The organism is Erwinia sp. V90_4 (assembly GCF_029967685.1).
Classification (GTDB): domain Bacteria; phylum Pseudomonadota; class Gammaproteobacteria; order Enterobacterales; family Enterobacteriaceae; genus Erwinia; species Erwinia aphidicola.
Window position 1 is genome coordinate 1 of sequence record NZ_JASCAQ010000045.1, and the last position, 57,671, is coordinate 57,671.

The window sequence follows — 57,671 nt, forward strand, 5'->3', positions numbered from 1 at the left end:
GATTTGAACCGACGACCTTCGGGTTATGAGCCCGACGAGCTACCAGGCTGCTCCATCCCGCGTCCGTGGAAGCGCACTATACGCCTGATGCGTTTTGTTGCAACCCCTTTTTGCGGATAAGTGGGTAAAATCGTGCTTATAACTCATTTTTTAACCCAGCTGCTGAATTGTTGCACAAATGCGTACTTTTTCCGGCGGCACGTTTAAATCTGACCACGCCTTTGCTATCTTCGCGCAGGGTTCCCGTATAAAGGTAAACAAGGCATGAAAGGACGTTGGGCGAAATATCTGGTGACCGGCACGCTGCTGGCACTGCTGGCGGGCTGTTCGTCAAAACCCACCGATCGTGGGCAACAGTATAAAGACGGGAAACTGGATCAGCCGCTCGGGCTGGTCAACCAGCCTAACGCTAAAGGCCGCCCGGTTAATGGCAGAGACTTTGCCGACCAGGTGGGGCAGATCCGTTCATATTCATCGGGCATGTATTCGCGCCAGTCGGGCACCTACAGCGCGATTGAGAGCTGGCTGATGGCCGGGGGCGATACGCGCCAGCTGCGCCAGTTCGGACTGGATGCTTATCAGATGGAAGGCACCGACAACTATGGCAACGTGCAGTTTACCGGGTACTACACGCCGGTGATTGAAGCACGATATACCCGCCAGGGTGAGTTCCAGTATCCGCTGTACCGCATGCCGCCAAAACGTGGCCGCCTGCCAAGCCGTGCAGATATCTACAGCGGTGCGCTGGGTGAACGCTATATCGTGGGTTACAGCAACTCACTGATGGATAACTTTATTATGGATGTGCAGGGCAGCGGCTACGTTGACTACGGCGACGGGCGCCCGCTGACCTTCTTCGGCTACGGCGGGAAAAACGGCCATGCCTATCGCAGCATCGGCAAAGTGCTGATCGACCGCGGTGAAGTGAAGCGTGAAGATATGTCGATGCAGGCGATTCGCCACTGGGGTGAAACGCACAGCCCGGAAGAGGTGCGCGAACTGCTGGAGCAGAACCCATCCTTTGTGTTCTTCAAGCCCGAAACGTTTGCGCCAGTACGTGGGGCAAGTGCGGTGCCGCTGGTGGCAAAAGCCTCGGTAGCTTCTGACCGTTCGCTGATCCCACCGGGAACGGCGCTGCTGGCAGAAGTTCCTTTACTGGACAACAACGGTAAATTTACCGGAAAATATGAGATGCGCATGATGGTGTCGCTGGACGTCGGCGGCGCAATCAAGGGTCAGCATTTTGATATTTACCAGGGCATCGGCCCGGACGCCGGTCATATGGCCGGATGGTTTAATCACTACGGCCGCGTGTGGGTATTAAAAGCCGCACCGGGCGCGGGCCAGCCGGTATTCTCATCGGCACAGAACAGTTCTTCTCAGGGGTCATTACTGGTCAGTCAGTAAACCCCGACGGGCCGCTTGCTGCGGCCCGCTGCTTTTAAGGAATTAATCCATGATGGTTCTTTCAGACGCCTGGCGGCAGCGCTTTGGCGGTACGGCGCGTCTATATGGTCAGTCTGCGCTACAGCTGTTTGCCGACGCGCATGTCTGCGTGGTGGGGATTGGCGGCGTGGGGTCGTGGGCGGCGGAAGCGCTGGCGCGTACCGGAATTGGGGCGATCACCCTGATCGACATGGATGATGTCTGCGTCACTAATACTAACCGGCAGATCCATGCGCTGAAAGATAACGTCGGGCAGGCGAAAACCGAGGTGATGGCGCAGCGGATCCGCGAAATTAATCCGGAGTGCCGCGTCACCTGCATTGATGACTTTATTACCCCGGACAATACCGCAGAGCTGATGAGCCAGGGCTACAGCTATGTGATCGACGCTATCGACAGCGTGCGCCCGAAAGCGGCGCTGCTGGCGTGGTGCCGTCGCAATAAGATGCCGCTGGTGACCACCGGCGGGGCGGGCGGGCAGATTGATCCCACGCAGATCCAAGTCGCCGATCTGGCAAAAACGATTCAGGATCCGCTGGCGGCGAAGCTGCGCGAGCGGCTGAAAAACGATTTTAACATCGTCAAAAGCAGCAAGGGTAAGCTGGGCATTGACTGCGTGTTCTCAACCGAGGCGCTGATGTACCCGCAGCCGGATGGCTCGGTATGCGCGTCACGCAGCACCGCTGAGGGGCCAAAACGCATGGACTGCGCCGCAGGTTTTGGTGCGGCAACCATGGTCACCGCCACCTTTGGCTTTGTCGCGGTGTCGCACGTATTGAAGAAGATGATGGCGAAGGCGGCACGCCAGGCGTAACGCGGATTTCGGGCAACTGCACTGGCCGACCCTCTTGTCAGGTCGGCCCGGTTTGCCCGGGACGACCAGAAAAGCTGCCGTCCCTACGGCAAGTGACTGCTCGCCATCACCGCATCGGCCAGCGCCTGCAGCCCCGCGCTGCGCGAGGCGCTCAGCTGATCTTTCAATCCCAGCCCGTCAAACAGCGCCAGCGGGTCCGATCCCCGGATCTCGGCGGCAGTTTTTCCCTCTACCGCACACAGCAGTACGGCTAACAGCCCGCGCACAATGCGCCCTTCGCTGTCGCCGTAAAAGTGCATCTGCCCATTTTCAAGCTGCTGATAGCCAAGCCAGACGCGGTTTTCACAGCCGCTCAGCTCAATGTCCGCCGTTTTCAGCGCCTCCGGCAGGGCCGGCAGTTTCTTACCCAGTAGGATCAGCTGGCGATAGCGATCCTCCCACTGGCGAAAGCTGGCGAACTGCGTCAGTAGCGAGTCGGCAGTTATGGCTGTGCCAAACGGGTGCGGGGCGATCGGAGATGAATTCATAATTAATCAGCCAGTAGCGCCAGAGCGGTGGTCATCGCCGCGGCCAGCGCGTCCACATCTTCCAGCGTGTTATAGGGGGCGAAGGAGGCGCGCAGTGTCCCGCTGACGCCGAGCGCAGCCAGCAGCGGTTGCGCACAGTGCTGACCGGCGCGCAGGGCGATGCCGCTTTCCGCCAGCAGCGTCACAACGTCGCTGTGATGAATACCGGCGATATCAAACGCCAGCAGGCTGGCGTTGCCGCAGCGGTAGCTTTGAAAGCCGGGCAGGGCAGCGAGCCGCGCTTCAGCAAGGTCGGCAAGGTCGCAGCTCCAGCGCTCGGCGGCGGCAATATCAACGCCGCTCAGCCACTCCAGCGCGGCGCTCAGGCCAATGACGCCGGCAACGTTTGGCGTGCCTGCCTCGAAGCACCACGGCACTGCCTGCGGGGTGAATCCGTTAAAGTCAACGCGGCTCAGCATCTTGCCGCCGCCCTGCCACGGCGCCATCTCTGCCAGCAGGTCCGCCCTGCCGTACAGCGCGCCGATGCCCATTGGTCCATACAGCTTATGTCCAGAAAAAGCGTAGAAATCAATATTGAGCGCCTGTACATCCGGCGGGCAGTGCACCACGCCCTGGGCGCCGTCGACCATCACTTTTGCACCGCACGCATGGGCCAGTGCAATAATCTGCTGCAGGTCCGGACAGCCGCCGGTCACGTTCGACATCTGACCGACAGCCAGCAGGCGGGTGCGGTCGTTGAGCAGTGTGGGTAGCAGGCTGAGATCCGGCAGGCGGTCGGCGCCAATCGGCCACTTCACCACTTTGGCGCCGGTTTGCTCAGCCACCATCAGCCACGGCACCAGATTGGCGTGGTGCTCGGCTTCGCTAACCAGGATCTCATCCCCCGGCTGCAGGCGCGGACGCAGATAGCTTTGCGCGACCAGGTTAATGGCCTCGGTGGTGCCTTTGGTCCAGACGATGTTGCTGCTATCACAGGCATTCAGCAGCCTTGCCACCTGACTGCGCGCGTCTTCATAGCGCGCGGTGAGCTGCTGCGCGGCCGCGAACTGACTGCGGTGAACCGTCCCGGCGCTCAGGCGATAAAACTGCTCGGTGGCTTCGATCACCGCCAGTGGTTTTAGCGCGGTAGCGGCACTGTCCAGGTAACATCCGGCATCGCCCAGCGCGGGAAACTGCTGGCGAAAGTGCAGCGGGTTAAATGACGTCATCTGTTTCTCGTAATTTAGGACCAGGCTGAAATTTATGTACTTTTCTGGCAAAGACGGCAAAGCGCGTTATGCTAATTCAAGTAAAGTTTAAACGATTACCTGTCATTAAGAGCAACGTATGCAGGTAGTTTCACTCTCAGCATGGAGATATAAAAATGAAAAAATTAGCCGCAGTTATTGCAGCCTGTGCCATGACTTTTACTCTGGCCGCGTGTTCAAGCAATTATGTTATGCATACCAATGATGGTCGCACTATCGTATCCGATGGTAAGCCAGTGGTCGACAACGATACGGGCATGATCAGCTACAAAGATGCCAACGGCAACAAGCAGCAGATCAACCGTTCTGACGTGAAAGAGATGGTTGAGACCAACCAGTAATAGCGACAGGCAAAAAAAAGCACCGCGCTAAGCGGTGCTATTAAAATCACTTGGACAGACAGGGTAAATCTACAGGAATAAAAGGTAGCTCAGCTACCAGACCCGAAAATCGTCAGGTCAATTGCAAACACAACATCACGACCACAAGCCAAAAGCCCCTCAAAATTCCGCGAGTTAACCCGTAATTTCAATGCACTTTTCGTTCCGGCTCAGGAAGTGGCGCAACTATAGGTATTTGCTGGTAGTTCCTCAACGGACAAATTATAATGGCTCGGATAAAAAAAACTAATACGTCACTCTGACTGTCAGAGCTGTACCCGGCCTTGAGCGAAAAGCACCCATCTACCATGTCTAAACGTTTACCACCGCTGAATGCCCTGCGCGTTTTTGATGCCGCAGCGCGTCACCTCAGCTTCACGAAAGCGGCTGAGGAACTGTTTGTCACCCAGGCCGCCGTCAGCCACCAGATCAAGTCGCTGGAGGATTTCCTCGGCCTGAAGCTGTTTCGCCGACGCAATCGCTCGCTGCTGTTGACCGAAGAGGGGCAGAGCTATTACCTCGATATCAAAGAGATTTTTACCGCGCTGAACGACGCCACGCGCAAACTGCAGGCGCGCAGTGCCAAAGGCGCACTCACCGTCAGTTTGCTGCCGAGTTTTGCTATTCAGTGGCTGGTACCGAGGCTAACCAGCTTTAACTCAGCTTATCCGGGTATCGACGTGCGTATCTCCGCCGTCGACCGCGATGAGGAGAAGCTGGCTGATGATGTCGACGTGGCGATTTTCTACGGGCGCGGTAACTGGCCGGGGCTGCGGGTGGAAAAACTGTATGCGGAATATCTGCTGCCGGTCTGTTCCCCACTGCTGCTAACCGGCGAGCGCCCGCTGACCTCCCCGGCCGGGCTGGCCAATCATACGCTGCTGCACGATGCTTCACGCCGTGACTGGCAGGCGTATACGCGTCAGCTCGGGCTGGGCAGTATCAATGTGCAGCAGGGGCCGATATTCAGCCACAGCGCGATGGTGCTGCAGGCGGCGATCCACGGCCAGGGCGTGGCGCTGGCCAATAACGTGATGGCGCAGAGTGAGATAGAAGCGGGGCGTCTGGTCTGCCCGTTTAACGATGTGCTGGTCAGTAAAAATGCTTTTTATCTGGTTTGTCATGACAGTCAGGCAGAACTGGGTAAAATAGCCGCCTTCCGGCAGTGGATCCTTGCGAAAGCCGCAAGCGAACAGGAAAAATTCCGCTTTCGTTATGAACAATAACCCCGCCTGGCGCGCCGATACCGCCGGGCAGTAATTAAGCACCACGGAGCGCGCTCCGTGTTCTCAGAGGATGTTGTTATGTCCAGTCGTGCAATGCTGATTTTCGTCGCCATCAGTGGATTTTTCTACGTGGCGCTGGGGGCTTTTGGCGCCCACGTATTGAGCCGGTCGCTGGGTAGCGCCGAAATGGCCTGGATGAAAACCGGGCTGGATTACCAGGCGTTTCATACTCTTGCGGTACTGGGTTTGGCTGCGGCCATGCTGCGCCGCGCCGATATCTGGTTCTACTGGAGCAGCGCATTTCTGGCGCTGGGCACGGTGTTATTCAGCGGCAGTCTTTACTGTCTGGCGCTGTCGCACCTGAAAATTTGGGTGTATGTTACGCCGATCGGAGGCACCTGCTTCCTGATCGGTTGGATTTTGATGTTGGTTGGCGCGCTGCGTCTGAAAAAAAGGGCAGATCGCCATGAATAAGATTTTACTGTATTGCCGTCAGGGTTTTGAGAAAGAGTGCGCGGCGGAGATCACCGCTAAGGCCGCCGAGCGCGAGATTTTCGGTTTCGCCCGCGTGAAAGATGACTCTGCCTATGTGCTGTTTGAGTGCTATCAGCAGGGGGAAGCCGAGAAGCTGCTGGCCTCACTGCCGTTTAGCGAGCTGATCTTCTCCCGCCAGATGATGGTGGTCGGTGAGCTGCTGCGCGATTTACCGAGCGAGGACCGCATCACGCCGGTGGTGGGGATGCTGACCGGCGCGGTAGAGAAGGGCGGCGAGCTGCGCGTTGAGGTGCCGGACACCAATGCCAGCAAAGAGCTGCTGAAATTCTGCCGCAAGTTCACCGTGCCGCTGCGCGCCAGCCTGCGTAAAGCGAATATTCTGCTGAACTATGAGACCAACAAGCGTCCGGTGATCCACGTGTTCTTTATCGCTTCGGGCTGCTGCTATGTGGGTTACTCGCTGCCGGGCAACAACTCGCCGCTGTTTATGGGCATCCCGCGCCTGAAGTTTCCCTCCGATGCCCCAAGCCGCTCCACGCTTAAGCTGGAAGAGGCTTTCCACGTCTTTATCCCTGCCGACGAGTGGGATGAGCGCCTGGCAAGCGGGATGTGGGCGGTGGACCTGGGGGCCTGCCCGGGCGGCTGGACCTATCAGCTGGTGCAGCGCAGCATGATGGTGAACGCCGTGGATAACGGCCCGATGGCGCCGAGCCTGATGGATACCGGGCAGGTATTCCACCAGCGTGAGGACGGCTTTAAGTACCGCCCGACGCGCAGCAATAACTATTGGGTGGTGTGCGACATGGTGGAAAAACCGGTGCGCGTGGCGAATCTGATGGCGGACTGGCTGGTGAACGGCTGGTGCCGTGAGGCGATCTTTAACCTCAAACTGCCGATGAAGAAGCGTTATGAGGAAGTGTCGCAGAATCTGCAGATGATCCACGAGAAGCTGGTGGAAAACGGCATTAACGCGCAGATCCAGGCGCGTCAGCTGTACCACGATCGCGAAGAAGTGACGGTGCATATTCGCCGTATCTGGGCCGCCACGCCGGGCCGCCGCGACGAGCGTTAATTTTTCCATCGTCAATCGCGCGCGGGCCGATCAAAAAAGATGATCGGCCCCTATAGTAGGGGCGGACCGCTTTTCTGGTCCGCCCGCGAATTACGGCAATCGCAAATCCTTTAAATTCCCCGCCAGTACCAAATCCGTTCTCAGCGTGGCGACCTGCTGGCAGATTTCCGCCATCTGGCGATGCTGCTCCAGCTTATTGCGCCACTTCTCCGGCACCCGATCCAGCTGCTGATAAATTCCTGCCAGGCTACCAAACTGCTGCAGCAGCTGCGTGGCGCTTTTGCCGCCGATACCGGCCACGCCCGGGATCTTACTGCTGCTGATCCCTGCCAGCCCCCAGTAGTCGGTGAGCTGGGCTGGCGCCACGCCAAATTCGGCGGCAATAAACGGCACGTCAAGCCAGCGTTTCTGGAAGTAGTCGCGGATCTGCACATTAGGTGCCAGCAGCTGGCAATAGCCTTTATCGGTGGAGACAATGGTGGCCTGATGCCCGGCGGCGGCCACTTTACTGGCAAGCGTGGCGGCGAGGTCGTCAGCCTCATCGCCGGGAGAGTGCCAGCAGTTAACCCCCACGCCGGCAAAGGCCGCGCGCAGCAGCGGCATTTCATTGTGCAGCGCATCCGGCATCGGCGAGCGCCCGGCTTTGTAATCCGGCAGTAGCCGGTGCCGCCAGCTGTCAGCGCGGTCGTCATCGTCAAACACCGCTACAGCATGCGTCGGGCGGGTATGCATCAGCAGCTGATGGATGGCATTCAGGCAGGCGTCCTGGCAGGGAGAACCCTGGACGGCGTGTATGCGGCGAATCAGATTCAGCGCATCGATAATCAGTAAATGGTGCAAAATCGTTAATCCTGAGCGGCCCGCAGGCCGCTCGTCGGTTACTTGATGATTTCGTAGCAGGGAATGTAGGCACTGCCCGGCAGCTTCATGCGGTGCTGAGCCACAAAGCCCTGTAGCAGATCGTCCATGCGGCGCATGATCTGCGGGTCGCCGTGCAGCTTGTATGGCCCTTTCTCTTTGATTGCGCGAATGCCGACATCCTTAACGTTACCGGCGACGATCCCGGAGAAGGCGCGACGCAGTGCCGCAGCCAGATCCTCGGCGGGCTGATCCGGCGACAGGTTAAGGTTTGCCATATTTTCATGGCTCGGCATAAACGGCATCTGCAGGTCAGGAGCAATACGCAACGCCCAGTTAAAGCTGTAGGCGTCGCCGGTTTCGCGGCGATGCTCTTTCACCTTCGGCATCGCTTTCTTCATCAGCCGCGCCACTTCCGCCGCATCATCGATAATGATGGTGTAGTGTTTACGCGCCTCATCACCCAAGGTGCTGGCGATAAATTCGTCCAGTACCTTAAAGTAATCGGCGCTCTCTTTCGGCCCGGTGAGGATCAGCGGCAGCACCTGGTCATGGTTATGCGGGTTCATCAATATACCCAGCAGGTAGAGCAGCTCTTCCGCCGTACCTACGCCGCCCGGGAAGATAATGATGCCGTGCGCCATGCGTACAAAGGCTTCCAGACGTTTTTCAATGTCCGGCATGATGATCAGCTCGTTAACCAGCGGGTTTGGCGGCTCGGCGGCGATAATTGACGGCTCGGTCAGGCCAATAAAGCGGCCCTCTCTGTAGCGCTGCTGGGCGTGGCCGACGGCGGCCCCTTTCATCGGCGCTTCCATCACGCCCGGTCCGCAACCGGTGCAGATATTCAGTTCGCGCAGGCCGAGCTGGGCACCAACGGTGCGGCAGTACTGATATTCCACGGCGTTAATCGAGTGACCACCCCAGCACACTACGGTGTTCGGCTCCTCGCCGACGTGCAGCGCGCGCGCATTGCGCAGAATGGAGAATACCAGGTTGGTGAGATGAACCGGATCTTCAATTTTCAGCCGCTGGAAGCGACCGGCCTGGTCGATCTGGCCGTTAACGAACAGGATATCGCGCAGCACGGCAAACAGGTTAGCCTGCAGCGCACGGATAATCCGGCCATCAACAAACGCCTCTTCCGGCGGGTTTATCAGCTCCAGTTTGACGCCGCGCTCACGGCGCAACACGTTGATATCAAAACTTTCAAAGCGGGAGAGCAGCTCATGGCTGCTGTCGGTTTGGCTACCGGAGTTGAGCACGGCGAGTGAGCAGTTACGAAACAGCTGGTAGAGATCACTGCTGGCCGTGCGCTTCAGCATGTCGACTTCCAGTTGTGAAAGCAGGTCCATCGAGCCAAGAGGGCTGATATGTGTAATCAAGTGAACTCCTTTACACCCGCCTGGGTGTGCAGTAACCCCGTGATATGGCGGTCAACGGGGCAAAATTTCCCTGGGCAGCGTGCTGCTGCTACCCGTGTCCAGATTAGCCTTTTCGCCTTTGATTTAACAACAGATTAACAGAGATAAACCGGAGATTACTGGCGAACCAGGCGCGAGCGTCCCGGCTTGAATTGGCCATTGGTGCGCCACGGGTTGATATCCAGCCCGCCGCGGCGCGTGTAGCGCGCGTAAACGCTCAGGCTTTCCGGCTGGCAGTAGCGCAGAATATCGCTGAAAATACGCTCTACGCACTGCTCGTGAAACTCATTGTGATGGCGGAATGAGACCAGGTAACGCAGCAGGGCTTCGCGCTGAATGCGCGGGCCGCGATAGCTGATCTGCACCGAACCCCAGTCGGGTTGATTGGTGATCAGGCAGTTAGATTTTAGCAGGTGGCTCACCAGCTGCTCTTCAACGATCTCCCCAGCGGCCGCGTCGCGCAGGTAGTCAGCATTGAACTGATAATCATCAATCACGATGTCCTGCTCATCAATACAGCTGCCGTCGAAATGGCCAATGGGCTGCCCTTCAATTTCCTGCAAGCGGAACAGAGCCACGCTGACCTTGCCTGCGGCGCAGGCACTGAGATCGCGCTCCAGCGTCTGACGCACTTCGCCCCAGTCGGCAAATTTTGTCTGGTTAAAGCTGTTGAGGTAGAGCTTAAAGCTTTTCGACTCGATCAGGTTCACGCTGTCGGCATCCAGCGCCACTTCACCCACCGCCACCTGCGGCAGCCCTTTGCTGTTGAGCCAGGAGAGCTCGTACAGGGTCCAGATATCGGCTCCGGTGAATGGCAGGGTATCCGGATAAAGCCCCAGCGGTTCACGATTGAGGCTACGCGGCACTGCCTGTAGCAGCGCAGGCTGATAGCTGTCGTGGTATTCTGTGGGTTTCCCCAGAGTCAGGCCTTCCAGTGCCTGATGATGGTCGTATGAAGACATGCTGATACCTTATTGCGCCCGTCGGGACAGGCGAGATGACGAATTCGTTAGCCTGATTAGCATTCAGGCTACAATGGCCTGTAAGTGTAACCCAGCCAGCTAAGAGTGAAAAAAGAATGATCGAAGAAACCGCCCAGGCACTACGCGATTTTAGCCAACGCTACTGTGACCTCTGGCAGCAAGAGAGCGGCCACCTTCCCGCCAGCGAGGAGCTGCTCGGCATCCCTTCGCCGTGTGTCGTGGCTACGCAGGGCGATGCCGTTTGGTGGCAGCCGCAGCCATTTACGCTGGCCAAAAATCTGGAGTCGGTAGAGCGTGCGCTGGATATCCAGCTGCAGCCGTCCGTTAGCGGCTTTTATACCGCACAATTTGCCGCAGATATGTCGGGAACTTTTTCCGGTCAGCGCGTGTCTTTGGTACAGGTCTGGAGTGAAGATGATTTTCAGCGCGTGCAGGAGAACCTGATTGGTCATCTGGTCATGAAGCGTCGGCTGAAGCACTCCCCGACTTTATTTGTCGCCACAACAGACTCTGAGCTGGAAGTGGTGTCGGTGTGTAATTTGAGCGGCGAAGTGATCCTTGAGCAGTTGGGAACGCTAAAACGTCAGATTCTCGCCCCATCTCTTCAGAACTTTCTTATTCATTTACAGCCGCTTAATGGCCTGTAATGCGCTTTTCTCTGCCCGTCCTGTGCGAGATCTCTCACAAAGGTTGTGAGAGATCGCTACGAATGAACTTAATGTCTGCTAGCATTCAATTGTAAAAATATTGTAGATCATTAAGTTAGCCAGATTGTTGCGAATTATCTTAAGCTTATGCCACAAAAAGCCGTGAGAAGTATCTTGTTTGCTTATGACAATCAGGCAGAATTACCTCATCGGAAAGGCATTCAGGAACAGGATTAACGTCAAGGAGTGACGTACTCATGGAATGAGTTGGACCCATCAGGATGATGTCGCAGGGACAGGCTTCGGGATTGAAGCAGGGAAACCTCAGGATGAGGTAATGGACACCTCCAGGAAGGAGAACGTGAACCGTACAGGATGACGGCTAGCAGGGAAGTGAACGGATAACATCAGGATGATGTTTGCTCAGGAGAGCACAGGAACAGTTTTCAAGGAAGAGCAGGGAGCATAAAGGTAGCTGGAAAGCTGCGAACGAACCGGGGGCACTGTTAATACAGTGCCCCTTTTTTTCGTGCATACTTTTCACTGAGCAGCGTGTGAATGCTATGCTCTGCGCCCTTAACCACAGTGGGAGATCCCTATGAGCCGTGAACAACAGATTCAGGAACGATTACTGGCAATTGAATCGTTGCTTAAACAGGCGGGGCTATGGCAATCCGTTGCGCCTAACAGCGAAGCTTTTACCAGCACTGAACCTTTCTGCCTTGACACCATGACGCCGCTGCAGTGGCTGCAGTGGGTGTTCCTGCCACGTATGCAGGCCCTGCTGGATGCGGCTGCACCTCTGCCCGTTGCGCTGGCCATCGCTCCCTACTATGAAGTCTGGCTGGAGGGCGAAATTCCGGAGCGCGCCGCGCTGCTGCACCGCTTAAACGCTTTTGATCAGCTGTTCGAGTCGCCCAACTAATGCTGGAGATTATTTATCAGGATGAGTGGCTGGTTGCGGTAAACAAACCCTCGGGCTGGCTGGTGCACCGTAGCTGGCTCGACCGCCATGAAACCGTGTTTGTGATGCAGACCGTGCGCGACCAGATTGGCCAGCATGTTTTCACCGTACACCGGCTCGATCGCCCAACATCCGGCGTGCTGCTGATGGCGCTGTCCAGCGAGGTGGCGCGCCTGCTGTCGCAGCAGTTTGAACAGCATAAAATACAAAAAACCTATCATGCCGTGGTGCGCGGCTGGCTGGAGGGCGAAGAGACGCTCGACTATCCGCTGACCGAAGAGCTGGATAAAATCGCCGACAAGTTTAGCCAGCCGGAAAAAGCCCCGCAGCCTGCGGTAACCCACTGGCGCGGAGTGGCAACGGCAGAGCTGCCGGTCGCGGTCGGACCTTACGCCACCACGCGCTATTCGCTGGTGGAAATGCTGCCGGAGTCGGGGCGCAAGCATCAGCTACGCCGTCATATGAGGCATCTGCGTCATCCGATTATCGGCGACAGCGCCCATGGCGACCTGAAGCAGAACCGCTCAGCGGCAGCCAACTTTGCTATGAATCGCCTGATGCTGCATGCCAGCGAGCTGCGCCTGAACCATCCGGTGAGCGGCGAGCCGCTGCTGTTACGAGCCGGGCTGGATGCAGTATGGCAGCGCGCGATGACGCACTGCGGCTGGCAAAACACGCTCCCGCATATCCCCCGGGTTGAGTTTGCTGCTGAAAGCCCGCAGGATAGTGAGAAAATTGAGTTCTGATAAGGAGAGAGGGTATGGCTGAGGTAGGCATTTTTGTTGGCACGGTTTACGGTAACGCGCTGTTGGTAGCCGAAGAGTCCGAAACTCTGCTGCTTGAAGCCGGGCATCAGGTCAAGATTTATGAAGATGCAACGCTGGAAGAGTGGCAGCACTACGCGGATAAAGTGGTGCTGGTGATCACCTCGACCACCGGGCAGGGCGATCTGCCGGACAGCATCGCGCCGCTCTTCCACGCGATTAAAGATAAGCTCGGCCACCAGCCAGGGCTGCGCTACGGCGTGATTGCGCTGGGCGACAGCAGCTACGACGATTTCTGCGGCGGCGGTAAAAAGTTTGCTGAACTGCTGCAGGAGCACGGCGCGCAGCGCGTCGGCGAGATGCTGACGGTGGATGCCTGCGAAAATCCGGAGCCGGAGGAGGTCACCTCCCCGTGGGTTGAGCAGTGGGCTAAGCTAATCGGATGATTGATGTGGGGCGGAGCGAAAAAGAAGGTCTGCCCCACATGTCCGCTCGCCCCGTGCCGGGAGTTTACGTCCAACGCCAACCTGATGGATAACTTATGAAAATCGTTATCGCCCCGGATTCCTATAAAGAAAGCCTCTCTGCGTTACAGGTTGCCACCCAAATCGAACTGGGTTTTCGCGACATCTTTCCCGATGCACACTACGTCAAACTGCCCGTCGCCGATGGTGGTGAAGGCACCGTTGACGCTATGGTTGCTGCTACGGGGGGCCGTATTATTCCACTGCGCGTTACCGGTCCGCTGGGCACGCCGGTTGATGCCTTTTACGGGCTGTCCGGTGACGGGCGCAGTGCCATTATCGAAATGGCCGCCGCCAGCGGGCTGGAACAGGTGCCTGCCGATCGGCGTGATGCGCTGCACGCCACCAGCTGGGGTACCGGCGAGCTGATCCGCGATGCGTTGGATAAGGGCGTAGAACGCCTGATTATTGGTATTGGCGGCAGCGCCACCAATGACGGCGGCGCGGGAATGGTGCAGGCGCTGGGGGCTAAATTACTCGACGCCAGCGGTAATCCCGTGGCTTACGGTGGCGCGGCGCTGGCGCAGCTGGATTCGATTGACCTCAGTGAATTCGATGCGCGTATCAAAAGCTGCCGTATCGACGTCGCCTGTGATGTGACCAATCCGCTGCTTGGAGAGACGGGGGCATCGGCGGTGTTTGGCCCGCAAAAAGGGGCATCGCCGCAGCAGGTGAAACAGCTGGATGAAGCGCTGGCGCAGTTTGCCCGCATTATTCAGCGTGACCTGCAGTGTGACGTGTTAAGCGTGGCCGGCGGCGGCGCAGCAGGGGGGATGGGCGCAGGGCTGTTCGCGTTCTGTCAGGCCACCCTGCGCCCGGGCATTGAGATTGTTACCGATGCCTTAGGTTTGGATGCGCTGGTGCAGGATGCCACGCTGGTGATCACCGGCGAAGGGCGTATCGACAGCCAGACTATTCACGGTAAAGTCCCGATTGGCGTGGCGCGGGTGGCTAAGCGCTATCACATACCGACGATCGCCATTGCTGGCAGCCTGACGCACGATGCGGGCGTGGTTCATCAGCACGGGCTGGACGCGGTATTCAGCGTGATCTACCGCATCTGCAGCCTGCAGGAGGCGCTAGACGAAGCGGCAGAAAATGTGCGTATTGCCGCGCGCAATATCGCCGCCACGCTAGCCATTGGGATGCATACCCGTTAATGGCGGCCGCGCCCGCTGGCGTGCGGGAAATTCCGTAGGGGTCAGGCAAGCCTGACCCGCGATCCCCAACCCGCGGCTAATGTTTTAAGCGTTCCGTTGCCAGTCTCGCCACATTCTGCATCTCATCCAGTAGCTCAAACAGCTCAGGCTCAACGGCGCTGATATCCTCATGGTGCCGCAGATTTTGCTCCAGCTGCAGGCAGAGCTGTTTCATGCGCGGCACGCCGCTGTAGCTGGCGCTGCCGTGCAGCTTATGGATGATATCGCGCAGCGCCGGGATATTATTTTCGCCAATATACTGGTCGATCAGCGACTGCACTTCCGGCAGGAAATCCACCAGCATCTGCAGCAGATCGCGGGCAAGGTCGGGCTTATTAGCCGCCTGGCGCAGCGCCAGCGCCCAGTCGAGGGACGCCGGGACCTCAATCACCGGCGGCAGCGCCTGGCGCGCACCCGGCGAATAGCGCGCCAGCAGGCGGCTGAGTTTTTTCTCGTCGATCGGCTTGGCAAGATAGTCATTCATCCCCGCTTTAATCAGCTGTTCGCGTTCACCATCCAGCGCGTGCGCGGTCACGGCGACAATCGGCGTATTCGCGTGCTGCGGCAGGGCGCGGATCTCTTCACTGGCGCGGATGCCGTCAATTTCCGGCATCTGAATATCCATCAGAATAATGTCGAGATGCTGAAGCCGGGCCTGCTTGATCGCCGCTTCGCCGCTATCACACAGGACAATGTGCGCCACCTGCTCTTCGAGAAGAGCGCCAATCAGCTTGAGGTTGGCTGGGTTATCGTCAACCGCCATCACCCGCAGCGGCAGGCGCGGGCGCTCAATCAACTGCTGAACATCTCTGGCATGGTGATCGACCAGAATCGGCAGCAGGCGCGTCATCGAAATCGGTTTGATCAGGCAGGCGGTCACGCCGCGCGCTTTTAGCTCTTCGGTGTACACCTGCATCTGGAACGGCAGACCCATAATCACGCTGTCGGCGCGTTGCAGAATCGGCGTCAGCTGCTCACCGGTCATTTCCAGATGATGGCGATCGGCCACCGGCAGCCCCATCAGCAGCACATCGTAGTGCGGGTCCGGCAGCTCGGCCAGCGTTGGGCTGTAGTGGATTTTCATCGGCGTGATGCTGAGCATCTCCATCATCGCTTTGGCGGCGGCGGCGTTAGGCTCAACGTAGGCCAGGCTTTGCCCCTCAATACAGTCCATCAGGCGCGGATCGCTTGCCGCGTTGGGGTTCAGCGCCAGATTAATGTGGAACCAGAAGGTGGAACCGTGGTTCAGGCGGCTGTGGAAGGAGATCTCACCGCCCATTTCGTTGACCAGCTTTTGGGTGATCACCAGCCCCAGCCCGGTGCCGCCGTGGCGCCGCGAGATGCTGGCATCGGCCTGGCGGAATGCCTGGAACAGCTGCGACTGCTGCTTTTCGGAAATGCCGATGCCGCTATCGTGAATCTGTACTTCCAGCTCCATGCGGTTATTGCTCAGCGCCCGTTTTTCCACGCGAATATCAATATTGCCGCGCTCGGTAAATTTAATCGCGTTACCCAGCAGGTTGACGATGATTTGCTGCATGCGCAGCGGATCGCCGATGGCGTTATCCGGCACGTCGCTCTGAATATTCAGCGTCAGCTCCAGCCCTTTATCGTGCGCCGACTGCGCCAGCAGCACCACCACCTCGTCCAGCGTGGCGCGCAGCGGGAACGGAATGGTTTCCAGAATCAGCTTGCCCGCCTCCAGCTTGGAGAAGTCGAGCACGTCATTGATGATGCTTAACAGATTATTCGCCGAGCGTTCGATAGTGTGCAGGTAGTCGCGCTGCGTCGAGTTGAGAGTGGTTTTCAGCGTCTGGCGGGTAAAGCCGATGACGCCGTTGAGCGGGGTGCGCAGCTCGTGCGACATATTGGCGAGGAACTCGGACTTGATGCGCGCCGCCTCCTGCGCACGTTTTTTTGCCAGATCCAGCTCAACGTTCTGGATCTCCATCTGCTCCAGCGTTTCGCGCAGATCCGACGTCGCCTGGTCGATATTCTGCTGCATCTCTTCGTGATAGGCCGTCAGCGACATCGCCATCGAGTTAATGCCGTTTTTCAGCACGTCCAGCTCGCCGAGCATATAGCCTTCAACGCGGCTGTCGAGCTGCCCACGGCGAATGCGGTCAACGGTACTGACCATATTCCGAATTGGCCCGGTAACGTCGCGCATCAGGCGGTAGGCAAACAGCATCGCAATACACAGGCACAGCAGCAGCAGCAGGGTGGAGATAAACACTTCTTTATACTGCTGCAGGCGCACCGACTGCAGGTCGAGCTCTATCGCCACATAGCCGAGCGGATTACCGGTCGGTTTGGCGTCCTGCCCCGGAGACTCATCGGGGTAGTAACTCTCAGAAAGGATTGGCGTGCGCAGAATAACGGAGTTACCCTGGCGCTGCTTCAGGTATCTAGCCGTCAGCGGCGTGTTATCCGGCAGGCGCAGCAGGTCAGGGGACTGATGATAATTCGAGGTGACGAACAGCTGATTGTGGTCATCAAACACTGAGATAGCGCGCACGATATCCGAATGGCGGCGGTGCAGCAGGCTGACCAGCTGGCGCACCGATTCGCGGCTGTGGAAGGTCATACCGTATTCGCTGGAAACGGCCAGCGGCTCGATAATATTTATCCCGGCATCGGTCAGCTGGGTTTGCAGCTCGTTATAGCGATTGACGACAAAAAACGTCGACAGCAGCAGCCCGATCATCAGCGTCGGCGCCAGAATTAAGATCATCATGCGTGCCCGCAGGCTGTATTTGGTCATAATATTCCCTGTGCGCGGCGTGCAGCTCTGCCGTCCGTGTTGCCTATTATCCTGAATCAGTCGAATTTTTTCTGCCGCTATGCCAGGCTACACCCGATTTTTTCCGGCAATAACCCTGACTTTTGAGAAGCAAAGAAATAATGGCGCAATTCTACTCTGCAAAACGGCGCGTGACGACCCGCCAGACGATAACGGTAACGGTTCATGATCTGGATGCTTTTGGTCAGGGCGTAGCACGCCACAATGGCAAGGCGCTGTTTGTGCAGGGCGCGCTGCCCGGCGAACAGGTCGAAGTCAGGATCGAGGAGGATAAGCGCCAGTATTCACGCGGAGTAGCGCAGCGTATTATTAGCGCCAGCCCGCAGCGAGTGGTGCCGCGCTGCCCGCATTTCAGCCGCTGCGGTGGCTGCCAGCAGCAGCATGCATCCAGCGAACTCCAGCAGCAGAGTAAGGCAAAAGCGCTGGCGCATCTGCTGACGCGGGAAAGCGGCTTTGCCGTGAGCGTCGACGACGTGATTGCCGGGCAGCCCTGGGGCTACCGCCGCCGCGCCCGTCTCAGCCTCAATTATCAGCCGAAAACCCAAGCCCTGCAGATGGGGTTTCGCGAAAAGGCCTCCAGCGAGCTGGTCAATATCACGCAATGCCCCATTTTGAAGCCCGAACTTAATGCGTTGATTCAGCCACTTCGCGCCGTGCTCAATGATCTGCAGGCGGTGCGGCGCCTCGGGCACGTTGAACTGGTGCTGGCGGATAACGGCCCGCTGCTGGTTTTACGCCATCTTGACCCCCTTGCTGACAGCGACCGACAAAAACTGGAACAGTTTTCGCATGAGCATCAGTTGGCACTGTATCTTGCCCCTGACAGTGACACGCTTGTGCAGATTTCGGGAGAGATGCCACACTATCGTTCTCACGACCTGACGCTGACCTTCAGCCCGCGCGACTTTATTCAGGTCAATGATGAGGTCAATCAGCAGATGGTGGCCCGTGCGCTGGAGTGGCTGGAGCTGAAAGCGGACGACAGGGTGCTTGATCTGTTCTGCGGAATGGGAAATTTTAGCCTGCCAATGGGTAAACTGGCTGAAAATGTCGCAGGTGTGGAGGGTGTTGCAGCATTAGTGGCGAAGGGTGCGTATAATGCAGAATTGAATAATTTGCATAACGTGTCGTTCTGGCAGCATAACCTCGAAGAGGATGTCAGCCGCCAGCCCTGGGCTGCTCAGGGATTTAACAAGGTGTTACTGGACCCGGCGCGTGCCGGTGCCGCCGGCGTGATGGCGCATATCATTAAACTTGCGCCGCAGCGGGTGGTCTATGTTTCCTGTAACCCGACGACGCTGGCACGGGATAGTCAGGCATTACTGACGTCCGGCTACCAATTGGAACGGGTGACAATGCTCGATATGTTCCCACATACCGGGCATCTGGAATCCATGGTGCTGTTTAGCCGAAAATAGGTCCCTGAACGGGGGCTACGCCAGGAGAGGATATGGTTGCGGTAAGAAGTGCACATTTGAATACGGCTGGCGAGTTTGCGCTCGACCAATGGATCACCAGTCTGGGGATCTCCAACCAGCAGTCATGTGAACGACTGGCCGAAACCTGGCGCTATTGTGAGGCGACCACTAAAGACCATCCTGATGCCGCGCTGCTGCTGTGGCGCGGCGTTGAGATGGTTGAAATCCTCTCGATGCTCAGCATGGACTGTGAAACGCTGTGTGCCTCACTGCTGTTCCCGCTGGCCGACGCCGGCGTGGTTACCGAGCAGCGGCTTGAGGAGCAGCACGGTAAAGCTATCGTCTCGCTGGTTCACGGCGTGCGCGATATGGACGCTATCCGCCAGTTAAAAGCCACCCATAATGACTCAATGGCCTCTGAGCAGGTCGATAACGTGCGCCGCATGCTGCTGGCGATGGTGGAAGATTTCCGCTGTGTGGTCATCAAGCTGGCGGAGCGTATCGCCCACCTGCGCGAAGTCAAAGACGCGCCGGAAGATGAGCGCGTGCTGGCGGCAAAAGAGTGCACCAATATCTATGCTCCGCTGGCTAACCGCCTCGGTATCGGCCAGCTGAAGTGGGAGCTGGAAGATTTTTGCTTCCGCTATCTGCACCCGGAAGAGTACAAGCGCATTGCCAAGCTGCTGCACGAGCGCCGTATCGATCGCGAAGACTATATCGATACCTTTGTGCAGTCGCTGCGTACCGAGATTGTGAAAGAGGGCGTGAAGGCGGAAGTGTATGGCCGCCCGAAACATATCTACAGCATCTGGCGCAAGATGCAGAAGAAAGCGCTGGCCTTTGATGAGCTGTTCGACGTGCGTGCCGTGCGCATCGTGGCGGAGCGTCTGCAGGATTGCTACGGCGCACTGGGCATTGTGCACACCCTGTATCGCCATCTGCCAAGCGAGTTCGACGACTATGTCGCGAACCCAAAACCGAACGGCTACCAGTCCATTCACACCGTGGTGCTGGGGCCGAAGGGTAAAACCGTTGAGATTCAGATCCGCACGCGCCAGATGCATGAAGATGCCGAGCTGGGCGTGGCGGCGCACTGGAAGTACAAAGAGGGCGCGGCAGCCGGCGGCAGCGCACGCGGCGCCTCCGGCCATGAAGGGCGTATTGCCTGGCTGCGCAAGCTGATTACCTGGCAGGAAGAGATGGCGGACTCCGGCGAGATGCTCGACGAAGTGCGCAGCCAGGTGTTTGACGACCGGGTCTATGTGTTTACCCCAAAAGGGGATGTGGTGGACCTGCCGGCCGGCTCCACGCCGCTCGACTTTGCCTACCATATTCACAGCGATATCGGCCACCGCTGCATCGGCGCGAAGATTGGTGGGCGCATCGTGCCGTTTACCTATCAGCTGCAGATGGGCGACCAGATTGACATCATCACCCAGAAGCAGCCGAACCCGAGCCGCGACTGGCTGAACCCGAACCTCGGTTACGTGACCACCAGCCGCGGGCGCTCTAAGGTGCACGCCTGGTTCCGCAAGCAGGATCGCGACAAGAATATTATCGCCGGGCGCCAGATCCTCGACAACGAACTGGACCACCTCGATATCAATCTGAAAGATGCCGAGAAGCTGCTGCTGCCGCGCTACAACTTCAACACGCTGGATGAACTGCTGGCGGCAATTGGCGGCGGCGATGTGCGCCTCAATCAGATGAGCAACTTCCTGCAGTCGAAGCTGCACAAGCCAAGTGCGGAAGAGGAAGACCGCGAGGCGCTGCAAAAGCTGACGCAGAAAACGTCCAACAGCGTACCGCGCAGTAAAGAGAGCGGGCGCGTGGTGGTCGAAGGTGTCGGCAATCTGATGCACCATATTGCGCGCTGCTGCCAGCCGATCCCCGGCGATGACATCACCGGCTTTATCACCCAGGGGCGCGGGATCTCGATTCACCGCGCCGACTGCGATCAGCTGACGGACCTGATGTCGCACGCGCCGGAACGCATCGTCGATGCCGTCTGGGGTGAGTCTTATTCCAGCGGCTATTCGCTGGTGGTGCGCGTCACCGCCAACGATCGCAGCGGCCTGCTGCGCGACATCACCACCATTCTGGCTAACGAAAAGGTCAATGTGCTGGGCGTTTCCAGCCACAGCGATACCAAGAGGCAGCTGGCGACCATAGATATGGATATTGAAATTTATAATCAGCAGGTGCTGAGCCGGGTGATTGCGCGGCTGAATCAGGTGCCGGATATCATCGACGCCAAACGCCTGCATTAATCGGGTCGGGCATGCCCGACCTCTACGTAGGGGCGACGCATGCGTCGCCCGCCCATTCAACATGGATATCATTATGACTTCTCTCGATCGCCTGCTGGGCATCATGAAAACCCTGCGCGATCCGGAAAACGGCTGCCCCTGGGATCGCCAGCAGACCTTTGCCACCATCGCGCCTTATACCCTTGAAGAAACCTATGAAGTGATCGACGCGATCAACCGCGCCGACTTTGACGATCTGCGCGGTGAACTGGGCGATCTGCTGTTCCAGGTGGTGTTTTACGCGCAGATGGCGCAGGAAGAGGGGCGCTTTAACTTCGACGATATCTGCAACGCTATCAGCGATAAGCTGGAGCGCCGCCATCCGCACATCTTTGCCGATGCTCAGGTGAGCGGCAGCGCTGAGGTGCTGGTTAACTGGGAAAAAATCAAAAGCGACGAGCGTGCGCAGAAAGCACAGCATTCGGCGCTTGACGATATCCCTGCCGCGCTGCCAGCGCTGATGCGCGCCCATAAAATCCAGAAGCGCTGTAGCAGCGTGGGCTTTGACTGGACCACCATCGGGCCGGTGCTGGACAAAGTACACGAAGAAATTGATGAGGTTATGCACGAAGCGCAGCAGGCGGTCATCGACCAGGACAAGCTGGAAGAGGAGATCGGCGACCTGCTGTTTGCCACGGTTAACCTTTCACGCCACCTCGGCAGTAAGGCGGAAACCGCGCTGCAGAAAGCCAATACCAAATTCGAACGCCGCTTCCGCCAGGTTGAACAGATTATCGCCAGTCAGGGGATGGAAATGTCGCAGGCTACCCTGGACCAGATGGAAGACGCGTGGCAGGTGGTAAAATCTCAGGAATAATTGGCTGACACGATTCAACAAAAATGTGACATGCATCAACCTTATTTTCCCGCCATTCAGGTAATGTCAGGGCGGTAAATGCGGTGGACGGCACACAACCGGAAACGATCAATTGTCGCACCCGGGGGATTCGGGTATACTATTTTCCCGTCCTGGTTATTCATTCCATCGTCTTTAAACCTACATTCTCAGGTTCAGCATGACAACGAACTATATATTTGTGACCGGCGGGGTCGTTTCCTCTCTGGGTAAAGGCATTGCCGCAGCCTCCCTGGCCGCCATTCTCGAAGCACGTGGTCTTAATGTGACCATCATGAAGCTGGACCCGTACATCAACGTGGATCCGGGCACCATGAGCCCGACTCAGCACGGTGAGGTCTTCGTGACCGATGATGGCGCAGAGACCGATCTTGACCTCGGTCACTACGAGCGCTTCATCCGTACCAAAATGAGCCGTCGTAATAACTTCACCACTGGCCGTATCTACTCAGAAGTGCTGCGCAAAGAGCGCCGCGGTGACTATCTGGGCGCGACCATTCAGGTGATCCCACATATTACCAATGCGATCAAAGAGCGCATCATCGAAGGCGGCGAAGGCCACGATGTCGTGCTGGTTGAAATTGGTGGCACCGTGGGTGACATCGAATCACTGCCGTTCCTCGAAGCGATTCGCCAGATGGCGGTTGATGTAGGTCGTGAGCACACCATGTACATGCACCTGACGCTGGTGCCTTATATGGCTGCTGCGGGCGAAGTGAAAACCAAGCCAACCCAGCACTCGGTGAAAGAGCTGCTGTCGATCGGTATTCAGCCTGACGTGCTGATCTGCCGTTCTGACCGCGCTGTACCGGCCAACGAGCGGGCGAAAATCGCGCTGTTCTGCAACGTGCCGGAAAAAGCGGTTATCTCACTGAAAGATGTCGACTCCATCTACAAGATTCCTGGCATGCTGAAATCGCAGGGCCTGGATGACTATATCTGTAAGCGCTTCAACCTGAATGCCCCGGAAGCCAACCTGGCCGAGTGGGAGCAGGTGATTTACGAAGAAGCCAATCCAGGCGGCGAAGTGAACATCGGTATGGTCGGCAAATATGTCGAGCTGCCGGATGCTTACAAGTCGGTGATTGAAGCGCTGAAGCACGGCGGCCTGAAAAATCGCGTCACCGTGAATATCAAACTGATTGACTCACAGGATGTTGAAACCCGTGGCGTGGAACTGCTGAAGGATCTGGATGCTATCCTTATTCCTGGCGGTTTCGGCTATCGCGGCGTGGAAGGCAAACTGATGACGGCGCAGTACGCGCGTGAAAACAACATCCCTTACCTTGGCATCTGCCTGGGGATGCAGGTTGCGCTGATGGAATTCGCCCGCAACGTGGCACATATGGAAGGCGCGAACTCGACTGAATTCGTCCCGGACTGTAAGTACCCGGTGGTGGCGCTGATTACCGAATGGCGCGATGAAGACGGCAACGTCGAGCAGCGCACTGAGCAGAGCGATCTGGGCGGCACCATGCGCCTCGGCAGCCAGCAGTGTCAGCTGACCGAAAACAGCCTGGTGCAGAAGCTGTATGGCTCTGACACCATCGTTGAGCGTCACCGTCATCGTTATGAAGTCAACAATATGCTACTGAAGCAGATTGAGGCGGCTGGATTACGTGTCGCAGGCCGCTCAGGGGATGACCAGCTGGTTGAGATCATTGAGCTTCCTGACCACCCCTGGTATGTTGCGTGTCAGTTCCACCCGGAATTCACCTCAACACCTCGAGACGGGCACCCGCTGTTCAGCGGCTTTGTAAAAGCCGCCAGCGAGTACCAGAAGCGTTTGGCAAAATAAGTGTTTTCATAACAGCCTGAAAATTTGAACGTTTCAGGCTGTTTGTGTCTAAGTTTAAGTTAACTTGTACTGAGGAAAAACTAATGTCCAAAATCGTTAAAGTCATCGGTCGCGAAATCATCGACTCCCGCGGAAACCCGACCGTTGAAGCTGAAGTTCATCTGGAAGGCGGCTTTGTCGGTCTGGCAGCAGCGCCATCAGGTGCTTCTACTGGTTCTCGCGAAGCGCTGGAACTGCGTGACGGTGACAAATCTCGTTTCCTGGGTAAAGGCGTAACCAAAGCGGTAGCCGCCGTTAACGGTCCAATCGCTGACGCGGTAACCGGTAAAGATGCGAAAGACCAGGCCAACATCGACAAGATCATGATCGATCTCGACGGTACTGAGAACAAATCTCAGTTTGGTGCTAACGCCATCCTGGCCGTTTCCCTGGCTGCGGCTAAAGCAGCAGCAGCTGCTAAAGGCATGCCACTGTACGAGCACATCGCTGAACTGAACGGCACCCCAGGCAAGTTCTCTATGCCACTGCCAATGATGAACATCATCAACGGCGGCGAGCACGCAGACAACAACGTCGACATTCAGGAATTCATGATCCAGCCAGTTGGCGCGAAAACGCTGAAAGAAGCTGTGCGTATGGGTTCTGAAGTTTTCCATACCCTGGCAAAAGTGCTGAAGTCGAAAGGCATGGGCACTGCGGTCGGTGACGAAGGTGGCTACGCGCCAAACCTGGGTTCTAACGCCGAAGCACTGGCTGTTATCGCTGAAGCGGTAAAAGCAGCAGGCTACGAACTGGGTAAAGACATCACCCTGGCGATGGACTGCGCAGCGTCTGAATTCTACAAAGACGGCAAGTACGTGCTGGCAGGCGAAGGCAACAAATCCTTCACTTCTGAAGAGTTCACTCACTTCCTGGAAGACCTGACTAAGCAGTACCCAATCGTCTCTATCGAAGACGGTCTGGATGAATCTGACTGGGCTGGTTTCGCTTACCAGACCAAAGTGCTGGGCGACAAAATCCAGCTGGTGGGTGACGATCTGTTCGTTACCAACACCAAGATCCTGAAAGAAGGTATCGACAAAGGTATCGCTAACTCCATCCTGATCAAATTCAACCAGATCGGTTCACTGACCGAAACCCTGGCTGCGATCAAAATGGCAAAAGACGCCGGTTACACTGCGGTGATCTCTCACCGTTCAGGTGAAACTGAAGATGCCACCATCGCTGACCTGGCGGTGGGTACTGCTGCAGGCCAGATCAAAACCGGTTCAATGAGCCGTTCTGACCGTGTCGCTAAGTACAACCAGCTGATCCGTATCGAAGAAGCGCTGGGCAACCGTGCGCCATTCAACGGCCTGAAAGAAGTTAAAGGCCAGTAAGCTGCTGATATCTGAAGCCTGATGGGCTGAGGATTATCTGAAAAGCCTCGTCTGCGGACGGGGCTTTTTTTTGCTTATTATATTATTTTCAGTGAGTTAGATGAGAATTCTTCCGATGCGGAAAAGTCCTGGTTCACGGCGGGTGGGGCGTTTTCTTCGGTAATTTTGTGTAAATTCCTGGTACTATTTGTAATCGGGAACGTGAAAATGAAATACCGTGCTGATGTTGACGGGCTACGCGCACTCGCCGTACTGCCCGTTATTGCGTACCACATGGGGATGGGTGGTATACCCGGCGGCTTCACCGGGGTGGATATTTTCTTCGTCATTTCAGGCTATCTGATCTGCGGGATTATCTATAACAACGCGATGGCGGGAAATTTCTCTTACCTCGACTTTTATAAGCGCCGCTGCCTGCGCATTCTGCCGCCGCTGTTTGTGGTGCTGCTGGCTACGCTTGTCTTTGGTTATTACCATCTGCTACCCGCGCAGTTTAGCGACCTGAGCAACAGTGCTCTGGCGGCGCTGCTCTCCGCCTCTAACATCTTCTTCTGGAAAACCACCGGTTACTTTGACGGCCCGGCCGATCTGAAACCCCTGCTGCACACCTGGTCGCTGGCGGTTGAAGAGCAGTTCTATATCCTCTTCCCTATCGTACTGCTGTGGGTGGTGCGCCTGTTCCGCAGCCGCACGACGCAGGTGATGCTGCTGGTCATTGTCGCCTCGCTGCTGCTGAGTATCTATGGCGTGACCCGCAAGCCGACATTTACCTTTTACATGCTGCCAACCCGCGCCTGGGAACTGGCGCTGGGGGGGATTATTGCGGTTGCCGGGCTGGAAGCAAAAACGGCGCGCTTAACCGCCGGGTTGAAGCACGGCATGAGTCTGACCGGGCTGGCGCTGATCCTCTACGGCTTCTTCCAGCTGAATACCGATATGCCTTTCCCGGGGTGGAATGCGCTGTGGCCCTGCGTCGGTAGCTTCCTGATTATCCTTGCCGGCCAGCAGTCAGTGGTCTCGCGCGTGCTGGCCCTGAAGCCGATCGTCTATATCGGCATGATCTCCTACTGCCTGTACCTCTGGCACTGGCCAATTATCGTCTATGCGCGCATGTTCTTTAACTTCGAGCCGGGCGTGCGCGAGCTGACGATCCTTGGCCTGACGTTTGCCCTGGCGATTGCGTCACGCTATCTGATTGAAATACCTTTCCGCTACAAACTGGCCTGGGTTTCCCCCGGGCGTATTGTGACCGCATCGGTGGTTGGCCTGGCGGTGATGTCTGCCGGGGCGATCTATAAGGGCCATCTCAGCAACGGCTCCGGGCAGTTCTCAGCGCAGGCGCTGTCGCTGGCGCAGTATGCGCAGTACAGCAAAATGCCGGAGTTTGACTATCAATACCGTCGCGGGCAGTGCTTTGTCGATGGCAAAAGCCATGAGGACAAACCGTTTGACCGCCAGTTCTGCCTGCAAACCGTGCCGGAAAAGAAGAACTACGTGATGATCGGTGACAGCCATGCGGCGCACCTGTGGCGTGCTGTCAGCCTGGCGGCAGGCAGTGACATCAATGTTATCCAGGCGACCTCGGCGGGCTGTAAGCCGCTCTCCAGGCAGTCTCTGCGCAATCCGTGCAGCGAGCTGGTGGATTACGTGTATGACCAGTGGATACCCGAGCATAAAATTGATGGCGTGATTATTTCCGCGCGCTGGGCAGCGGAAGATATTGCGCCGCTGCGCGCCACGCTCGACCATTTGAAAACGCGTTCGGATAACATCATCGTGATGGGGCCGACCGTGGAGTACACCGAAGCCCTGCCGGACCTGCTGGCCTATCAGACCGACGGTCGCAAAGATCTGGTCGCCTCCTCCGTCAAGAAAGAGGTGCGTGCAACGGATGCGCAGATGAACGCGGCAATGCTGGCGCAGGGGACGCGCTATATCTCGGTCTACTCGATTGTCTGCCCGGGTAACGTCTGCCGGGGAATCGCCTCCGACGGCCATCCGCTCTCTAACGATTACGGCCATTTCACCCTCAGCGGAGCGAAAGATGTGGCAAAGCAGGCGATGATTCAGATGCACGACAAAAACTTTATGTAACCCGCCACCCCCGGCAGCCGTCGGGGGTTTTTGTAATTAATTTAAGTAAGAATCATCTTATGCCGATACTACCTGTACCAGGAGTTTTCCTATTACAGAGTGGGCATCATGCTTAAAAATATCAAAGTCGTTACCAGCATTATCATTATGCTGCTCATTTTCAGCACGCTGCTGCTGGTTTCCAGCGCGCTGTCGTTTAATGCCATCAGCAAGGACAAGGATAATTTTACCCGCGCCACTATCCTGACCCAGCAGCAGGGGCAGCTGAGCGACGCGTGGCAGACGCTGGTTAAGACCCGCGTCACGATTAACCGTGTGGCCATCCGCATGCTGAAAAATCAGACGGACGAGAAGTCCCTGGCCGCCATCAGTAAGCTGCTGAGCCAGGCACAGGAGACGCTGGATGATGCGAACCAGCACTTCGCCCGTTATAAAAGCTTCCCGATGCAGGTTGGCGAAAATGAACAGCTTGCGAACACCGTTGAGCAGCACTATCAGCAATTTTCCGAAACGTTAAAAATGTCAGTGCAATATCTGGGTGCCAATAACTATCAGGCTTACGGCAATCTGGAAGCGCAGGAAGCCCAGGATAATCTGGAAAAAAGTTACGATACCTGGCGCGTCCAGAATGGCAAACTGCTGCAGACCGGCACCGAAGATAACCAGCAAGGTTATCGTAATATGGTGTGGACGCTGGCGCTGGTGGTACTGAGTCTGGTGCTGCTGGTTATTGCCGTCTGGATGGTGATTAAACGCGTGCTGCTGACGCCGCTGAAACAGCTGCTGGAACATATTCAGCGCATCGCCTCCGGTGACCTGTCAGAAACGCTGGTGGTGGCAGGGCGCAGTGAAATGGGGCTGCTGGCTGAGGGTCTGACGCAGATGCAGCAGTCGCTGATCGGCACCGTGAGCAACGTGCGCGACAGCGCTAACGCCATCTACACCGGCGCCAGCGAAATCTCGCAGGGCAACAACGACCTCTCGTCGCGCACCGAGCAGCAGGCTGCCTCGCTGGAGCAGACTGCAGCCAGCATGGAAGAGCTGACGGCGACCGTGAAGCAGAACGCCGAAAATGCGCGTCAGGCCTCATCACTGGCAAAAAGCGCGTCAGAAACGGCAGAAAAGGGCGGGCGTGTGGTCAATGGCGTGGTGAAAACCATGAGCGAAATTGCCGACAGCTCCAAAAAGATTGCTGATATCACCAGCGTGATCGACGGCATCGCCTTCCAGACCAATATTCTGGCGCTTAATGCCGCGGTGGAAGCCGCGCGTGCCGGTGAGCAGGGGCGTGGATTTGCCGTGGTGGCGGGGGAAGTGCGTAATCTGGCGCAGCGCAGCGCTCAGGCGGCGAAAGAGATTAAAGGGCTGATTGAAGCCTCCGCAAGCCGCGTGGATGCTGGTTCCCAGCAGGTTACCACCGCCGGGGAGACCATGAACGACATCGTGAGTGCGGTGGTGCGCGTCACCGACATTATGGGGGAGATCTCCTCCGCCAGCGACGAACAGAGCCGCGGTATCGACCAGATTGGTCAGGCAGTTACCGAGATGGACCGCGTGACGCAGCAAAACGCCGCGCTGGTGCAGGAGTCCGCAGCCGCTTCAGCCTCACTGGAGGAGCAGGCGGGCCGTTTGTCGCAGGCGGTAGCGGTGTTTAAAATCAGCCAGCATCAGGCAAAGAGCCTGACGGCGCCCGCTGTTAAGGTGCAAAAGCCGCTAAAGCTGACGGCTCCGCGCCAGGTAACGGCCAGCGATGAAGGCAGCTGGGAGACCTTTTAACGTCTGATGGCGGGAAAAAGCACAGTGTGATTGGCCTTATCCCGTCAATCTGCCATAATCTGCGCCCTTAATTTAGCCGCCAGTCGAGATGTGCATGCAGTACCCGATAAATGAAATGTTCCAGACGTTGCAGGGCGAAGGTGTTTACACCGGCGTGCCGGCAATTTTTATCCGCCTGCAGGGATGCCCGGTGGGCTGCAGCTGGTGTGATACCAAACACACCTGGGATAAGCTGGCCGATCGGGAAACCTCGCTGGGGGATATTCTCCTGAAAACCGTAGAAACCGATGCCTGGGGCGCGGCGGATGCGGCGGCTCTGCTTGAGGTTATCCGTCAGCACGGTTGGACGGCTAAGCATGTCGTGATTACCGGTGGTGAACCCTGTATTCACGATCTGACGCCGTTGACCGCAGCATTGCAGGAGAATGGCTTTAGCTGCCAGATTGAAACCAGCGGGACCCACGAGGTGCTCTGTACCCCGGAAACCTGGGTTACGGTCTCACCGAAGGTGAATATGCGCGGCGGTTACGATGTGCTGAACCAGGCATTAATCCGCGCCGACGAAGTGAAGCACCCGGTAGCACGCCAGCGTGATGTTGACGCGTTGGACGATTTGCTGGCGACGCTCAGCGATGATAAAACGCGGATTATCGCGCTGCAGCCGATCAGCCAGAAAGACGATGCGACCAGGCTGTGCATCGAAACCTGCATTGCGCGTAACTGGCGCCTGTCGATGCAGACCCATAAATATCTGAATATTGCCTGATTAACCCTCTTTCGGGCCGATCGTTTCGATGATCGGCCCGCTATCAATGGCCTACATCGGCCACTTCATTTCGCCTTTCAGTACCTTAGCGCTTAATTCCAGGCTGGATGTATCCTTCAGCTGCGGATATTGCGCGTTCATTGCGGCAATAAACGCGCGCGAGTCCTGACTTTTGGCAAGGTTCTTTTCCGCAGCCTGCAGATAGCGCTGAGTAAAGTTTACCGAAGTTATCGTTTCTGCCGCGCCGGGCAGGAAATGGCCCGGGATCACCCGCAGTGGTCGCAGGGCTTTGATATCCTCCAGCTTCTGCTGCCAGACGGCGCGCTCTTCGGCCGATTGCGCGTCCGCCAGCCAGACGTGAATATTATTGCCTGATACCAGCACGCCCCCCAGCGCGGTTTTTAGCGTTGGGATCCACAGCCAGCTATTCTGCGGCTGCGGGCCATCGATCCCTTTCACTTCAATAACCTCGCCGTCAACCTTGAGCGTGTGACCCTCCAGTACCTGCGGGACAATCAGCGACCGCGGGGCATTCTCCGCCATCTTCGGCCCCCAGAATGCCAGCTTGCCATCTTTAGTCTGTTTTATCAGATCGACCGTGGCGGCAGTGGCAAGGATTTTTGCCTGCGGGAAAGCGTTATGGATGGTTTCAAGGCCGAAGTAGTAGTCCGGATCGGACTGGCTGATAAACACCGTGGTCAACTGCTTGCCGGTTGCTTTGATGCGTTTTACCAGTGCTTCGGCATCATTGCGCTGAAACTGGGCGTCAATCAGCACCACTTCACGCGGGCCGGAGATAATTTCGCTGGAGACCGCAAAGATACTCGATTCGCCAGGGTTATAAACTTCCAGCTTCAGTGATTCAGCCGCATAAAGTGGAGCGCTGGCAGCAATAGCCAGCAACAGAGTAAGACGAGCTTTCATAATGGGCACCTTAAGCCTGAAAAGAACCAGTTTAAGTTGCATAAATCAGCAGATAAACCGACTATCAGGCAACAGATTGTTGCATAAAACGGACAAATCATGGATCGCCTCACTGCAGCCCACGTCTTTATTACCATTGTTCAACGCGGCAGCCTGTCCGCCGCGGCGCTCACCCTTGATATGTCGCGAGCGATGGTCACCCGCTATCTTACCCAGATGGAAAGCTGGTCAGGGGCGCGCCTGCTCCACCGCAGTACGCGCCGACTGAGTCTGACCCCGGCCGGAGAACATGCGCTGGTTCGCTGTGAGCAGATTATCGCGCTGGCGCAGGAGATAGAGCACAGCCCGCCGCCGCAGGGCCAGGCGCTGTCGGGCCGCCTGCGCATCTCCTGCTCGCTGTCACTCGGGCAGAGCGTATTGATGAGGGCGATCGAGGTATTCCAGCAGCGGCACCCGCAGGTGCATATCGATCTGCACATCAGCAATGAGCGGGTCAATCTGATAGAGGAACGTCTCGATCTGGCGCTTCGAATCACGGCGCAGCTTGACCCGAATGCGATCGCGCGCCGGCTGGATACCTGCCGCTCGGTGATTTGCGCGTCACCCGCTTATCTGGAGCAGGCGGGAACGCCGCAGCTTCCGGCGCAGCTGGCGCAGCACAACTGCCTGTGTTATTCGCACTTCGGCAAAAGCCTGTGGCATTTCAGTCAGGGGGGGGAAAAGCAGGCGGTGGCAGTCAGTGGTAATGTGAGTGCCAATGACTCCGTGATGCTGCTGTCAGCGACGCTGGCAGGCGTGGGCATCTCAATGCAGCCAACCTACAGCGTAACTCCCTTGCTCGCCAGCGGTCAGCTGGTCGCGCTGCTGCCGCAGTATCAGTTAGAGGAGCTGGGGCTGTATGCGATTTATACCTCACGCCAGCATCAGCCACCGCGCCTGCGGGCGCTGCTGGATTTTCTGGCAGAGTGGTTTCGTGGGGAACAGGTGCAGAGATAGCAGAAGATGACAACGAGGGATCCAGGGGCGAGGCATGCCTCGCCCACCATTTAACCGCGATACACGCAGCCAGCCGTGCAGGTTTCTTTCACCATTACCGCGCTAAGCAGCGGCAGCACCGGTTTCATCTGCTGCCAGATCCAGGCAGCCAGTACTTCGCTGGTCGGGTTCTCAAGGCCCGGAATATCGTTAAGATTGTAGTGATCCAGACGATCGTAGACCGGCTTAAAGGCCGCTTTGATCTCTGAGAAATCCATCACCCAACCGGTATGCGCGTCCACTTCGCCTGTAATTTCCAGCCGGACCATAAACGAATGCCCGTGCAGGCGGCCGCATTTGTGCCCGGCTGGCACGTTTGGCAGGTGGTGCGCGGCTTCAAATTGAAAATCTTTAAATAGCGTGGTCGCCATAATTGCAGTCTCAGTCTTTGTCTTAAAAACCGCCGCAGGATACCGGAAAACAGCTTTTTTCGCACCCGTTTCACAGCTATTGGCAGTAAGTGAAAGTGTTATCAAATGGTGACGCTTCCAACTCGTTGAAAAATAACACGATGATTAATCTGTTTTGCTGCTAACGCTTACCCGAAAAACCGTTTAGTCATTTTGGTTATTAATTATTTCCAACCCTTATTTAAGGGTTATTATGCTTGCCCTTACCCTGTTGCTATAGAACTTCGACTGTGGAATTTTCAACGCAATGACGACTCAGGCTCCCAATAACTTGCTTCCGTTAAACCCGGACCAGCTCGCCCGCTTGCAGGCAGCCACCGGTGATTATTCAGCGACCCAACTGGCGTGGCTTTCCGGTTATTTCTGGGGCATGGTTAACCAGGCGCCGGGTAGTGCTGTTGCGGCGGCGCCTGCTGCGGTTGAAGCACCCACCATCACTATTCTTTCCGCTTCTCAGACCGGCAATGCCCGCCGGCTCTCTGAACAGCTGCGCGATGACCTGCTGGCCGCCAAACTTAACGTAAACCTGGTGAATGCCGGCGACTACAAGTTCAAGCAGATTGGCCAGGAAAAACTGCTGGTGGTAGTGACCTCCACTCAGGGGGAAGGCGAACCGCCGGAAGAGGCGGTGGCGCTGCATAAATTCCTGATGTCGAAAAAAGCGCCAAAAATGGACGGCAGCGCCTTTGCGGTGTTCGGCCTTGGCGATACCTCATATGAGTTCTTCAGCCAGGCCGGGAAGGATTTCGACGGCAAGCTGGCTGAGCTGGGCGGTGAGCGCCTGTTAGAACGCGTGGATGCCGACGTGGAGTACGCGGCGCAGGCGGAAGCCTGGCGCAAACAGGTCGTTGAGATCCTCAAGGCACGCGTGCCGGATGCCAGCGCCACCCAGTCAGCGGCAGCCGCGGCGGGCAGCGTGAATGAAATTCACAGCAGCCCGTACAGTAAAGAAGCGCCGCTGACCGCCAGCCTGGCGGTGAACCAGAAAATTACCGGCCGCGACTCCGATAAGGACGTGCGCCACATTGAAATCGACCTTGGCGATTCCGGCCTGCGCTACCAGCCGGGCGATGCGCTTGGCGTCTGGTTTGAGAACGATGCCGCGCTGGTGCAGGAACTGCTGGAGCTGCTGTGGCTGAAAGGTGACGAGAGCGTTACCGTTGATGGCAGCACCCTGACGCTTGCTGAAGCGCTGCAAAAACATTATGAACTGACGGTGAATACCCCGCAGATTGTTGCGGAGTATGCCAAACTTTCCCGTCATGAAGCGCTGCTGGAAACGGCCGGCGATAAATCCAGACTGCAGCACTTCGCGCAGAACACGCCGATTGTCGATATGGTGCGTTTCGCCCCGACCGAACTGAATGCCGAACAGCTGACCGGCCTGCTGCGTCCGCTGACGCCACGCCTCTACTCGATTGCCTCTTCCCAGGCAGAAAGCGAGAGCGAAGTGCATATCACCGTGGGCGCGGTGCGCTATGAGATTGAAGGGCGTGCCCGTGCGGGTGGGGCATCCAGCTATCTTGCTGACCGCCTTGAAGAAGACGCGGAAATCCGCGTGTTTATCGAGCATAACGACAATTTCCGCCTGCCCGCCAACCCGGAAACGCCGGTGATTATGATTGGTCCTGGCACCGGTATCGCCCCGTTCCGCGCCTTTATGCAGCAGCGCGACAACGATGGCGCCAGCGGTAAAAACTGGCTGTTCTTCGGCAATCCGCACTTTACTGAAGACTTCCTCTACCAGGTTGAGTGGCAGCGCTACGTCAAAGATGGCCTGCTGACCCACATTGATTTAGCCTGGTCGCGTGACCAGCAGCATAAAGTTTACGTTCAGGACAAGATCCGCGCCAAAGGGGCGGAAGTGTGGCGCTGGATTGAAGAGGGCGCGCATATTTACGTCTGTGGCGATGCTAACCGCATGGCGAAAGATGTAGAACAGGCATTACTGGAAGTGGTAGCTGAATTTGGTGCAATGGACATCGAATCGGCCGATGAATTTTTGAGTGAGCTGCGCATTGAGCGCCGTTATCAGCGAGATGTGTACTAATGAGCGATGAAAAATATCCAGGACCGCTGGTTGTCGAAGGCAAGCTGGTTGACGCCGAGCGTCTGAAAAAAGAGAGCAACTATCTGCGCGGCGGCATCGCAGAAGACCTGAATGATGGTCTGACCGGTGGCTTCAATGGCGATAACTTCCTGCTGATCCGTTTTCACGGTATGTACCAGCAGGATGACCGCGATATCCGTGCCGAGCGCGCCGAGCAGAAGCTGGACGCACGTCATGCCATGATGCTGCGCTGCCGTCTGCCGGGCGGCATTATGACGCCAACCCAGTGGCTGGCGATTGATAAATTCGCCGCCGACAACACCATTTATGGCAGCATCCGTCTGACCAACCGTCAGACTTTCCAGTTCCACGGCATACTGAAAGGCAACGTGAAACCGGCGCACCAGATGCTGCATGAAGTGGGCCTCGACGCCCTGGCGACCGCCAATGACGTGAACCGTAACGTGCTGTGCAGCTCAAACCCGATTGAGTCCGAGCTGCATCAGGAAGCCTACGAGTGGGCGAAGAAGCTCTCCGAGCATCTGCTGCCGCAGACCCGCGCTTACGCTGAGATCTGGCTGGATCAGGAGAAGGTCGCGACCACCGACGTGGAGCCGATCCTCGGCGAAACCTATCTGCCGCGTAAGTTCAAAACCACCGTGGTGGTGCCGCCGCATAACGATGTCGATCTGCACGCCAACGACATGAACTTTATTGCCATTGCTGAAAACGGCAAGCTGATCGGCTTCAACCTGCTGGTAGGCGGGGGCTTATCTATCGATCACGGTAACAAAGCAACTTACGCCCGCACCGCAACCGAGTTCGGCTATCTGCCGGTTGAGAAGATCCTCGATGTGGCGGCTGCGGTGGTGACCACCCAGCGCGACTGGGGCAACCGCACCGATCGTAAAAACGCCAAGACCAAATACACTCTGGAGCGCGTCGGTCCTGAGGTGTTTAAAGCGGAGGTTGAACGCCGTGCCGGTATCACCTTTGAGCCGACCCGTCCTTATGCGTTTACCACGCGTGGCGACCGCTTCGGCTGGGTGAAGGGCATCGATAACAAATGGCACCTGACCCTGTTTATCGAAAACGGCCGTATTCTTGACTATCCTGGCCGGCCGCTGAAAACCGGCCTGGCGGAGATCGCCAAGATCCATCAGGGCGACTTCCGCTTAACCGCTAACCAGAACCTGATTGTCGCGGGCGTGCCGGAGTCGGAGAAAGAGAAAATTGAACAGCTGGCGGTATCGCATAGCCTGATGGAGAACGTCAGCCACCAGCGTGAAAACTCGATGGCCTGCGTCGCGTTTCCGACCTGCCCGCTGGCGATGGCCGAAGCCGAACGTTTCCTGCCAGAGTTTGTCACCCGCGTTGAGGGGATCCTGACTCAGCACGGCGTCGGCGATGAGCACATTGTGCTGCGCGTCACCGGCTGCCCGAACGGCTGTGGCCGTGCGCTGCTGGCCGAGATCGGGCTGGTAGGCAAGGCGCCGGGCCGCTATAACCTGCACCTTGGCGGTAACCGCATCGGGACGCGTATTCCGCGGATGTATCGTGAAAACATCAACGAAGAGCAGATCCTGGCTACCCTTGATGAACTGATTGGCCGCTGGTCGCAGGAGCGTGAAGCCGATGAAGGCTTTGGTGACTTCACCATCCGTGCCGGTGTGGTTAAGCCGGTACTCGATCCGGCCCGTGATTTTTGGGAATGATGGAGGCGTGATATGGCAGTTCTCGATCTCTCTGCACTGAACGAGTTACCGAAGGTTGAGCGCGTGATGGCGCTCGCCAAAATTAACAACCAGCTGGACAAACTCTCCGCCGAGGATCGGGTGATCTGGGGCCTGGAGAATCTGCCGGGCGAAGCGGTGCTGACCTCCAGCTTTGGTATTCAGGCGGCGGTCAGCCTGCACCTGGTTAACAAACAGAAACCCGGCATTCCGGTGATCCTTACCGATACCGGTTATCTGTTTCCGGAGACCTACCAGTTTATTGACCAGCTGACTGAGAAGCTGGATCTTAACCTGCAGGTGTTCCGTGCTGAGCACAGCCCGGCATGGCAGGAAGCGCGCTACGGTAAGCTGTGGGAGCAGGGCGTTGAGGGCATCGAACGCTACAACCAGATCAACAAGGTCGAGCCGATGAACCGCGCGCTGGAAACGCTGAAAGCGCAGACGTGGTTTGCCGGCCTGCGCCGCGATCAGTCCGGCAGCCGTGCGCATCTGCCGGTGCTGGCGATCAAAAAAGGGGTATTTAAGCTGCTGCCGATTATCGACTGGGATAACCGCCAGGTTTATCAGTATCTGCAGCAGCACGGCCTGGGTTATCACCCGCTGTGGGAACAGGGCTACCTGTCGGTGGGCGACACCCACACCACGCGCAAGTGGGAGCCAGGTATGGCAGAAGAAGAGACCCGTTTCTTCGGCCTGAAGCGCGAGTGTGGGCTGCACGAGTAATATGCCGGCCGGGTGAGGCATGCCTCACCCCTGCGCACTGACGCGTGCTCCCCGTCGGGATATTCTGAGCACTCGGTTTTTTGCACGGGTCGGGCACGCCCGACCCGCTGATCCAGCCAGCGTAAATCAAATCCCCGTCAGCTCGGCAAACTTCTTCGCGGAGCGGGTAATATTCACTTTGGTGACGTCATAGCTGGCGACCTGCTGGAAGGGGTCTTCTGCCAGAATCACATCCAGCTGTTTCCGATCCATTTCCCTTACCATGATCATGCCACCGGTGCGCGGATCTTTACGTCCAGCGCTGATAAAGGCCCCGGCGGTGAAGTAACGATTGAGCCAGTCAAGGTGCGGCTCTAACAGCACTTCAACTTCTTCCATTGGGCGGGTGTAGGTCAGAAATACGATATACATCGGCAACTCCAGAGTTTAAGGATTAGCAAGTTCGCGGATCAGCGGCAGCAGCACGGTGACGCTGTCGTGCGTGCGGCGCGTGATGCGGCCCGGCAGCCAGCGGTCAATATAGGCCAAATTATCACGCTGTGCCTGATGGCGCAGCAGGGTGGGGAATTTCTCAGCGACTGCCCGTGGCGCCTTTCCGTTGACCCCATCGCTGGCCTTCACCAGCAGCAGCGGGAAGCCTGCGCGATCGAACGGCCCCTGCTCCTGCGCGGCGTTGAGTTTGATGGCGCTGATACCGTGGCGGTGGGCCAGCGCTATTGCCCGGTCGCGCGTCTGCTGGATCACCGCTTTTGGGGTTTTGCTGCCGCTGGTGAACGCCAGCTGATTACCGATAATCAGGCTGTCGAGGTTAATCACCAGCAGGGTGTTATGTTTCTCTTCCGGCGTCATGCGCGACAGGTAATCTTCGCTGCCCTGCTGGCCAATCTCTTCACCGCTGAGCGCCACGAAACGCAGGCTGTAGTGCAGCGGCGTGCTGGCAAGCCGTGCGGCCAGTTCCAGCATCACGCCGAGGCCTGAGGCATTATCATCAACGCCCTGATCGCTCAGTCCCCCGAGATTTTGCTGCATCTCTTTGTCGCTGTGCGGCATCCAGCTGTCGCTGTGGGCGATAATCACAATCTGCTGCGGCACTTTGCCTTCGCGCGCGGCAATCACCGAGGTGGCATTCACATTACGCCACGCCTGATGCCCGTCCTGATATTGATACTGATAGCGGGTATTAAAACGGCGCTGGTCGCTGTAGTAACCCAGCTGGCTGAACTGATGCTGCAAATAGTCGGCGGTGAGCATCTCTGCCGGGCTGCCCGCCATGCGGCCGGGAAAATAGGTGGCGATATGACGTAACTGCTGTTCTGCCATGCTGCCGCTCTTAAGGCTGGCTGCATGAGCTGGCAGACTGAGGCCGCAGCCGAGCAGCGCTGCCAGCGCTCCCAGACGCAGTAGAGTGAACATTTGCGATCCTTAATCGTCATCCTGTGACGTAATGTGCGAAAATATTTGCCGGGCTAGTATGAAATTGTGAAGCGGGTTACACAATTTCAATCTCTCTGAAAGCCCCCAAATATCATCCGTTAAGCACATTTTGTTCGCTGCTTTACCAGGACGTTATTCCATTCAGTAACTACTCATTCCAATTAGTAATTTCATAAGCTTGCTGGCCGGGACGTATAGTCCCTTTAACTTAACGTGTTTAAGACAGGGTTCACGTGGATTATCTCCCTTTATTTGCTGATATCAGGCATAAGCCGGTGCTGGTGGTAGGCGGCGGCGATGTTGCTGCGCGCAAGATTGAGCTATTGCGCCGCGCCGGAGCACACGTGCAGGTGGTCTCACAGCAGCTGTGTGAAGAGCTGACGGCACTGGAGTCCAGCGGCAGTATCGAATGGCTGGCGACAGAGTATCAGGCCGCGCAGCTCGACCGGGTATTCCTGGTGATTGCCGCAACCGACGACGGCGATTTGAACGGCCAGGTTTTCATCGATGCCACCGAGCGCCATCTGCTGGCGAACGTGGTGGATGACCAGCCGAAGTGTTCATTTATTTTCCCTTCTATTGTTGACCGCTCCCCGCTGGTGGTGGCGATCTCCTCCAGCGGTACGGCGCCCGTGCTGGCACGCCTGCTGCGCGAGAAGCTGGAATCTCTGCTGCCCGCCAACCTCGGCCAGATGGCAGAAATCGCCGGGCAGTGGCGCAACAAGGTCAAAGCACGTTTTAACATGATGTCGGATCGCCGCCGCTTCTGGGAAAAGGCGTTTAACGGCCTGTTTGCCAACCAGGTGGCTTCCGGCAATGTCGAGGGGGCAAAGCGCACCCTTGACCAGCAGCTCACGGACCCGGAAGCGTCCCAGGGCGAGATAATCCTGGTGGGTGCGGGCCCGGGCGACAGCGGTCTGCTGACGCTGCGCGGCTTGCAGGTGATGCAGCTGGCGGACGTGGTGCTGTATGACCATCTGGTCAGCGATGAGGTGCTTGACCTGGTGCGCCGCGATGCCGATCGCATCTGCGTGGGCAAACGTGCTAATGCGCACAGCGTATCGCAGGAAGAGACCAATCGCCTGCTGGTAGAGCTGGCTCGCCAGGGGAAACGCGTGGTGCGCCTCAAAGGCGGTGACCCGTTTATCTTTGGTCGCGGCGGCGAAGAGCTGCAGGCCGCAATGGCGGCGGGCATTCCCTTCCAGGTGGTACCAGGCGTCACCGCCGCAGCGGGCGCCACCGCTTATGCCGGGATCCCGCTGACGCACCGCGATTACGCGCAGAGCGCCCTGTTTATTACCGGCCACTGCCGTGCAGACGGTGAGGATATGGACTGGCCATCACTGGCGCGCGCCAGTCAGACGCTGGCGGTGTATATGGGAACAATGAAAGCCGGGGAGATTTCCAGCCAGCTGATCGCTCACGGTCGCGACCCGCACACGCCAGCGGCGGTAATCAGCCGCGGCACCCGTCAGGACCAGCAGGTTCTGACCGGCACCTTACAACAGCTTGAAGAACTGGCACGCAACGCCCCAACTCCGGCGCTGATAGTGATTGGCGAAGTGGTCAATCTGCATCAGCAGCTGGCGTGGTTTCAACATTCAGCGCAGCAGGATGGACGCGAGTCCCCCGTTGTGAATTTGGCTTGAGGAAAAGTTATGGATCAAAAACGACTCACTCATCTGCGTCAACTGGAAGCGGAGAGTATCCATATTATTCGCGAAGTGGCGGCAGAGTTCGGCAACCCGGTGATGATGTACTCCATCGGAAAAGACTCATCGGTGATGCTGCATCTGGCGCGTAAAGCCTTCTACCCGGGTACGCTGCCTTTCCCCCTGCTGCACGTTGATACCGGCTGGAAATTTCGCGAGATGTACGAGTTCCGCGACCGCATGGTGAAAAACATCGGCGCCGAGCTGCTGGTGCACCGTAACCCGGAAGGGGTGGCGATGGGGATTAACCCGTTTGTCCACGGCAGCGCGAAGCATACCGACATCATGAAAACCGAAGGGCTGAAGCAGGCGCTGGATAAGTACGGCTTTGATGCGGCCTTCGGCGGCGCACGGCGTGATGAAGAGAAGTCACGCGCCAAAGAGCGTATCTACTCCTTCCGCGACCGCTTCCACCGCTGGGACCCAAAAAATCAGCGTCCTGAGCTGTGGCACAACTACAACGGCCAGATTAATAAAGGTGAAAGCATTCGCGTGTTCCCGCTCTCTAACTGGACCGAGCTGGATATCTGGCAGTACATCTTCCTGGAAAACATTGAAATTGTTCCGCTCTATCTGGCCGCCGAGCGCCCGGTGCTGGAGCGTGACGGTATGCTGATGATGATCGATGACGATCGCATTGACCTGCAGCCGGGTGAAGTGATCGAACAGCGCATGGTGCGTTTCCGTACCCTTGGCTGCTGGCCGCTGACCGGAGCGGTGGAGTCAGAAGCGCAAACGCTGCCTTCGATCATTGAAGAGATGCTGGTCTCCACCACCAGCGAGCGCCAGGGGCGCATGATTGACCGCGATCAGGCAGGCTCCATGGAGCTGAAGAAACGTCAGGGTTATTTCTAAGGAGCCGTCATGAACACTATCATTGCACAACAGATTGCCGATCAGGGCGGGGTGGAAGCCTGGCTGCACGCACAGCAGCACAAAAGCCTGCTGCGATTCCTCACCTGCGGCAGCGTCGACGACGGCAAGAGCACGCTGATTGGCCGCCTGCTGCACGACACGCGCCAGATTTATGAAGACCAGCTCTCCACGCTGCATAATGACAGTAAGCGTCACGGCACCCAGGGGGAGAAACTTGACCTTGCGCTGCTGGTGGATGGCCTGCAGGCCGAGCGCGAGCAGGGCATCACCATCGACGTGGCATACCGCTACTTCTCCACCGAGAAGCGCAAATTTATCATTGCCGACACCCCAGGCCACGAGCAGTACACGCGCAACATGGCGACGGGGGCCTCAACCTGCGACCTGGCGATCCTGCTGATCGATGCGCGCAAAGGCGTGCTGGATCAGACGCGCCGCCACAGCTTTATCTCGACGCTGCTGGGTATCAAACACCTGGTGGTGGCAGTCAACAAAATGGACCTGGTGAACTACAGCCAGGAGACGTTTGAGCAGATCAAACAGGACTACCTTGATTTCGCGGCGCAGCTGCCGGCCAATCTTGATATCCGCTTTGTTCCGCTGTCGGCGCTGGAAGGCGAAAACGTGGCGTCAGCCAGTGCGCAGATGAACTGGTACAGCGGCCCGACGCTGCTGGACGTGCTGGAAACCGTTGAGGTGCAGCGCGTGGTAGAGCAGCAGCCTATGCGTTTCCCGGTGCAGTACGTCAACCGCCCGAACCTCGACTTCCGCGGCTATGCCGGGACGCTGGCTTCCGGCGTGGTGCAGGTAGGGCAGCGAGTGAAAGTGCTGCCGTCCGGCGTGGAATCTTCCATTGCGCGCATCGTCACCTTTGATGGAGATCTGGAGCAGGCAGCCGCTGGCCAGGCGATTACCCTGGTGCTGAAGGACGAGATCGATATCAGCCGTGGCGATCTGCTGGTGGCGGCCGATGCCGATCTTAAGCCGGTACGCGGCGCAGCGGTTGACGTGGTGTGGATGGCGGAACAGCCGCTGTCACCGGGTCAGAGCTTTGACGTCAAAATCGCCGGCAAGAAGACCCGCGTGCGCATCGAAAATATTCAGCATCAGGTGGAGATCAATAACCTGACGCAGCACGTTGCTCAACAGCTGCCGCTGAACGGTATTGGCCTGGTCGATGTCATTTTCGATGAGCCAATGGTGCTCGACGCTTATCAGCAGAACCCGGTAACCGGCGGGATGATCTTTATCGATCGCCTGAGCAACGTCACCGTGGGCGCAGGCATGATCCGCCAGCCGCTGGCAGAGGAGATGCAGCAGCACAGCGGCGATTTCAGCGCCTTTGAGCTGGAGCTGAACGCGCTGGTGCGCCGCCACTTCCCGCACTGGAATGCCCGCGACCTGCTGGGCGGTAAGTAATATGGCGCAGCATGATGAAAATGTGGTGTGGCACGCCCATCCGGTAAGCCGGGAGGAGCGCGAGTCGCAGCACGGTCATCAGGGCGCGGTGCTGTGGTTTACCGGGCTGTCAGGCTCCGGTAAATCCACCGTGGCCGGGGCGCTGGAGCAGGCGCTGCACCGGATTGGCGTCAGCACCTATCTGCTGGACGGCGATAACGTACGCCACGGCTTATGCCGCGATCTTGGCTTCAGCGATGATGACCGCAAAGAGAATATCCGCCGCGTCGGTGAAGTGGCAAAGCTGATGGTGGATGCCGGGCTGGTGGTGCTGACGGCGTTTATCTCTCCGCACCGCGCCGAGCGTCAGATGGTGCGTGAAATGCTGGGGGAAGGGCGCTTTATCGAGGTGTTCGTTGACACGCCGCTGGCGATTTGTGAAACGCGCGATCCAAAGGGGTTATACAAAAAAGCCCGTGCCGGAGAGCTGCGTAACTTCACCGGCATTGACGCGGTGTATGAAGCGCCAGAGCCTGCGGATATTCATCTTGATGGCGAACAATTGGTAACACAATTAACCGCTCAGCTATTAGACCTGCTGCGTCAGCGAGATATCATCAAATCCTGAGATGGCTATGGCCAACGCCCCCTGCGGGGGCGGTGATCGGGTGGCGACGGCGTAACAGGCTGAAGCCGCCCAGCTTCAACGGGATATTTATGCAAAACGTTACCCCCATGCTGGCACGAAAAGACGAACGCGAACGCGAAGAGCCCTCATGGTCTTTTCCCGGCGGTGTCGTGGGCTTTGTTTCCTGGTGGGTCGCGCTGGCGATACCTTTCCTGCTGTATGGTTCCAACACGCTGTTCTTCTTCCTCTACACCTGGCCTTTCTTCCTGGCGTTACTTCCGGTCTCGGTGCTGGTCGGTATTGCTACCAGCGTGCTGCTGCGCGGCCAGCTGCTGTGGACGATGCTGATCACCGCCCTGCTGGTGATTTGCCTGTTCTGGCTGCTGTTCACGCTGCTCAGCGGCTGGTAACCTCTCCTCGTTGATGAACAAACGCATCGCTGCGTTACAAAATTTTGCCGTCGACCTGCGGCTGCCGGGCTGTTTCTGGTGCTTTTTAACGCGTTTTTATGCCGTATTCTGAGAAAGTGGTTCTATTTCACCTGTAGTGTGGAGTCGTACCAAAAGTTATGGGATGATTGAGCCGTTTTTCAGGGGGCGGGGATGGGAAAACTTACGCTGCTGTTACTTGTACTACTTGGCTGGTTGCAATATTCGCTCTGGCTGGGCAAGAACGGCATTCATGACTATACGCGCGTTAATGAGGATGTTGCGGTGCAACAGGCGAATAACGCGAAGCTAAAAGCGCGCAACGATCAGCTGTTTGCCGAAATCGACGATCTTAACGGCGGTTCGGAAGCGATTGAGGAACGCGCACGCAATGAGCTGGGGATGATTAAACCCGGCGAGACTTTCTATCGCCTTGTGCCGGATCAAAACAGAAGAAACGCGCAGCAAGGTCGAACCGCTAACCAGTAACGATACTCATGACTCCTATCGTCTCCTTCCCGGATGTGATTGCCGTGGTTCCTGCGGCAGGCATCGGCAGCCGTATGCTGTCAGAATGCCCAAAACAGTATCTCACCATTGATGGAAAAACCCTGCTCGAGCATAGCCTGGATGCGTTACTGGCGCACCCGGCGGTAAAGCGCGTCATTGTTGCCCTGAGTCCGCTGGACAGCCATTTTTCTCAGCTGCCGGCTGCGCGGGATCCGCGCATCACTACCGTGATCGGCGGTGGCCAGCGTGCGGATTCGGTACTGGCCGGGCTTCAAGCGGCTGATGGCGCGGATTGGGTGCTGGTGCACGACGCAGCGCGCCCCTGTCTGCACCTCACTGACTTAACCCGCCTGCTGGCGATAACCGCGACCAGCCAGGTTGGTGGCATTCTTGCCGCGCCGGTGCGCGATACCATGAAGCGCGCCAGCCACGGACGCGCAGATATCGACCACACCGTCGATCGTGAAGCGCTGTGGCACGCACTGACCCCGCAGCTGTTTCCGCTCACCCTGCTGCGCGACTGCCTGCTGAAAGCAATTGAGGAAGGCGCCACCATCACCGATGAAGCCTCGGCGCTGGAATACTGTGGCTACCGTCCCGAACTGGTCAGCGGCCGCAGTGATAACCTGAAGGTGACGCGCCCGGAAGACCTCGCGCTGGCGCAATTCTATCTCACCCAAATACACAAAGATTAAGGAGTGCGCGTGATGCGTATCGGACACGGTTTTGATGTACATGCCTTTGGCGGCGAAGGCCCGCTGATTATTGGCGGCGTGCGTATCCCCTATGAAAAAGGTTTACTGGCGCACTCCGACGGCGACGTGGCGCTGCACGCGCTGACGGATGCGCTGCTGGGGGCTGCTGCACTCGGCGACATCGGCAAGCTGTTCCCGGACACCGATGATGCCTACAAAGGCGCCGACAGCCGCGAGCTGCTGCGCGAAGCGATGCGTCAGATCGCCAAAAAAGGCTATCGCGTGGGTAACGTCGACGTGACGATTATTGCTCAGGCGCCAAAAATGCTGCCGCACTCGCCGCAGATGCGCATCAATATCGCTGAAGATCTCGGGATCCATATGGATGAGGTCAACGTTAAGGCGACCACCACTGAAAAGCTCGGCTTCACCGGGCGCGGCGAGGGCATCGCCTGTGAAGCCGTTGCGCTGTTGATGAAGGCATAACGATGGATTTAACCACTCAGGGCTGGCTGTACGGCCAACCCACCGCCAGCGGCGTACTGAAAGCCAACGCTGAAGATTTCGTGGTGATTGAAGACCTTGGCTACGCGCCGGATGGTGACGGTGAACAGCTGCTGGTGCGCATTCGTAAAACCGGCTGCAACACCCGTTTCGTGGCGGAAGCGCTGGCAAAGTTTGCCGGGATCCACCCGCGGGACGTGAGCTTTGCCGGAATGAAAGATCGCCATGCGGTCACCGAGCAGTGGTTCTGCCTGCGTATTCCGGGCAAGGTCACGCCCGATCTCAGCACCTTTGAACTGAGCGGCGTGCAGGTGCTGGAAAGCGCCCGTCATCGCCGCAAGCTGCGTACCGGTGCGCTACAGGGCAATGCGTTTACGCTGATCCTGCGCCAGATCTCCGACCGCGCTGCGGTGGAGCAGCGCCTGCAACGGATCGCTGCGGGCGGCGTACCAAACTACTTTGGCAGCCAGCGTTTTGGTCATGAAGGCAATAACCTGACGATGGCCCAACGCTGGGCGGCGGATGAGATCAAAGTGCGCGAGCGTAATAAGCGCAGCTTTATTCTGTCGGCAGCGCGCAGTGCGATGTTTAATCAGGTGGTCAGCGATCGCCTGGCGCAGCAGGGCTCGCTGGGCAAAGTGTTAGCAGGTGATGCACTGCAGCTGACCGGGCGCGGTAGCTGGTTTGTGGCGGAAGCCGCAGAGCTGGAGAGCCTGCAGCAGCGCGTGGATAACAATGAGCTGCGCGTCACCGCACCGCTGCCGGGATCGGGCGAGTGGGGCACGCGTGAGGATGCGCTGGCCTTTGAGCAGAACAGCCTGGCAAGTGAAGCAGCGCTGATCGCGCTGATGGATCGTGAGCGTGTTGATGCGGCGCGCCGTGCGATGCTGGTTATCCCGCGTGATTTGCGCTGGGAGTGGCAGGATGATGCGACGCTGGAGATGAATTTCTGGCTACCGGCAGGCAGTTTTGCCACCAGCGTGGTGCGCGAACTGCTGCAGACGCAGAACAGTGCCAGCGAGGTGGATGAGTAAGCTCATTCGCCGGGCCACCATGATTAACCAGACATTTACACCTACCACTACCCACCGCATCCAGCTAAAATGCCTTCAGCCGCCCCAGGAACCCCCGGGAATTTTCAGACAGTTTCCGGGGCAGGTGTACAAAAAAATTATCAACAGGTTAGGTGTAAATGCGCATATTGCTGAGTAATGATGACGGTATCCATGCGCCAGGCATCCAGACACTGGCGAACGCCCTGCGTGAATTTGCCGAGGTGCAGGTGGTCGCGCCCGATCGCAACCGTAGTGGCGCCTCCAATTCGCTGACGCTGGAGACGCCGCTGCGGACCTTTAACTATCCGAATGGCGATATTGCCGTGCAGATGGGCACGCCGACGGACTGTGTCTATCTTGGGGTGAATACCCTGATGCAGCCAAAGCCGGACATTGTCGTCTCAGGCATCAACGCTGGCCCTAATCTGGGCGATGACGTGATCTACTCCGGGACCGTCGCTGCCGCGATGGAAGGGCGCCACCTCGGGCTGCCTGCGCTGGCCGTGTCGCTGGACGGGCATCAGCACTATGACACCGCAGCGGCGGTGACCTGTTCGATCCTCAAAGCGCTACAGCGTGAGCCGCTGCGCACCGGGCGTATCCTCAATATCAACGTGCCCGACCTGCCGCTGGATCAAATTAAAGGCATCCGCGTGACGCGCTGCGGCAGCCGCCATCCCAGCGATCGGGCGATTCCCCAGCAGGACCCGCGCGGCAATACGATGTACTGGATTGGCCCGCCGGGTGAAAAACTGGATGCCGGCCAGGGAACCGATTTCGCTGCCGTCGATGAAGGCTATGTTTCCGTGACCGCTCTGCATGTTGACCTGACCGCGCATGCCGCACAGGAAGTGGTCTCCTCCTGGCTGGAAAGCGTTGAGGTCAGCCGCCAATGGTGAGTGGTCGTATAGAGACGTTGCTGGCGCAGCTGCGCCTGCAGGGCATCGATGACGAACGGTTGCTAAAGGCGATTGAAGAGGTGCCGCGCGAGCGTTTCGTCGATGAGGCTTTCGAACATAAAGCCTGGGAAAATACCGCTTTGCCGATTGGTTCCGGGCAGACCATTTCCCAGCCCTATACGGTCGCCAGAATGACCGCGCTGCTGGAGCTGACGCCGGCATCCCGCGTGCTGGAGATCGGTACCGGCTCAGGGTATCAGACGGCGATTCTGGCGCATCTGGTGGAGCATGTCTGCTCGGTTGAGCGCATTAAAGGTTTGCAGTGGCAGGCCAAGCGCCGCCTTAAGCAGCTCGATCTGCATAATGTCTCTACCCGCCACGGCGATGGCTGGCTTGGCTGGCCATCGCGCGGCCCGTTCGATGCGATTATCGTCACCGCCGCGCCGCCGGAGATCCCCACTGCGCTGATGTCACAGCTCGACGAGGGCGGCATCATGGTGCTGCCGGTAGGGGAAGAGCAGCAGGTTCTGCAGCGTATTCGCCGTAAGGGCGATGAGTTCCTGATTGAGAATGTTGAAGCGGTGCGCTTTGTGCCGCTGGTAAAAGGCGATCTGGCCTGAGTCAGATTAAACCAGGACATTTCTATACAACTGTTCCGTGGCACGCCATCATTGATATTGTTAGTATCTGATTAAATTTGCGCATGCGGGCCTTGCTGCCGTCAGCTATGTTGCGTCTCTGAAGTTAAAGTATTGCCGTAAGTGGGGGATTAATGAGCACGGGAAGCCCAGTATTTAAATTGCGCCGTATTGCGGCCGTTTCATTGGTAGGATTTTGGCTGGCAGGTTGTTCCAGCAGCGATAACACGCAGGCCCCCATCAGCTCCGTTGGCGGAAATGACTCCGGCATGATGAGCAGCAATCCCGCGATGAGCAGCGCATCAGGCGCCAGTTCCGGCGGCAGCAACGGCGGGTTTATTCCCCCGGCTCGCCCCCCGTCTACTGGCGGTATGGTCACCCCTTCTGCCGCCCCTGAGCAGAACGTAACCACTGAAAATGGCCACATCGTCTACAACCGTAGTTATGGGAATATTCCGAAAGGTAGCTACGGCGGCGACAGCTATACCGTGAAACGCGGCGATACGTTGTTCTATATTGCCTGGATTACCGGCAACGATTTCCGCGACCTTGCACAGCGCAACAATATCGCCGCGCCTTACAGCCTCAACGTCGGCCAGCAGCTGCAGGTCGCTAACGGTACTGGTACGCCTATTACCGGCGGCAATGCGGTTACGGCAGCCGATGCGACCGCTGGCGGTGTCAGCACGCCGCCATCCGGTGCGCAAATGACAACCGCAACGGTTGCACACCAGCCGGTAATTACGTATTCTGAGGATTCAGGTACACAAAGTGGAGGCAAAATGCTGCCTTCGTCCGGTAAAACTGCTGCAACGACAACAGTGCCGGTTACCGCCCCGACCGTAAGTAGCACGACGGACAGCACTACCCCTGTGGGAAGCTGGCGTTGGCCAACAGATGGTAAGATCATTGATAACTTCTCTGCTTCCGAAGGGGGCAACAAAGGTATCGATATCGCGGGATCTCGTGGTCAGTCCGTCGTTTCCACCGCCTCCGGTCGCGTGGTGTACGCCGGTAACGCGCTACGCGGATACGGTAATTTGATTATCATCAAACATAATGATGACTACCTGAGTGCTTATGCCCATAACGATACGATGCTGGTCCGTGAACAACAAGAAGTGAAAGCGGGCCAGAAGATTGCAACCATGGGCAGTACCGGCACAAGCTCGGTTAGATTGCACTTTGAAATTCGTTACAAGGGGAAATCCGTAAATCCGTTGCGTTATTTACCGCAACGTTAATCCGGCAGAACCTTGGTGTTCTGCCCTTGGGATCACGGGTAGGAGCCGCTTATGAGCCAGAATACGCTGAAAGTTAACGATTTAAATGAAGACGCGGAATTCGACGAAAACGGAGCTGAGGTTTTTGATGAGAAGGCTCTCGTCGGAAATGAACCTGGTGATAACGATTTAGCAGAAGAAGAGCTGCTGTCGCAAGGCGCAACACAGCGCGTTCTTGATGCTACGCAGCTCTACTTAGGAGAGATTGGTTATTCTCCATTGCTCACGGCAGAAGAAGAAGTTTTCTTTGCCCGCCGTGCACTCCGTGGTGACGTGCCATCGCGTCGCCGCATGATCGAAAGCAACCTGCGTCTGGTGGTGAAGATTGCCCGTCGTTACAGCAATCGTGGTCTGGCGCTGCTGGACCTGATTGAAGAAGGTAACCTCGGCCTGATCCGTGCAGTAGAAAAATTTGACCCGGAAAGAGGGTTCCGTTTCTCTACTTACGCCACCTGGTGAATTCGTCAGACTATTGAACGGGCGATCATGAATCAAACCCGTACCATTCGTCTGCCGATTCATATCGTTAAAGAGCTAAATGTTTATCTGCGTACTGCGCGTGAACTTTCCCACAAGCTCGACCATGAGCCAAGTGCGGAAGAGATCGCAGAAAAGTTAGATAAGCCTGTTGATGACGTGAGCCGGATGCTGCGCCTCAACGAACGCATTACTTCAGTCGATACGCCTCTGGGCGGAGATTCTGAGAAAGCGCTGCTGGACATCCTGGCCGATGAAAAAGACAACGGCCCGGAAGATACCACGCAGGACGATGATATGAAGCAAAGCATCGTCAAGTGGTTGTTCGAACTGAACGCCAAGCAGCGTGAAGTGCTGGCACGTCGTTTCGGCCTGTTAGGTTACGAAGCGGCCACGCTGGAAGATGTGGGTCGTGAAATTGGTTTGACCCGCGAGCGTGTACGTCAGATTCAGGTTGAAGGCCTGCGTCGTCTGCGTGAAATTCTGCAGGCGCAGGGTCTGAATATTGAAGCGCTGTTCCGCGAATAAATAGCGTGAGAACCAAGCTTCAATAACCACTGATAATGGTAATGCGAAAAGCGGTGACTTCGGTCACCGCTTTTTTTTGCCTGCTATTCCGGGTTGTTGAGACGTAGGCACAAGGCATATCAGGATTCTTGAGAAGCAGGGGCGAACCATGTCAGGCTTTATGGGAAGTAGGGGCGAACCATGTCAGGCTTCATGGGAAGTAGGGGCGAGGCATGCCTCGCCCGCGTTGAGGCCAGTGCTACACCAGCGACTTCAGGCGGTAAATCCACTCCAGCGCCTGGCGTGGCGACAGCGAGTCCGGATCCAGCGCTTCAAGCGCTTCTACCGCCGGAGACGTCTCTTCAACCAGCAGCGGCAGCTGCGAACCGTCAGCTTTGGTGGCGGCTGCGCTACCGGACAGGGCTTCGAGCTCCTTCAGCTTCTGGCGCGCGCGCTTGATCACCTCTTTCGGCACCCCTGCCAACGCGGCAACGGCCAGGCCATAGCTCTTGCTGGCGGCGCCGTCCTGCACGCTGTGCATAAAGGCGATGGTATCGCCGTGCTCAACCGCATCAAGGTGCACGTTAGCCACGCCTTCAATCTGTTCCGGCAGCGTGGTCAGCTCGAAGTAGTGCGTGGCAAACAGCGTCATCGCTTTGATGCGGCTGGCCAGGCTCTCGGCACAGGCCCACGCCAGCGACAGGCCGTCGTAGGTCGAGGTTCCGCGCCCGATCTCATCCATTAATACCAGGCTGTATTCGGTGGCATTATGCAGGATATTGGCGGTCTCGGTCATCTCCACCATAAAGGTCGAGCGGCCTGAGGCGAGATCGTCCGCCGCGCCCACGCGGGTAAAGATGCGGTCAATCGGGCCTATCACCGCCTGCTCGGCGGGCACGAAGCTGCCGATATAGGCCATCAGCGTAATCAGCGCTGCCTGGCGCATGTAAGTACTTTTACCGCCCATATTCGGGCCGGTAACCACCAGCATGCGGCGCTGGGGTGACAGTGAGAGCGGGTTGGCGATAAACGGCTCTTTTAGCACCTGCTCAACGACCGGGTGACGCCCGCCGGTCAGCTTAATACCCGGCTTATCGCTCAGCGTCGGGCAGCTGTAATTCAGCGTCCAGGCGCGTTCGGCGAGGTTGCTCAGCACGTCCAGCTCCGCCAGCGCCGAGGCGCTGTTCTGTAGCGCTTCGAGGTGCGGCAGCAGCAGGTCGAACAGCTCGTCGTACAGGCCTTTTTCCAGCGACAGCGCTTTGCCTTTTGAGGTGAGAACCTTGTCCTCATACTCTTTCAGCTCGGGAATAATGTAGCGCTCGGCGTTTTTCAGCGTCTGGCGGCGCACATAGTGGATAGGCACCAGATGGCTCTGCCCGCGGCTGACCTGGATGTAATAGCCGTGCACGGCGTTAAAGCCGACCTTCAGCGTATCCAGCCCCAGCTTTTCACGCTCGCGGATCTCCAGGCGGTCGAGATAGTCGGTGGCGCCATCCGCCAGCGCGCGCCATTCGTCCAGCTCGGCGTTGTAGCCGGGGGCAATCACTCCGCCGTCGCGCACCAGCACCGGCGGGGTTTCAATAATCGCCCGCTCCAGCAGTTCGCGCAGCTCGGTGAATTCGCCCATCTGTCCACGCAGGGTCTGCAGGTGGGCAGTCTCGTTGTGCTCCAGCTCGGCGTTGAGCAACGGCAGCTGCTGGAAGGCATGGCGCATGCGGGCCAGGTCGCGCGGGCGGGCAGTGCGCAGCGCCAGGCGCGCCAGAATGCGTTCCAGGTCACCGACCTGACGCAGCAGGGGCGTGACGGATTCATGCAGGTCCTGCAGCGCGCTGATGCTCTGCTGGCGCTGAGCAATGGTCTGCGCATTGCGCACCGGCATATGCAGCCAGCGTTTCAGCATGCGGCTGCCCATTGGCGTGACGGTTTTATCCAGCACCGATGCGAGGGTGTTCTCCATGCCGCCGGCGAGGTTTTGGGTGATCTCCAGGTTACGGCGGGTAGCGGCATCCATAATGATGCCGTCCTGCTGGCGCTCCATGGTTAGCGAGCGAATGTGCGGCAGCGAGGTACGCTGGGTGTCCTTAACATACTGCAACAGGCAGCCTGCGGCGCGCAGCGCGTGGTGCGCCTGCTCAACGCCAAACCCGCTCAGGTCACGAGTGGCAAACTGCAGGTTCAGCTGCTGGCGCGCGGTGTCCAGCTCATACTCCCACAGCGGGCGGCGGCGCAGGCCACGACGGTTTTCAATCAGCGCCATCGCGGCAAAATCTTCCGGATAAAGCAGCTCTGCCGGATTGGTGCGCTGCAGTTCAGCTGCCATGGTCTCCAGGTCGGTTGGCTCGGCAAGGCGGAACCGGCCGGAGCTGATATCCAGCGTGGCGTAGCCGAACCCGCGCTGGCTCTGCCAGATAGCCGCCAGCAGGTTATCCTGGCGCTCGTTAAGCAGCGCTTCATCGCTGATGGTGCCCGGGGTAACGATGCGCACCACTTTGCGCTCAACGGGCCCTTTGCTTAGCGCCGGGTCGCCAATCTGTTCGCAAATCGCCACCGATTCGCCGAGCTGCACCAGCTTCGCCAGGTAGTTTTCTACCGCATGATAGGGCACGCCCGCCATCGGAATGGGTTCTCCCGCCGACGCGCCGCGCTTGGTCAGTGAAATTTCCAGCAGCTGCGAGGCACGTTTCGCATCGTCGTAAAACAGCTCGTAGAAATCTCCCATGCGGTAGAACAGCAGTATCTCAGGATGGTCAGCCTTGAGGCGCAGATACTGCTGCATCATAGGGGTATGGGCGGCAAATTTATTGATATCGTTCATGCGGCGGCTTTATCTAATCCATTGAATGTAAAGTTAATAATGATGTTTATTCTGATTGTTGTTTATCATTGGTTTGCGGGTGATAGTTTAACGCAGCGGGGCATAAACTGACACCCGTAAATCGGGAAGGCGGCTCGCAGATTCAGCCAAAAAACCGGGCGCGAGTCGCTCAATCCACCCGGTAAGAGACATTACGCGTCATGACTGTTAACAAAAATTCCCCTGGCTCAGGCAGCCAGCACACGATCATCGCGGGCATCCCACCGGGAACCATCGTATGATTGTGTTATCTAAGTGATATCTGATGCTTTTAATCATGTCTTTATCGTCTTTCTTTATGCCAGTTTTGCAGTCGTTCACTGCCGGATGGCGTCATTTTTGGAGAAACTATGCGTAAGTTGAAAGTGGTGTTGTGTTCAGCCGTGTTGTCGGCTGCAGCGTTGTCCGGCATGTCCACCGCTTATGCGGAAGGCGAACAGCCGGCAGAAACTGCGGTTCCGGCCGTGCCAGAAGTGCAGAGCCAGACCCCGCCGGTTCAGACCCCGGAATCCCAGAACTCGCTGTCGCAGGCACCGGGCGATGCGCAGCAGGCAGATCAGCCTAATCCTGCCGACCCTTATGAAGTGAAAACCTTCTTTGCTGACTTTAAGCGTTTTTCCATTGGTGATATCGCACCGGACCTTTACCGCAGCAAAAAGTATGAAGTGAGCCAGTGGAACGTACGCCATCTGCCTGCGCCGGAAGCCGACAGCCACTGGACCTATATGGGCGGTAACTACGTGTTAATCACCAACGCTGAAGGTAAGATCCTGAAAGCTGAATCCGGTGAAATCTACTACAAGCACTAAGCCAGCCTGTTATTAAACGGCGCTTTGCATCACCACCGCGAAGCGCCGTTGAGTAAATCCGCTTTAATTCCTCCCGCTCAATGCTTTATCCTCTATTTCTGACCTCCCGGCCTTGCAATATGGATATCTGATGCGTTATCTGGCAACTCTTCTTCCTGTCGTCGCTTTACTTTCCGCCTGTAGTAGCCAGCCGAAAACGGCCCCGGCTGAACCCCACGGCAATCCGTTTAAAGGCAACGGCGGCTTCCTGCTTGAGCCTGCCCACAGCGGCACCGTGCTGGGGGGCGATTTCTCCAATAATCAGGCGGCCAACGCATTTATCGACAAAATGGTGCGCAAGCACGGTTTTGAGCGCCAGCAGCTGCACGATGTGCTGGCGCAGGCAAAGAACCTCGACTGGGTGATCCGCCTGATGGACCGCCAGGCACCCACGCCAACCACCCAGGGGCCAACCGGGCCAAACGGCGCGTGGATCCGCTACCGCAGCAAATTCATCACGCCGGACAACGTGCAGAATGGCGTAGCGTTCTGGAACCAGTATCGCGATGCGCTGGAGCGGGCGCAGAAAACCTATGGCGTGCCGCCAGAAATCATTGTCGGCATTATCGGTGTGGAAACGCGCTGGGGCCGCGTGATGGGTAAAACCCGCATTCTGGATGCGCTGGCGACGCTGTCATTTAACTATCCGCGCCGCGCCGAATACTTCAGCGGTGAGCTGGAAACCTTCCTGCTAATGGCGCGTGAAGAGGATGATGATCCGCTGGACCTGCGCGGGTCGTTTGCCGGTGCAATGGGCTATGGCCAGTTTATGCCGTCGGCATTTAAGCAGTATGCGGTCGACTTTAATGGCGACGGCCATATCAACCTGTGGGATCCGGTCGATGCGATTGGCAGCGTGGCGCACTACTTCCAGCAGCACGGCTGGCTGACAAACGGCACGGTGGCCGTGCAGGCTAACGGCCAGGCTCCCGGACTGGAGAGCGGCTTTAAAACCCGTTACACCGTGGCGCAACTGGCCTCTGCCGGTCTCTCACCCACCATCCCGCTGGATAACAACCAGCAGGTCAGCCTGCTGAAGTTTGATATGGGCACCCGCTATCAGTACTGGTACGGGCTGCCGAACTTCTATGCCATCACCCGCTATAACCACAGCAACCATTACGCGATGGCGGTTTGGCAGCTGGGTGAAGCCGTGCGCGATGCGCGCTAGAGCGTAACGCGATTCTGTTGCAATTTTGTTATTTATCGCGCTGGCAGTCAGGCTTACAGTAGCCCTGGCTGTCACCGAACTTTTAGCGAGGAATAATGAAAGAGTGGAACCCCGATCTCTACCGCCAGTTCGAAGCGGAGCGCACCCGCCCGGCGCAGGAACTGCTTAACCGCATCCCTTTATCCAGCGTCTCTTGCGCGACCGACCTTGGCTGTGGCCCCGGCAACAGTACCGAATTGCTGCATCGCGCGTGGCCCGCTGCCCGTATCACCGGGCTGGACAGTTCGCAGGCAATGCTCGATCAGGCGCAGCAGCGCTTACCGGGGTGTGCGTTTGAGCTGGCGGATATTCGCAGCTGGCAGGCCAGCCTGCCGCAGGAGGTAATTTATGCGAATGCCTCACTGCAGTGGCTGACCGATCATCCGCAGCTGTTCCCCCATCTCATTAGCCAGCTGGCTGCCAACGGCGTGTTGGCCGTACAGATGCCGGATAATCTCGATCAGCCCAGCCATCGCCTGATGCGCGAAGTGGCCGCACGCCCGCAATGGCAGGACAAAATATCGCCACAGGCCGCGGACCGTAAACGGCTGCTGACCACCGGGCAGTATTACGACCTGCTGAGCGCGGCGGGTTGCCGGGTGGATATCTGGCGCACCACTTACTATCACGTAATGCCTGCGCCGCAGTCGATCGTTGACTGGCTGCGTGCCACCGGCTTACGGCCCTTCCTGGCCGGGCTTAGCGATGCTCAGCAGGCGCAGTTCCTCGCTGATTATCTGGCCGAAATCAGCGCGGCTTATCCCGTTCGCCACGATGGCAATCTGCTGCTGGCTTTCCCGCGCCTGTTTATCGTGGCGCAAAAAATCTGACTCCACGCTGGAAGACGCGCCGCAAAACGCGCGTCCCCTTACTCTTGCCTGAAAGAAAAGTGCTACTCTCTTGCTCTCAAACAACGGGCGGGGGAGAGCGCTATGACAGATCGTGAATTAAGCCAGTTGAGCACCCGGGTAGGGCAGCAGCTGCTGGCGCGCAATGCCAGCGTCACCACGGCGGAGTCCTGTACCGGCGGTTGGATAGCCAAGGTGCTGACCGACATTGCCGGTAGCTCAGCCTGGTTCGAGCGCGGCTTTGTCACCTACAGCAATGAGGCAAAACAGCAGATGGTTGGCGTCAGTGAATCTACGCTGGCGCAGTTTGGTGCGGTGAGTGAGCAGGTGGTGCGCGAGATGGCGCAGGGCGCGCTCAGCGAGGCGGGGGCGCAGTATGCGCTGTCGGTCAGCGGCATCGCCGGGCCGGATGGGGGCAGTGAGGGGAAACCGGTGGGCACCGTGTGGTTTGGCTTTGCCGCCTCGACGGGAGAAGTACTGGCGCTGGTTGAGCGTTTTCACGGTGACCGCGAGGCCGTTCGTCGCCAGGCAACCGCCTGGGCACTTCAGACCCTGCACGATCATTTTCTCAAAAATTAAACTTGATACTGTATGACCATACAGTATAATCAGCGCATATTTTAGAGACAAAGCAGCGTCCGCGTGTGCTTTACCCGCATGATTAGGAGTAGAAATGGCTATTGACGAAAACAAGCAAAAAGCACTGGCAGCAGCGCTGGGCCAGATTGAAAAGCAATTTGGTAAAGGCTCCATCATGCGCCTGGGTGAAGACCGCACCATGGATGTGGAAACTATCTCTACCGGTTCGTTATCCCTGGATATCGCACTGGGTGCAGGCGGTTTGCCAATGGGCCGTATCGTCGAAATTTATGGCCCGGAATCTTCCGGTAAAACCACGCTGACGCTGCAGGTTATCGCTGCCGCACAGCGCAAAGGTAAAACCTGTGCGTTTATCGATGCCGAGCACGCCCTTGACCCGGTCTATGCCAAGAAGCTGGGCGTAGACATCGATAACCTGCTCTGTTCTCAGCCGGATACCGGTGAGCAGGCGCTGGAAATCTGTGATGCGCTGGCGCGTTCCGGTGCGGTTGACGTGATCATCGTTGACTCCGTTGCGGCGCTGACGCCAAAAGCGGAAATCGAAGGTGAAATCGGTGACTCTCACATGGGCCTTGCGGCACGTATGATGAGCCAGGCGATGCGTAAGCTGGCCGGTAACCTGAAAAACTCCAGCACCCTGCTGATCTTCATCAACCAGATCCGTATGAAAATTGGTGTGATGTTTGGTAACCCGGAAACCACGACCGGTGGTAACGCACTGAAGTTCTACGCCTCTGTCCGTCTGGATATCCGCCGTATCGGTGCGATTAAAGAAGGTGACGAAGTGGTCGGTAGCGAAACCCGCGTGAAAGTGGTGAAAAACAAAATCGCTGCCCCGTTCAAGCAGGCTGAGTTCCAGATCATGTACGGCGAAGGTATCAACATCTTCGGTGAGCTGGTGGACCTGGGCGTTAAGCACAAGCTGATTGAAAAAGCCGGTGCATGGTACAGCTACAACGGCGAAAAAATTGGTCAGGGTAAATCCAACGCGGGTAGCTTCCTGAAGCAGAACCCGGCGATTGCCAACGAAATCGACGCGAAGCTGCGTGAAATGCTGCTGGGTAACCAGGACGACAAGCCTGATTTTGTCCCTGCTGCGCACGAAGTGGACGAGACTAGCGACGCAGACGAAAAGTTCTGATAGCGGTATATTCTGCAGGGGTCAGGCATGCCTGACCCTGGTTTTATCTTCACATTCCCCGTTTTATCCCAGCCTGAACCTGCTTTATCCCTTTAATCAGCCCATTCTCAACGCTTTTTCCTCGCACGGCACCTCTACAGACGTTACCCTTAACTCGTGTACATCTAACCGAAAACGGTGTGGAGCACTATGTCAGAAACCACCGAACGAAACCGGCATGCAAAACTGCTGGAGCGGGCAACGCGTATCCTCGCGATGCGCGACCACAGCGAGGCGGAATTTCGCCGTAAGCTGGTGGTCTCCAGCGAGCGAGCAGCCCAGTTCTCAAAGGCGGAAACGCCACCAGAACCGCTTAGCCCGGAGGAGATCGACCAGGTTGTTGAGTGGTGCTATCAGCATAACTGGCTGGACGATACGCGCTTTGCTGAGCGCTATCTGGCCAGCCGCAGCCGAAAGGGTTATGGGCCGCAGCGCATTCG

At 57.5% G+C, this 57,671-nt stretch carries 52 protein-coding genes and 1 pseudogene (1 of these 53 running past the window's edge); 42 read left to right on the forward strand and 11 right to left on the reverse strand.

Annotated features, from left to right (window positions below):
• Window positions 1-264: 264 nt before the first annotated feature.
• Window positions 265-1,407 (forward strand): murein transglycosylase A, encoded by a 1,143-nt coding sequence (mltA, locus tag QLG07_RS11290; RefSeq protein ID WP_048917160.1) that lies wholly within the window; start codon window positions 265-267, stop codon window positions 1,405-1,407.
• Window positions 1,408-1,456: 49 nt separating this feature from the next.
• Complete coding sequence (gene tcdA / locus QLG07_RS11295; protein WP_187497929.1) at window positions 1,457-2,260, forward strand: tRNA cyclic N6-threonylcarbamoyladenosine(37) synthase TcdA; 804 nt, start codon at window positions 1,457-1,459, stop codon at window positions 2,258-2,260.
• A gap of 83 nt (window positions 2,261-2,343) precedes the next feature.
• Here the strand turns inward: tcdA and csdE are convergent, their stop codons facing one another.
• Window positions 2,344-2,787, reverse strand: coding sequence for a cysteine desulfurase sulfur acceptor subunit CsdE (gene csdE / locus QLG07_RS11300; protein ID WP_282469238.1), 444 nt, complete (start codon window positions 2,785-2,787; stop codon window positions 2,344-2,346).
• Window positions 2,788-2,789: 2 nt separating this feature from the next.
• Complete coding sequence (gene csdA, locus QLG07_RS11305) at window positions 2,790-3,995, reverse strand: cysteine desulfurase CsdA (protein WP_282469239.1); 1,206 nt, start codon at window positions 3,993-3,995, stop codon at window positions 2,790-2,792.
• Between the two features lie 155 nt (window positions 3,996-4,150).
• On the opposite strand from csdA, the gene QLG07_RS11310 reads away from it, so the two are divergent.
• The 4 genes from QLG07_RS11310 (at window position 4,151) to rlmM (ending at window position 7,207) form a co-directional block, all read left to right on the forward strand.
• Entirely contained in the window at window positions 4,151-4,375 is a 225-nt protein-coding gene (locus QLG07_RS11310) for a YgdI/YgdR family lipoprotein (protein WP_048917156.1), read from the forward strand.
• A 347-nt stretch (window positions 4,376-4,722) separates the two neighbouring features.
• Entirely contained in the window at window positions 4,723-5,640 is a 918-nt protein-coding gene (locus QLG07_RS11315; RefSeq protein WP_048917155.1) for a transcriptional regulator GcvA, read from the forward strand.
• Window positions 5,641-5,718: 78 nt separating this feature from the next.
• The gene (locus QLG07_RS11320) at window positions 5,719-6,114 is read left to right on the forward strand and encodes a DUF423 domain-containing protein (RefSeq protein WP_048917154.1); all 396 of its coding nucleotides are present in this window, start codon (window positions 5,719-5,721) and stop codon (window positions 6,112-6,114) included.
• Window positions 6,107-7,207, forward strand: a complete 1,101-nt coding sequence (gene rlmM, locus QLG07_RS11325) for a 23S rRNA (cytidine(2498)-2'-O)-methyltransferase RlmM (protein ID WP_187497932.1) — start codon at window positions 6,107-6,109, stop codon at window positions 7,205-7,207. Before QLG07_RS11320 ends, rlmM begins: the two co-directional genes overlap by 8 nt.
• A gap of 90 nt (window positions 7,208-7,297) precedes the next feature.
• Here the strand turns inward: rlmM and xni are convergent, their stop codons facing one another.
• From xni to queF, 3 genes are all read right to left on the reverse strand, one after another.
• Complete coding sequence (gene xni, locus QLG07_RS11330) at window positions 7,298-8,050, reverse strand: flap endonuclease Xni (protein ID WP_282469254.1); 753 nt, start codon at window positions 8,048-8,050, stop codon at window positions 7,298-7,300.
• A 35-nt stretch (window positions 8,051-8,085) separates the two neighbouring features.
• Window positions 8,086-9,450, reverse strand: coding sequence for a nucleotide 5'-monophosphate nucleosidase PpnN (gene ppnN / locus QLG07_RS11335; protein ID WP_048917151.1), 1,365 nt, complete (start codon window positions 9,448-9,450; stop codon window positions 8,086-8,088).
• A 155-nt stretch (window positions 9,451-9,605) separates the two neighbouring features.
• Entirely contained in the window at window positions 9,606-10,451 is an 846-nt protein-coding gene (gene queF / locus QLG07_RS11340) for an NADPH-dependent 7-cyano-7-deazaguanine reductase QueF (RefSeq protein WP_048917150.1), read from the reverse strand.
• 116 nt (window positions 10,452-10,567) lie between these two features.
• Between queF and syd the strand changes: the two genes are divergently transcribed.
• From syd to QLG07_RS11365, 5 genes are all read left to right on the forward strand, one after another.
• Window positions 10,568-11,119: a SecY-interacting protein gene (gene syd / locus QLG07_RS11345; protein ID WP_282469240.1), complete on the forward strand. Its 552-nt coding sequence runs from the start codon at window positions 10,568-10,570 to the stop codon at window positions 11,117-11,119.
• A 598-nt stretch (window positions 11,120-11,717) separates the two neighbouring features.
• Window positions 11,718-12,044, forward strand: a complete 327-nt coding sequence (locus QLG07_RS11350; RefSeq protein ID WP_099753453.1) for a YqcC family protein — start codon at window positions 11,718-11,720, stop codon at window positions 12,042-12,044.
• Window positions 12,044-12,829, forward strand: coding sequence for a tRNA pseudouridine(65) synthase TruC (gene truC, locus QLG07_RS11355; protein WP_048917147.1), 786 nt, complete (start codon window positions 12,044-12,046; stop codon window positions 12,827-12,829). Before QLG07_RS11350 ends, truC begins: the two co-directional genes overlap by 1 nt.
• 14 nt (window positions 12,830-12,843) lie before the next feature.
• A complete protein-coding gene (locus tag QLG07_RS11360; protein WP_048917146.1) occupies window positions 12,844-13,293 on the forward strand; it encodes a flavodoxin in 450 nt (149 codons plus the stop codon).
• Between the two features lie 95 nt (window positions 13,294-13,388).
• A complete protein-coding gene (locus QLG07_RS11365) occupies window positions 13,389-14,531 on the forward strand; it encodes a glycerate kinase (protein WP_282469241.1) in 1,143 nt (380 codons plus the stop codon).
• Window positions 14,532-14,607: 76 nt separating this feature from the next.
• Here QLG07_RS11365 and barA read toward each other — a convergent pair whose 3' ends face one another.
• The gene (gene barA, locus QLG07_RS11370; RefSeq protein ID WP_191149892.1) at window positions 14,608-17,334 is read right to left on the reverse strand and encodes a two-component sensor histidine kinase BarA; all 2,727 of its coding nucleotides are present in this window, start codon (window positions 17,332-17,334) and stop codon (window positions 14,608-14,610) included.
• 140 nt (window positions 17,335-17,474) lie between these two features.
• Here barA and rlmD point away from each other — a divergent pair, with 140 nt between their 5' ends.
• The 8 genes from rlmD to queE all read left to right on the forward strand — a co-directional run bounded on the left by rlmD (window position 17,475) and on the right by queE (window position 29,769).
• Complete coding sequence (gene rlmD / locus QLG07_RS11375; protein ID WP_048917143.1) at window positions 17,475-18,791, forward strand: 23S rRNA (uracil(1939)-C(5))-methyltransferase RlmD; 1,317 nt, start codon at window positions 17,475-17,477, stop codon at window positions 18,789-18,791.
• A gap of 32 nt (window positions 18,792-18,823) precedes the next feature.
• Window positions 18,824-21,061: a GTP diphosphokinase gene (gene relA, locus QLG07_RS11380; protein WP_048917142.1), complete on the forward strand. Its 2,238-nt coding sequence runs from the start codon at window positions 18,824-18,826 to the stop codon at window positions 21,059-21,061.
• A 73-nt stretch (window positions 21,062-21,134) separates the two neighbouring features.
• Window positions 21,135-21,917, forward strand: a complete 783-nt coding sequence (mazG, locus tag QLG07_RS11385) for a nucleoside triphosphate pyrophosphohydrolase (protein WP_180276711.1) — start codon at window positions 21,135-21,137, stop codon at window positions 21,915-21,917.
• Window positions 21,918-22,116: 199 nt separating this feature from the next.
• The gene (gene pyrG / locus QLG07_RS11390; protein ID WP_048917140.1) at window positions 22,117-23,754 is read left to right on the forward strand and encodes a glutamine hydrolyzing CTP synthase; all 1,638 of its coding nucleotides are present in this window, start codon (window positions 22,117-22,119) and stop codon (window positions 23,752-23,754) included.
• An 83-nt stretch (window positions 23,755-23,837) separates the two neighbouring features.
• Window positions 23,838-25,133, forward strand: coding sequence for a phosphopyruvate hydratase (eno, locus tag QLG07_RS11395; protein WP_048917139.1), 1,296 nt, complete (start codon window positions 23,838-23,840; stop codon window positions 25,131-25,133).
• A 207-nt stretch (window positions 25,134-25,340) separates the two neighbouring features.
• Window positions 25,341-27,227 (forward strand): acyltransferase family protein, encoded by a 1,887-nt coding sequence (locus QLG07_RS11400; protein WP_282469242.1) that lies wholly within the window; start codon window positions 25,341-25,343, stop codon window positions 27,225-27,227.
• 108 nt (window positions 27,228-27,335) lie between these two features.
• Window positions 27,336-29,003: a methyl-accepting chemotaxis protein gene (locus tag QLG07_RS11405; protein WP_048917136.1), complete on the forward strand. Its 1,668-nt coding sequence runs from the start codon at window positions 27,336-27,338 to the stop codon at window positions 29,001-29,003.
• Between the two features lie 94 nt (window positions 29,004-29,097).
• Window positions 29,098-29,769, forward strand: coding sequence for a 7-carboxy-7-deazaguanine synthase QueE (gene queE, locus QLG07_RS11410; protein WP_048917138.1), 672 nt, complete (start codon window positions 29,098-29,100; stop codon window positions 29,767-29,769).
• 51 nt (window positions 29,770-29,820) lie between these two features.
• Here the strand turns inward: queE and QLG07_RS11415 are convergent, their stop codons facing one another.
• Complete coding sequence (locus QLG07_RS11415) at window positions 29,821-30,693, reverse strand: MBL fold metallo-hydrolase (RefSeq protein ID WP_282469243.1); 873 nt, start codon at window positions 30,691-30,693, stop codon at window positions 29,821-29,823.
• A 99-nt stretch (window positions 30,694-30,792) separates the two neighbouring features.
• On the opposite strand from QLG07_RS11415, the gene QLG07_RS11420 reads away from it, so the two are divergent.
• Complete coding sequence (locus QLG07_RS11420) at window positions 30,793-31,689, forward strand: LysR family transcriptional regulator (protein ID WP_191149893.1); 897 nt, start codon at window positions 30,793-30,795, stop codon at window positions 31,687-31,689.
• 50 nt (window positions 31,690-31,739) lie between these two features.
• Here the strand turns inward: QLG07_RS11420 and queD are convergent, their stop codons facing one another.
• Complete coding sequence (gene queD / locus QLG07_RS11425; protein ID WP_048917133.1) at window positions 31,740-32,099, reverse strand: 6-carboxytetrahydropterin synthase QueD; 360 nt, start codon at window positions 32,097-32,099, stop codon at window positions 31,740-31,742.
• 286 nt (window positions 32,100-32,385) lie between these two features.
• Between queD and cysJ the strand changes: the two genes are divergently transcribed.
• Genes cysJ through QLG07_RS11440 form a run of 3 tightly spaced genes read left to right on the forward strand, consistent with a single transcriptional unit; the run spans window position 32,386 to window position 36,647 of the window.
• On the forward strand, window positions 32,386-34,188 hold the full coding sequence (gene cysJ / locus QLG07_RS11430) for an NADPH-dependent assimilatory sulfite reductase flavoprotein subunit (RefSeq protein WP_282469244.1): 1,803 nt from the start codon (window positions 32,386-32,388) through the stop codon (window positions 34,186-34,188).
• The gene (cysI, locus tag QLG07_RS11435; protein WP_282469245.1) at window positions 34,188-35,903 is read left to right on the forward strand and encodes an assimilatory sulfite reductase (NADPH) hemoprotein subunit; all 1,716 of its coding nucleotides are present in this window, start codon (window positions 34,188-34,190) and stop codon (window positions 35,901-35,903) included. The genes cysJ and cysI overlap by 1 nt, the downstream gene beginning before the upstream one ends.
• A 12-nt stretch (window positions 35,904-35,915) precedes the next feature.
• Window positions 35,916-36,647, forward strand: coding sequence for a phosphoadenylyl-sulfate reductase (locus tag QLG07_RS11440; RefSeq protein WP_048917130.1), 732 nt, complete (start codon window positions 35,916-35,918; stop codon window positions 36,645-36,647).
• A gap of 126 nt (window positions 36,648-36,773) precedes the next feature.
• On the opposite strand, the gene QLG07_RS11445 is transcribed toward QLG07_RS11440, so the two are convergent.
• Both QLG07_RS11445 and QLG07_RS11450 read right to left on the reverse strand, forming a co-directional pair.
• Window positions 36,774-37,058: a YciI family protein gene (locus QLG07_RS11445; RefSeq protein WP_282469246.1), complete on the reverse strand. Its 285-nt coding sequence runs from the start codon at window positions 37,056-37,058 to the stop codon at window positions 36,774-36,776.
• 15 nt (window positions 37,059-37,073) lie between these two features.
• Window positions 37,074-38,060 (reverse strand): aminopeptidase, encoded by a 987-nt coding sequence (locus tag QLG07_RS11450; RefSeq protein WP_282469247.1) that lies wholly within the window; start codon window positions 38,058-38,060, stop codon window positions 37,074-37,076.
• 254 nt (window positions 38,061-38,314) lie between these two features.
• On the opposite strand from QLG07_RS11450, the gene cysG reads away from it, so the two are divergent.
• The 13 genes and pseudogenes from cysG (at window position 38,315) to rpoS (ending at window position 49,712) form a co-directional block, all read left to right on the forward strand.
• On the forward strand, window positions 38,315-39,730 hold the full coding sequence (cysG, locus tag QLG07_RS11455; RefSeq protein WP_133622883.1) for a siroheme synthase CysG: 1,416 nt from the start codon (window positions 38,315-38,317) through the stop codon (window positions 39,728-39,730).
• Window positions 39,731-39,739: 9 nt separating this feature from the next.
• Window positions 39,740-40,648, forward strand: coding sequence for a sulfate adenylyltransferase subunit CysD (gene cysD, locus QLG07_RS11460; protein WP_048917126.1), 909 nt, complete (start codon window positions 39,740-39,742; stop codon window positions 40,646-40,648).
• Between the two features lie 9 nt (window positions 40,649-40,657).
• On the forward strand, window positions 40,658-42,088 hold the full coding sequence (cysN, locus tag QLG07_RS11465; RefSeq protein ID WP_282469248.1) for a sulfate adenylyltransferase subunit CysN: 1,431 nt from the start codon (window positions 40,658-40,660) through the stop codon (window positions 42,086-42,088).
• Between the two features lies 1 nt (window position 42,089).
• Window positions 42,090-42,695 (forward strand): adenylyl-sulfate kinase, encoded by a 606-nt coding sequence (cysC, locus tag QLG07_RS11470; protein WP_048917124.1) that lies wholly within the window; start codon window positions 42,090-42,092, stop codon window positions 42,693-42,695.
• An 89-nt stretch (window positions 42,696-42,784) separates the two neighbouring features.
• Complete coding sequence (locus tag QLG07_RS11475) at window positions 42,785-43,105, forward strand: DUF3561 family protein (protein WP_048917123.1); 321 nt, start codon at window positions 42,785-42,787, stop codon at window positions 43,103-43,105.
• A 192-nt stretch (window positions 43,106-43,297) separates the two neighbouring features.
• The gene (gene ftsB, locus QLG07_RS11480; protein ID WP_048917122.1) at window positions 43,298-43,612 is read left to right on the forward strand and encodes a cell division protein FtsB; all 315 of its coding nucleotides are present in this window, start codon (window positions 43,298-43,300) and stop codon (window positions 43,610-43,612) included.
• 8 nt (window positions 43,613-43,620) lie between these two features.
• Complete coding sequence (gene ispD, locus QLG07_RS11485) at window positions 43,621-44,328, forward strand: 2-C-methyl-D-erythritol 4-phosphate cytidylyltransferase (RefSeq protein ID WP_048917121.1); 708 nt, start codon at window positions 43,621-43,623, stop codon at window positions 44,326-44,328.
• 12 nt (window positions 44,329-44,340) lie between these two features.
• The gene (ispF, locus tag QLG07_RS11490; protein WP_048917120.1) at window positions 44,341-44,814 is read left to right on the forward strand and encodes a 2-C-methyl-D-erythritol 2,4-cyclodiphosphate synthase; all 474 of its coding nucleotides are present in this window, start codon (window positions 44,341-44,343) and stop codon (window positions 44,812-44,814) included.
• A gap of 2 nt (window positions 44,815-44,816) precedes the next feature.
• The gene (gene truD, locus QLG07_RS11495) at window positions 44,817-45,866 is read left to right on the forward strand and encodes a tRNA pseudouridine(13) synthase TruD (RefSeq protein WP_282469249.1); all 1,050 of its coding nucleotides are present in this window, start codon (window positions 44,817-44,819) and stop codon (window positions 45,864-45,866) included.
• Window positions 45,867-46,024: 158 nt separating this feature from the next.
• Window positions 46,025-46,786 carry a 5'/3'-nucleotidase SurE gene (gene surE, locus QLG07_RS11500; RefSeq protein WP_048917116.1) on the forward strand — a complete coding sequence of 254 codons (762 nt, stop codon included), beginning with the start codon at window positions 46,025-46,027 and terminating at the stop codon, window positions 46,784-46,786.
• Complete coding sequence (locus QLG07_RS11505; protein WP_282469250.1) at window positions 46,780-47,406, forward strand: protein-L-isoaspartate(D-aspartate) O-methyltransferase; 627 nt, start codon at window positions 46,780-46,782, stop codon at window positions 47,404-47,406. Before surE ends, QLG07_RS11505 begins: the two co-directional genes overlap by 7 nt.
• 152 nt (window positions 47,407-47,558) lie before the next feature.
• Window positions 47,559-48,668 carry a murein hydrolase activator NlpD gene (gene nlpD, locus QLG07_RS11510; RefSeq protein ID WP_048917114.1) on the forward strand — a complete coding sequence of 370 codons (1,110 nt, stop codon included), beginning with the start codon at window positions 47,559-47,561 and terminating at the stop codon, window positions 48,666-48,668.
• 51 nt (window positions 48,669-48,719) lie between these two features.
• A pseudogene (gene rpoS / locus QLG07_RS11515) lies at window positions 48,720-49,712 on the forward strand (RNA polymerase sigma factor RpoS).
• Between the two features lie 238 nt (window positions 49,713-49,950).
• Here rpoS and mutS read toward each other — a convergent pair.
• Window positions 49,951-52,506, reverse strand: coding sequence for a DNA mismatch repair protein MutS (gene mutS, locus QLG07_RS11520; RefSeq protein ID WP_099753857.1), 2,556 nt, complete (start codon window positions 52,504-52,506; stop codon window positions 49,951-49,953).
• A gap of 389 nt (window positions 52,507-52,895) precedes the next feature.
• Between mutS and QLG07_RS11525 the strand changes: the two genes are divergently transcribed.
• The 6 genes from QLG07_RS11525 to QLG07_RS11550 form a co-directional block, all read left to right on the forward strand.
• On the forward strand, window positions 52,896-53,354 hold the full coding sequence (locus QLG07_RS11525; protein WP_048917111.1) for an RcnB family protein: 459 nt from the start codon (window positions 52,896-52,898) through the stop codon (window positions 53,352-53,354).
• 130 nt (window positions 53,355-53,484) lie between these two features.
• A complete protein-coding gene (gene mltB / locus QLG07_RS11530; RefSeq protein WP_048917110.1) occupies window positions 53,485-54,564 on the forward strand; it encodes a lytic murein transglycosylase B in 1,080 nt (359 codons plus the stop codon).
• 95 nt (window positions 54,565-54,659) lie between these two features.
• Complete coding sequence (tam, locus tag QLG07_RS11535; RefSeq protein ID WP_282469251.1) at window positions 54,660-55,433, forward strand: trans-aconitate 2-methyltransferase; 774 nt, start codon at window positions 54,660-54,662, stop codon at window positions 55,431-55,433.
• Window positions 55,434-55,535: 102 nt separating this feature from the next.
• Window positions 55,536-56,030: a nicotinamide-nucleotide amidase gene (pncC, locus tag QLG07_RS11540; RefSeq protein WP_282469252.1), complete on the forward strand. Its 495-nt coding sequence runs from the start codon at window positions 55,536-55,538 to the stop codon at window positions 56,028-56,030.
• A 94-nt stretch (window positions 56,031-56,124) separates the two neighbouring features.
• Window positions 56,125-57,192 (forward strand): recombinase RecA, encoded by a 1,068-nt coding sequence (recA, locus tag QLG07_RS11545; RefSeq protein WP_048917107.1) that lies wholly within the window; start codon window positions 56,125-56,127, stop codon window positions 57,190-57,192.
• Window positions 57,193-57,381: 189 nt separating this feature from the next.
• Window positions 57,382-57,671, forward strand: partial view of a regulatory protein RecX gene (locus tag QLG07_RS11550; RefSeq protein WP_187499505.1) — the 5' portion only. The gene runs 223 nt beyond the window's last position; only the first 290 of its 513 coding nucleotides appear in the window; its start codon is at window positions 57,382-57,384; its stop codon lies beyond the right edge, outside the window.

Coding starts and splice junctions, on each gene's coding strand:
- mltA (WP_048917160.1), top strand. CDS start 265: ATGAAAGGACGTTGGGCGAAATATCTGGTGACCGGCACGCTGCTGGCA.
- tcdA (WP_187497929.1), top strand. CDS start 1,457: ATGATGGTTCTTTCAGACGCCTGGCGGCAGCGCTTTGGCGGTACGGCG.
- csdE (WP_282469238.1), bottom strand. CDS start 2,787: ATGAATTCATCTCCGATCGCCCCGCACCCGTTTGGCACAGCCATAACT.
- csdA (WP_282469239.1), bottom strand. CDS start 3,995: ATGACGTCATTTAACCCGCTGCACTTTCGCCAGCAGTTTCCCGCGCTG.
- QLG07_RS11310 (WP_048917156.1), top strand. CDS start 4,151: ATGAAAAAATTAGCCGCAGTTATTGCAGCCTGTGCCATGACTTTTACT.
- QLG07_RS11315 (WP_048917155.1), top strand. CDS start 4,723: ATGTCTAAACGTTTACCACCGCTGAATGCCCTGCGCGTTTTTGATGCC.
- QLG07_RS11320 (WP_048917154.1), top strand. CDS start 5,719: ATGTCCAGTCGTGCAATGCTGATTTTCGTCGCCATCAGTGGATTTTTC.
- rlmM (WP_187497932.1), top strand. CDS start 6,107: ATGAATAAGATTTTACTGTATTGCCGTCAGGGTTTTGAGAAAGAGTGC.
- queF (WP_048917150.1), bottom strand. CDS start 10,451: ATGTCTTCATACGACCATCATCAGGCACTGGAAGGCCTGACTCTGGGG.
- syd (WP_282469240.1), top strand. CDS start 10,568: ATGATCGAAGAAACCGCCCAGGCACTACGCGATTTTAGCCAACGCTAC.
- QLG07_RS11350 (WP_099753453.1), top strand. CDS start 11,718: ATGAGCCGTGAACAACAGATTCAGGAACGATTACTGGCAATTGAATCG.
- truC (WP_048917147.1), top strand. CDS start 12,044: ATGCTGGAGATTATTTATCAGGATGAGTGGCTGGTTGCGGTAAACAAA.
- QLG07_RS11360 (WP_048917146.1), top strand. CDS start 12,844: ATGGCTGAGGTAGGCATTTTTGTTGGCACGGTTTACGGTAACGCGCTG.
- QLG07_RS11365 (WP_282469241.1), top strand. CDS start 13,389: ATGAAAATCGTTATCGCCCCGGATTCCTATAAAGAAAGCCTCTCTGCG.
- barA (WP_191149892.1), bottom strand. CDS start 17,334: ATGACCAAATACAGCCTGCGGGCACGCATGATGATCTTAATTCTGGCG.
- rlmD (WP_048917143.1), top strand. CDS start 17,475: ATGGCGCAATTCTACTCTGCAAAACGGCGCGTGACGACCCGCCAGACG.
- relA (WP_048917142.1), top strand. CDS start 18,824: ATGGTTGCGGTAAGAAGTGCACATTTGAATACGGCTGGCGAGTTTGCG.
- mazG (WP_180276711.1), top strand. CDS start 21,135: ATGACTTCTCTCGATCGCCTGCTGGGCATCATGAAAACCCTGCGCGAT.
- pyrG (WP_048917140.1), top strand. CDS start 22,117: ATGACAACGAACTATATATTTGTGACCGGCGGGGTCGTTTCCTCTCTG.
- eno (WP_048917139.1), top strand. CDS start 23,838: ATGTCCAAAATCGTTAAAGTCATCGGTCGCGAAATCATCGACTCCCGC.
- QLG07_RS11400 (WP_282469242.1), top strand. CDS start 25,341: ATGAAATACCGTGCTGATGTTGACGGGCTACGCGCACTCGCCGTACTG.
- QLG07_RS11405 (WP_048917136.1), top strand. CDS start 27,336: ATGCTTAAAAATATCAAAGTCGTTACCAGCATTATCATTATGCTGCTC.
- queE (WP_048917138.1), top strand. CDS start 29,098: ATGCAGTACCCGATAAATGAAATGTTCCAGACGTTGCAGGGCGAAGGT.
- QLG07_RS11415 (WP_282469243.1), bottom strand. CDS start 30,693: ATGAAAGCTCGTCTTACTCTGTTGCTGGCTATTGCTGCCAGCGCTCCA.
- QLG07_RS11420 (WP_191149893.1), top strand. CDS start 30,793: ATGGATCGCCTCACTGCAGCCCACGTCTTTATTACCATTGTTCAACGC.
- queD (WP_048917133.1), bottom strand. CDS start 32,099: ATGGCGACCACGCTATTTAAAGATTTTCAATTTGAAGCCGCGCACCAC.
- cysJ (WP_282469244.1), top strand. CDS start 32,386: ATGACGACTCAGGCTCCCAATAACTTGCTTCCGTTAAACCCGGACCAG.
- cysI (WP_282469245.1), top strand. CDS start 34,188: ATGAGCGATGAAAAATATCCAGGACCGCTGGTTGTCGAAGGCAAGCTG.
- QLG07_RS11440 (WP_048917130.1), top strand. CDS start 35,916: ATGGCAGTTCTCGATCTCTCTGCACTGAACGAGTTACCGAAGGTTGAG.
- QLG07_RS11445 (WP_282469246.1), bottom strand. CDS start 37,058: ATGTATATCGTATTTCTGACCTACACCCGCCCAATGGAAGAAGTTGAA.
- QLG07_RS11450 (WP_282469247.1), bottom strand. CDS start 38,060: ATGTTCACTCTACTGCGTCTGGGAGCGCTGGCAGCGCTGCTCGGCTGC.
- cysD (WP_048917126.1), top strand. CDS start 39,740: ATGGATCAAAAACGACTCACTCATCTGCGTCAACTGGAAGCGGAGAGT.
- cysN (WP_282469248.1), top strand. CDS start 40,658: ATGAACACTATCATTGCACAACAGATTGCCGATCAGGGCGGGGTGGAA.
- cysC (WP_048917124.1), top strand. CDS start 42,090: ATGGCGCAGCATGATGAAAATGTGGTGTGGCACGCCCATCCGGTAAGC.
- QLG07_RS11475 (WP_048917123.1), top strand. CDS start 42,785: ATGCAAAACGTTACCCCCATGCTGGCACGAAAAGACGAACGCGAACGC.
- ftsB (WP_048917122.1), top strand. CDS start 43,298: ATGGGAAAACTTACGCTGCTGTTACTTGTACTACTTGGCTGGTTGCAA.
- ispD (WP_048917121.1), top strand. CDS start 43,621: ATGACTCCTATCGTCTCCTTCCCGGATGTGATTGCCGTGGTTCCTGCG.
- ispF (WP_048917120.1), top strand. CDS start 44,341: ATGCGTATCGGACACGGTTTTGATGTACATGCCTTTGGCGGCGAAGGC.
- truD (WP_282469249.1), top strand. CDS start 44,817: ATGGATTTAACCACTCAGGGCTGGCTGTACGGCCAACCCACCGCCAGC.
- surE (WP_048917116.1), top strand. CDS start 46,025: ATGCGCATATTGCTGAGTAATGATGACGGTATCCATGCGCCAGGCATC.
- QLG07_RS11505 (WP_282469250.1), top strand. CDS start 46,780: ATGGTGAGTGGTCGTATAGAGACGTTGCTGGCGCAGCTGCGCCTGCAG.
- nlpD (WP_048917114.1), top strand. CDS start 47,559: ATGAGCACGGGAAGCCCAGTATTTAAATTGCGCCGTATTGCGGCCGTT.
- mutS (WP_099753857.1), bottom strand. CDS start 52,506: ATGAACGATATCAATAAATTTGCCGCCCATACCCCTATGATGCAGCAG.
- QLG07_RS11525 (WP_048917111.1), top strand. CDS start 52,896: ATGCGTAAGTTGAAAGTGGTGTTGTGTTCAGCCGTGTTGTCGGCTGCA.
- mltB (WP_048917110.1), top strand. CDS start 53,485: ATGCGTTATCTGGCAACTCTTCTTCCTGTCGTCGCTTTACTTTCCGCC.
- tam (WP_282469251.1), top strand. CDS start 54,660: ATGAAAGAGTGGAACCCCGATCTCTACCGCCAGTTCGAAGCGGAGCGC.
- pncC (WP_282469252.1), top strand. CDS start 55,536: ATGACAGATCGTGAATTAAGCCAGTTGAGCACCCGGGTAGGGCAGCAG.
- recA (WP_048917107.1), top strand. CDS start 56,125: ATGGCTATTGACGAAAACAAGCAAAAAGCACTGGCAGCAGCGCTGGGC.